We start from the raw sequence: 56,389 nt of genomic DNA, 5'->3' as shown, positions 1-56,389 counted from the left end.
GTGACGTGATCGGCGAGCTGCTGCGGGACACACTCGCGGTGGCCACCGGCGTGGGCCCCCGACCGCTGGTCGGTGGACGGCTACCCCGGCCCGTCATCGAGATCATCGAGCGGGACGACGGGTTGATCAACGGCGCGCCGGCCGCGCACTACCTGGACGGGCCGGCGGACTGGCAGCCGTACGACCACCGGGCCGTGGACCTGGTCCGGGGCGAGACGCTGGACATCGGCACCGGCGCCGGCCGGATCGCGCTGCTGCTCCAGGAGCGCGACGTACCGGTCACCGGGCTGGACACCTCGGCGGGGGCGTTGGCGGTGAGTCGGCGTCGTGGCGTCCGGCGGCTGGTGCACGGCACGGTGGACACCCACGTCGCCGACGGCCAGCGATACGACACATTCCTGCTGCTCGGCAACAATCTCGGGCTGTTCGAAGGAGCGGAGCGGGCCCCCGGGTTCCTGGCCGCGCTCGCCGCCCTGGCCCGGCCGGGGGCGCAGATCATCGCGCACGGCACCGACCCGTACGGCACCCGCGACCCGGTGCACACCGGCTATCACGAGCGCAATCGCGCCCGGGGTCGGCTTGGCGGCCAGCTTCGGCTCCGGCTGCGCTACCGGGAGTTGGGCACCGACTGGTTCGACTATCTGGTCTGCTCGGCGGACGAGTTCGCCGCGCTCGTGCACGGCAGCGGCTGGCGACTGACCGACGTGGACGATCGGGACGCCCCCTACTACCTGGCAACCCTGCGCCTCGCCGCCTGAGCGCCCCGCTGAGGCCTCCGGAGGGCCCCCTGCGATCCGGGGGCCCACCGGACAAGCTCAGACCTGGACGGTCGGGGGCAGCGGCTCGGGCGGCAGGCCCCCGTCGCCGTCGACCACCTCGTCCGGTTGGCCGTCCTCGTCGAGGTCGACCATGGTGATGTCCACCTTGCCGTCACCGTCGGTGTCGAACTGGAACAGATCGGCCTTGCCGTCGCCGTCGGTGTCCACCACCCAGACGTCGGTCTTGCCGTCGTTGTTGGTGTCGGCGCGCAGCAGGTCGACCCGCTCGTCGCCCCGGGTCTCAACGATCTCCCCGTCGGTGCTGCCCGGGTCGGTGACGCTCTCCGGTGCCTGGCTCATGTCGATGCGGTCCTTCCCTCGGTTGACGGCCCGTCTGTACCCGATCTCGCGCTCCCCCACGCATCGGTGGGACAGCCGTGCTGCATAGGGTCGCACCATGAGCGAGCGGAGCGGGCTGAGCAACCGGGCCGGCGTGGCGGCGACCCCGCGCGCCACCGGGCGGGACAGGGAGGCGTGATGAGCGATCGTTTCGTGGTCGTCGGGGCCGGCACGATGGGGCTCGGCATCGCGTACGTGGCGGCCGGGGCCGGGCACGACGTCGAGTTGGTCGAGGTGGACCCGGCCCGGGGCGCGACCGCGCTGAACCGGCTCGCCGAGTTGTGGGAACGGGCGGTGCAGCGCGGAAAGCTGTCCGCCGACGAGGCCGCCGCGAACCGGGAGCGGGTGACGCTGCGACCGACCCTCGCCGAGGTCGCCCCCGCCCCGGCGGTGATCGTCGAGGCGGTGCCGGAGCGGCTCGACCTGAAACGGGCGGTGCTGCGCGACGCCGTCGCGTTGAGCCCGGCGCTTCTGGGCAGCAACACCTCGAGCATCGCCATCGGCGAGCTGGCCGCCGGTCTGGACCGGCCCGAGCACTTCCTCGGCCTGCACTTCTTCAACCCGGTCTGGGCGATGGCGCTGCTGGAGATCGTGGTGGGCCCGGCGACCGCCGAGGAGACCACCGCCGCGGCCGTCGCGCTCGCCGGCCGGCTCGGCAAGGACCCCGTCGTGGTACGCGACCTGCCCGGCTTCGCCACCTCCCGGCTCGGGGTCGCCCTCGGTCTGGAGGCGATCCGGATGGTCGCCGACGAGGTGGCCAGCCCAGCCGACATCGACAAGGCGATGGTGCTGGGCTACCGGCATCCGATCGGGCCGCTGGAGTTGACCGACCTGGTGGGTCTGGACGTGCGGCTGGACATCGCCCGCACCCTCCAGGCCGCGTACGGGGACCGCTACGCGCCACCACCGCTGCTGGTGGAGATGGTGGCCGCCGGGCGGCTGGGCAAGAAGGCCGGGCACGGCTTCTACCGGTGGGACGGCGGCGCGAAGCAGTGAGTGGACTGCGGATCGAGGAACTTCCGGACCGGCTGGTGGTCACCCTGGACCGGCCGGAGAAGCGCAACGCCATCGACGCCGATCTCATCGCCGAGCTGCACCAGGTCTGCGCCGAACTGGAGGCGCGCCCCCGGCTGCTGCTGCTCACCGGTGGCGCGGCCGGCATCTTCGCCGGCGGTGCCGACATCGGTCAGCTCCGTGAGCGAGGCCGAACGGACGCCCTGGCCGCGATCAACTCGGCCGCCTTCGCCCGGATCCGGGCACTGCCGATGCCGAGCGTGGCGGCCGTGGACGGCCCGGCGCTGGGCGGCGGCGCGGAACTGGCGTACGCCTGCGATCTGCGGGTGTGCACGGCGCGGGCGGTCTTCGGCCAGCCGGAGGTGCGGTTGGGCATTCTGGCCGGTGCTGGCGCGACCCACCGGCTGCCCGCCCTGATCGGCGAGGCCCGGGCCAAGGAGTTGCTCTTCACCGGCCGGCGGGTGGACGCGGCGGAGGCACTGCGGATCGGCCTCGTGAACCGGGTCGTGGACGAACCGGGTGCGTTGCTGGCGGTGGCGCACGGGCTGCTCGACGAGATGGCTCAGGGCTCGCCTCTGGCACTGCGGCTGACCAAGCTGGCGGTGGACGCGCCAGCCGCCGCGCACCCGCAGCTCGACCTGGTCAGCCAGGCGGTGCTCTTCGAGGACGAGGAGAAGCACCGTCGGATGACCGAGTTCCTGGAGCGTCGGCGCCCCCGCTGACCCTCGACAAAGGAAACGGCCGCACCGGCGGGTTGCCGGTGCGGCCGTCGTGGCTGGCGGTCGATGCTCAGTGCTGGATCTGCACCCCGTTGTCGGCCAACGCCCGGATCACCTCTGCGGACTCACCGAAGCCGATGATCAGTACGGCGTCCGCACCGAACTGCTTGATGTCCTTGGCGCCGCTGGCGAAATCCACCGGAGGAGCCTTGGCGTCGGCCGGCGGCTCGTAGGTGAGCAGCTTGATCCGGTCGGTGGCGATGCCGGTCTTCTCCAACTCCTCGCGGACGGTGGCCTGGAGGCCCTCGCCGTACGAGTCCTTGCGGGCCACGATGGCGATCTTCTGCGAGCCGTCGCGGAGTATCACGTCGGCCAGTGCCCGGCCCTGCAGGCTGTCCGGCGGGGCGGTCCGGAAGTAGAGGCCCTTGTCCTCCACCGCGGTCAGGCTGCTGTCGGTGTTCGACGGCGAGAAGAGGATCCGGCCAGCCTGCACCACGTCGGGCAGCACCTCACGGGAGATGCCCGAGGCGCCGGCGCCGATGATCACGCTGGCCCCGTCCGCCACCTGCTTGGCCACGGTCGCCTTGGCCACCGCGAGGCTGGTGCCGTCGTCGCCGTCCTTCCAGACCACCGGGTGGCCCAGCGCGCCGCCAGCGGCGTTGATCTCCTTGATCGCCAGCGCGGCGCCAGCGGCCATCGGCGGGTACGCGATCGCCAGGTCACCGGTCTTCGGCAGCAGGCCACCGATGATCAGCGGATCCTGGCCGGCGTTGTCACCTGCGGGCTGCTTCTTCGGCTTCGGCGGCGTCTTCGTGCTCGCCGCCGACTCGCTGCCCGCCCCGACGAACTCGGTCTTGCCGTCGTTGATCGTCTGGCCGTCGAAGTTCAGAGTCGCGTAGCTCGCTGTGGCGGGCTCGCCCTCGTCGGTGAATCCCGCTCGGGTCAGCGACACGCTGCGGTACTCGATGTCCTGCCCGTTGCGGGCGAGCGCCAGGCAGGTGGCCGGGTCTTCGCAGCGCTGGCCGTTGTTGGTCACGCCGACGATCTGCTTGGCGATGGCCGCCGGATCGTTGCTCCCCGCCAGCTGGGAGGCGAGCGCCGTGATCACTACCGCGTCGTACGTCTCGGCGGAGTAGAGGTAGTCCGTCAGTGCCGGGTTGACGGACCGTAGGCGGCTCTTGAAAGCGTCCGGCAGTGGGGTGAGGGGCGTGGTGCCCTTCATTCCGTCAACCAGGCCGGCACGTTCTTTCAACTCCGCGGGGTAGGAGTTGAGCATGTTGCCGTCCGTGCCGTAGAGGCGTACCTGTTGGGCACTGCCCTCCTCGGCCTTGTCATCCCCACAGGCACTGGTGGCGAGCAGGATCGTCGCGCAAGCGGCCAGTGAGGCCACCCGCGAGCGGCGTGATACGAGCATGGTCGTCCTTCCTCCGGCGAAGGTCCGCTGCGCACATTAGCGTGCCCGGGCCGACGGCGGGACCGTGGAGGTGGCGAAATGCGCAGGTCGCTCGCCTTGTATACGGAGAGTGACGATTGGCAGGGGCCTTGACCACCGGTCCTACTGTGCGCTGGGTGACGGATCTACCACAGCAGACGTTCGACGACGCGACCGCCGTGCTCCGCTCGGCGCTGGCCGGGGATGGTGACGCGGTGGTGGGGGCGTTCGACGCGGTCGTCGACCGGGCCGGCCTGAGCGGCGCGTACGGGGTCGCCTGGTGCCTGGCCGCGACGATGGTCGGTGACGCGCCGTCGGACAGCGGATGCGCGCTGGACTTCCCGGGGATCGACCAGGCCGACTACGACACCCGCTGGGTGGCCCGCTTCGTCAGTGCGTACGCCAACCGGGACGTACCGACGGGGGAGGCGCTGTTCGGCGCGGCGGCGGCCGACGGTCAGCTCCCCGACTGCCTGCTCACCCTCGCCGGCTCGACGATCGCCACGCTGCGCAGCCGGGCCGGCTGACGGTTCCGTGCGGGCGCGGCGCCCTCGGGGCCGGACGCCGCGCCCGTGCGGGACTGGTCAGAAGGCGTGGTACGCGATCAGCGGCTCGTACTCGTACCGCAGGTTCTCGAAGCGGACCCGGAAGTTGACGCCGTCGCGGACGTTGGTCGCCACCACGATCCAGCCCGAATTTGCCGGCAGGTAGGTCCAGTAGTTACAGGCGCCGGTCCGGTCGACGAAGATCACACACGCGTCGGTGCCGTACGCGCTGGCGTTGCGCACGTTGATGTCGCCGCAGCGGCTCGTGGTGCGGTAGGTGCCGGCCTGGCCGCCGTAGCCGCCGGTCTGGAAGTACGACCGGACCGCCCCGCCGTAGCAGGTGGCGAGTGGGGCGAAGAGGTTGCCCTCGGAAGCGGTCGAGGTGGCCGGAGCGGCCTGCGCGGGGGTGCCGGTGACGAGCAGTGCGGTGGCCGTGGCGACGGCGGCGAGCAGGCGTGCGGTCGGGGATGACATGCGTGCCTCCGGAGACAGTCAACTGACCGTCCGTGCTGGACGGGGGAGTCAATCGTGACGATGATACGGATCGATCAATGGCGGCGCGGTCCCGCTGATGTCCGACCGATGTGATAGCTCTGGTGGCATGTCCGAGGCCATGCTCAGCAAGGTGCGCAAGCTGCTGGCTCAGGCCGAGGACCCGGCCTGTACGCCCGCCGAGTCAGCCGCGTTCACCGCCAAGGCGACCGAGTTGATCGCTCGGTACGGCGTGGACCGGGCCCTGCTCGCCGCCCGGGACCCCGCCACCGACCCGGTCGGCGACCGGGTGCTGGACATCGTCGCCCCGTACGCCCGGGACAAGGTGGGCCTGCTCGCCGCCGTTGCCGACCCGTTGCGCTGCCGCTGCGTCCGCCGCCAGCAGGGCAGCGGCTTCGCCCTGCACCTGTTCGGCTTCGCCAGTGACCTGGAACGGGTCGACCTGCTCTTCACCTCGTTATTGGTGCAGGCGGCGCACGGCCTGGCCGGCACGGTGGTGCCGGTCGGCGAGCATCCGGCCGCCTTCCGCCGGTCCTGGCTCGCCGGCTTCGCCGAGGTGATCGGTGGCCGGCTCTGGGCTGCCGAGACGGCGGCGGCCAGCGGGTCGGGCGAGCCGTCGATGGCCCTGGTGCTGGCGGACCGCTCGGACCGGGTGCAGCGGCGGCTCGCCGAGGAGTACCCCCGGCTTCGGACCGCGCCGCGGCGACGGCTGGCCGGCACCGGCTTCGGTTCCGGGGCGGAGGCCGGGCAGCGTGCGGATCTGGGTGGCCGGGACATCGCCAGCGGATCGGGCGGGGGACGGCGACTCGGCCGCTGAGCTCGCCGGTCAGGCGGACGTGGTGGGGTGGCGCCGAAGGACCGTGGCGACGTAGCGGGTGAGCAGTTCGTGCCAGCCAGCGGTGAGCGCCTTGCGGTAGCCCTCGGCGGCCTCGCCGTGCCGATCGAAATGCCGGTGTGCCAGCTCGACCCGGGTCCGCTCGGGCCCGTCGGGAAGGAACAGCACCTCGACCTCACTGGCACGGGCCGGGTCCGGCACCGGCACCCGGTCCGGGCCGAGCTGCCAGGCGAAGACCAGCCGCCGCGGCGGATCCCAGGTGAGGACCCGACCCCAGTCGGCGCGGAAGCCGTACGGGCCGATCTCGTAGAGCATGCCGCCGGCCCGGGGCTCCATGCCCAGGTCGGCGAGGGCCTCCGGGCCGGACCACGTGTACTCCGTCACCCACCAGTCGGCCAGCTCGTCAGTGAAGACCGCGAATGCGTGCTCGGCCGTGCCCGGGACGAAGAGGCTGCACCGGAGGGAGAACCGGTCGGTGTCCTGCCGGATGTCGGCCGGATCGACCATCCCCTGTCCCATAGGCCCGGACCATACCGGCGAATGCCCGACTGCGCAGCTTTGTGCGGTGCCCGTTTCCAGACAGTGGGTTGCCGAGTGATCACGGACGGGATGCTCCGCGCGGTGCCGCCGGCGACGGGGTAAGCAGCGCGTGATCGACTCGGTATCGGTGATATAGGGGCATCCGGATGTCCGGGACACCGCAATATCAGGAACGGAGTGGATCATGCCGTGCCGCGTCGGACTGTGCACACCAAAGCAGAACGCCGACCTGCGTTTCCGCTGGTCGGCGCTCCTGTAGCCCGGCGAAAGGCTATGTGGCCAGGGGCGGGGTCGAACCGCCGACCTTCCGATTTTCAGTCGGACGCTCGTACCAACTGAGCTACCTGGCCGTACCGCTCGGCTCATGCTACCCGCCAACCGGATGACCCGCTGGCAGCGTCACACGCTCCGATACGCAGAACGCCGCGCGAGGCGCGGCGTCAGCGCTGCGGTCCTGACGGGACTTGAACCCGCGACCTCCGCCTTGACAGGGCGGCGAGCACTCCAACTGCTCCACAGGACCTAGCTTGTGTTGCTCCGGCTTGCGCCGGTCGTGCCCCCAACGGGATTCGAACCCGTGCTACCGCCTTGAAAGGGCGGCGTCCTGGGCCGCTAGACGATGAGGGCGGCCCCGCCATCATTGCACATTCGCAACTTCAAGCGGACTTGCTCCCATCCGGCCCCGCCGGAGGCTTGGAAAGCATACGTGATGCCTGGTCGGTCGACAAAATCGGTATCGCCAGGACCTCGGATGGGCGCATAAGAGCAGGTCAGAGCCGGTTCAGGTGAGTCGAGCGATGCCGAAGCGGCGCTTCAGGTCGGCGATCACGTGGGGGCAGGCGGCGAGCGTCGCGGCCCGATTCCCGCCGCCGTCGTGCATCAGCACGATGGCTCCGGGGCGGGCGGCGGAGTGGATCCGCTTGGCGATCGTGGCCGCGGTCGGCTTGTCCCAGTCCTGTGGGTCGACACTCCAGTGCAGGGGGCGCATGCCCAGGTCCTTGGCCACGGCCAGCACCTCGGCCGTCCACCGACCGCCCGGCTGGCGGTAGAAGGGCACCGGAGCGCCCGGGACGGCGGCCTGGATGGCCTTGTTGGTCCGCAACAGGTCTGCCCGCATATCGGCAGCCGGCCGTCGGGCCAGATCGAGGTCGTGCCGCCAACTGTGGTTACAGAGCTGGTGTCCCTCGCGGACGATCCGCCGGACCAGATCCGGGTGACGCTGCGCCTCACGGCCAACCAGGCAGAAGGTGGCCGTCACGTGGGCGGCCCGGAGCTGGTCGAGCACCTTGGGCGTCCAGGTCGGGTTGGGGCCGTCGTCGAATGTCAGCGCCACCGGGCGTACGCCGGCGGCCCGTCGCAGGCCGGCCGGGAGATTGGCCGGCAGCGGCCGCAGTGGCGGTTTCGGCGGTTTGGCGCGGGTGGGAGTTGGTGACGGGGTGGGGCTCGGCGGGGTGGGTGGCACGGTCGACTCGACCGGCTGCGGTGCGGCGGCGGGTGTGACGTTGTCGTCCGACTGGGCGCAGCCGGACAACAGCAGCGCCACGGCGAGGACGGTCGCCAGAACGGCGCGGGCTTGCATGGTGCTCACTCCCGGGGGTCGGGGTAGGCGTACGCCCCGACGCTAGTGGACGCGGCCGGAGTCCGACAGGCCGGTCAGTCCCCCCGCGACTGATCCAGCGAGTCGCGGACCGCGACCGCGAGCGCGACCGCCTCGGCCAGGTCGACCGGCCGCACCACCCCGGCGGGCAGCGTGTCGGCCTGCCAGCCGGGGCCGGCGGCGAGCACCAGCAGCGGGCGGCGGGGCACGGTGAGCAGCGCGCCGAGCTGAGCCGGGTCGGCGGTGGCCCGGGTGTGTGACCAGAGCACCACGGCCGCCGGCCCGGTCCGGGTGACCGCCTCGATGAGGGCCGGCACCGGCACCCGGGCGCCGAGCATCCGGTAACCGACCCCGACCTCGGCGAGCGCGGCGGCCAACGCCTCGAGCGGGAGACTGTGCTGCTCCTCGTCCGCGCAGGAGAGCAGGATCCGAGCCGGTCCGGTCGTCGCGGCGGCCCGGCTGGTCGCCGCGAACGTCTCCGACACGCAGCGGGAGAGCAGGTGCTCCACCTCGATCAGGCCGGCGGTGGCGGCGTGCCGTTCGCCGATGCCGACGAGCACCGGCCGGAGCAGACCCTCCCAGGTGGCGATCACTCCGCTGACGGCCAGGGTGTGCGCGATCGTCTCGTTGATCGCCTCCGCGTCGAGCCGCATGGCGGCGCGGGCCAGTCCGCGGGCGGCCGGGCCGGCGCGACCCACCGGGATGGTTCCGCCGCCGTCCCGACCGGGCGGGCGGGTGCGGCTACGGGTCACGCTGTCGACCGGCACGGGATCCGGCGCCTGGCGAGCCCAGCGGGCAGCGTCGGCGGGGCTCACCCCGTCGGCGGTGAGCCGTCGCATGATCTCCAGGCGGGCCATGTCGGCCGGCGTGTACCGGCGGTGGTGACCCGGGACGTGCTCGCTGGGCCCGAGCCCGTAGCGCTGGTGCCAGGTGCGCAGCGTGGTGACCGCGACCCCCAGCCGGCGCGCGACGGCGCCCGCGCTCAGCGCCTCATCGGCCACCCGGCCGCTCCGCCGCGTCAGCCGCCGACGATGCGGAGGGAGTCTCGACCGGGCCGGGTGCGCCGGGCGTCGGCCCCGAGGGACGGAGCAGCCGGTTCACCACACCGCCCAGCCAGGGTGCGTACGACCGGGGGTCCCGGTCGAGGTCCGTCTCGAGCGCGAAGGGATCGGCCCAGCGCAGCTCGGCCACCTCCGTCGGGTCGGGCAGCAGCGGGGCGCCGGGGAGGAAGTCGCCGCGCAGCACGTGGTCGTACTCGAATTCGACCCGCCCGGTGGCCGGGTCCTCGGCGTAGTAGACGTAGACGCCGAGCTCGGTCAGCTCGACCGGGCCGGCGCCCAACTCCTCGTGGAGTCGCCGGTTGGCCGCCTCGGCGAGCGATTCACCCGGCTGGGGGTGGCCGCAGCAGGAGTTGGCCCAACGCAGCGGGAAACGGGTCTTGACCGCGGCCCTCCGTTGGAGGAGCACCTGGCCGTCCGGGTCCACGAGCAGCACCGAGAACGCCCGGTGCAGTTGCCCGGGCGGCTGGTGCGCGGTGGCGACGGTGGTCGCACCGTGCGCCTGGCCAGCGTCGTCGACCAATTCGACGAGGTGGTCCTCGCGGCTGCTCATCGACCCTCCCCGGTGATTCGGCCGGCTGCCAGCTTGCCGGAGATGAGCACCATCGGTACGCCGACCCCGGGCTGGGTGCCAGAGCCGACGAAGACGACGTTCGACAGGTCACGGTGCAGGTTCGACGGGCGGAACGGGCCGGTCTGAAAGAGGCTGTGCGCGGCGGCGAACGGAGTGCCGGCGGCCATCCCCTGCTCGGCCCAGTCGGCGGGAGTGATGGCCTCCAGCACCTCGACCCCGGCGCCGAAGCCGACGTAACCGCGCTCCTCCAGGGTGCCGATCAGCTGGTCGCTGTAGTGCCGGGTCAGGTCGCCGCGCCACTCGAACGGGGCGCGGTCGAGGTTGGGCACCGGTGCGAGCACGTAGTAGCTGTGCCGGCCCGGTGGGGCCACCGACGGGTCGGTGCGGCTCGGGTTGGTGACCAGCAGTGACGGGTCGGTCATCAGCTCACCCCGGCGGATGACCTCATCGAAGGTGCCCTTCCACGCGCGTCCGAAGTGGATGTTGTGGTGGGCGATCTTCGCATAACCCTGCCGCGAGCCGATGTGCAGGACGACGCAGGACGGTGAGTAGGTGAGCCGCCGCTGGCGGGCCGGCGGGAGCAGGTCCCGGTAGGCGACCGGCAGGTCGGGGTTGAGCACGACCACGTCGGCTGGGACCAGGTCGCCGTCGGCGGTGCGTACGCCGGTGGCCCGCCCGTTCGCCGTCTCCACCCGGGCCACCGTGGTGTCGTACCGGATCTGCACGCCGTGCTTCTCGGCGGCGCCGGCCATCGCCCGGGAGACCGCGTGGATGCCGCCGCGCGGGAAGTAGACGCCGGCCACCGAGTCGAGGTACGCGATGACGGCGTAGATGGCCAGGGCGTCGTGCGGGGCGAGCCCGGCGTACATCGCCTGGAAGGAGAAGATCCGCTGGGTGCGTGGATCCCGGAAGAACTGGTTGATCTTCGTTTGGAGGCGGCGGAAGGCTCCGCCGGCGAGCAGCTTGAGCAGATTGCCGGTGAGCAGGTCGGTCGGCGCGTCCAGGTTGCGCTCGATGAAGTCGGCCCGCTCCAGCCGCCACAGCTCCCGTGCGTAGTCGACGAAGCGCAGGTAGCCGTCGGCTTCGCGGGGCCCGCAGACCCGGGAGATCTCAGCCGCCATCCGGGTGGTGTCGGTGAGCACGTCGAGGGTCGAGCCGTCCGGGTAGTACGCCCGGTAGGCCGGGTCGAGGGGGGTCAGATCGAGCCAGTCGCGCAACTCCTCGCCGACCGCCCCGAGCGCCTCGGCGATCAGCTCGGGCATGGTGAGCACGGTCGGCCCGGTGTCGAACTCGTAGCCGTCCACGGCGAGCCGACCGGCCCGCCCTCCGGGCACCGGCTCGCGCTCCAGCACGGTCACCTGCCGACCGCTGCCGGCCAGGTGCAGCGCGCAGGCGAGCCCACCCAGCCCGGCCCCGACGACCACCACCCGGTCCGTACGTCCCGTCACCGTCCGCACGTGACCACCTCCTTGAGAAAGTCGCTCATCAGGCTCGCCGGTTGGTGGCGGTGGTCGCCAGCCCGGTCAGCGCGGTCCGCGCGGCCCAGTCCACGGGGGCGGTGTCGAGCGCGGCCAGCGCGTCGCTGACCCGTTCGGCGATCATCCGCTCCACCCGGGCCGCCGCACCGGTGTCGGCAACCAGCTCGGCGAGCCGGTCGACCTTCCGGTCGCCGGTGCTCGCGGCGGCCCGCTCCAGCGCCTTGAGCTGTGCCGGTGTGGCCAGTTGCCGGGCCAACATGAGCAGGGTGGTCGGCTTGCCGGTGCGCAGGTCGTCGCCGGCCGGCTTGCCGGTGGAGGCCGGGTCTCCGTAGGCGCCCAGCAGGTCGTCACGGAGCTGGAACGCCTCGCCGACGGCCAGGCCGTAGCGGTGGTACGCGCCGACCAGCGGGGCGTCGGTGGGCACCCCGGCCAGGCAGGCGCCGAAGAGCAGCGGATGCTGGACGGTGTAGCTCGCCGTCTTGTAGCGGGCCACCCGTAGCGCCCGGTCGAGCGACCAGTTGGCGGCGTCGTGCTCGCCGAGCACATCGAGGAACTGCCCGGCGACCGTCTCGACCCGCATCTGGTCGTAGCAGCGGCGGACCTCGAACAGTCGGGCCGGTGGCACGCTGGCGTGCGCCAGGAGGCGGTCGGCCCAGACCAGGCAGAGGTCGCCGACGAGCACCGCGACCGCCTCTCCGAACCGGCCCGGATCGCCCCGGCGACCGGCCGCGACGTGCTGCGCGGCGAGCGCCACGTGCGCGGTGGGTCGGCCACGGCGGGTGGCCGAGGCGTCCATCACGTCGTCGTGCACGAGCGCGAAGGTGTGCAGCAGCTCGAGGGCGGCCAGCGCGGGCAGCACGGGTGGCAGTGGCTCGGTGTCGCCGACCGCTCCACGCCAGCCCCAGTAGGCGAAAGTGGGCCGGACCCGCTTGCCGCCGGCCAGGACGGCCTCCCGCGCGGCGACCGCGAAGTCGCCCATCGCCACGTCGATCTCGCTGAGCGCGTCGACCTCGGCGGTGAGGAAGGTGATCAGGGTGTCGTCCACGGCTGTGACCAGGTCAGCGGTGGACGCGGCCAGGACGGCGTGGACCGAGCCGACTCCGTCGTTCGGCGGAGTCGGCGCCACGCGGAGTGCGTTACCCGCAACTGCGTCGTTGGCCATGTGGCTGAGCGTACCCTAGGGTTACGAGTTGCGTCGATTGGTGCGTCGATAAATGAGGAGGGCCGGTGGAAACTGATCTCACCGCTGCCTATGACCGGTGCCGTGAGCTGCACAAACGTCACGGGCGCACCTACTATCTCGCCACCAGGCTGCTCCCCGCATGGAAACGGCGGCATGTGCACGCCCTCTACGGGTTCACGCGGTACGCCGACGAGATCGTCGACCGCACCGACGACCTGCCACCGCCCGAGCGGGCCGCCCGCCTCGACGACTGGGCACGCCAGTTCATGGCCGGCCTGCACGGTGCGTCGGTCGACGACCCGTTGCTGCCGGCCGTGCTGCACACCATCGCCATCTTCGATCTCGACCGCGACGACTTTGCGTCGTTTCTGAAGAGCATGGCGATGGACCTGACCGTCACCGCGTACCCCACCTACGACCACCTGCTCGACTACATGGAGGGGTCGGCCGCGGTCATCGGCACCATGATGCTGCCGATCCTGGGCAGCTCCGACCCGGCAGCGGCCCGGGAGCCGGCCCGGCAACTCGGCTTCGCCTTCCAGCTCACCAACTTCATCCGGGACGTCGCCGAGGACCTCGACCGGGGTCGCACCTACCTGCCGGACGAGGACCTGGCGAAGTTCGGCGTCACCCGCGACGAACTGCTCCAGGCCGCCGCCCGGGGGCGGGGCACGCCCCGGATCCGCGAGCTGATCGAGTACGAGGTCACCCGGGCCCAGGCGCACTACGCCGCCGCCGCGCCCGGCATCACCCTGCTCGCGCCAGCCTCGCAGGCCTGTATGCGCACCGCGTACGCGCTCTACGGCGGCATCCTCGACGAGGTGGCCGCGCAGGACTACGACGTCTTCGCCCGGCGGGCCCTGGTGCCGCAGCGGCGCCGGATGGCGGTGGCGGCCCGCGCCCTGCTCACCTCGACCGGTACGCCGGTCACCATCCCGGGACCGACGATCCACCCGGCGGGCCGGTGACCACGGGCACCGCGATCGTGCTCTTCACCCGCGACCTGCGGGTGCACGACCATCCGGCGCTGGCCACCACCTGCGCGGCGTTCGACCGGGTGGTGCCGCTGTACGTGCTCGACCCGGAGCTGGCCGGGCTGTCGGCCAACCGCACCCGGTTCCTGCACCAGGCCCTGGCCGAGCTGCGCGTCGAGCTGCGCGACCGCGGCGGCGACCTCGTGGTGCGGCGCGGCGACCCGGTGGCCGAGACGATCCGGCTGGCCGGCCAGGTGGGCGCGACCGCCGTCGCGCTCTCCGCCGACGTCAGCCGGTACGCCCGTCGCCGGGAGCGGCGGCTCCGTGCCGAGTGCGAGCAGCATCGGCTGCACCTGCGGCTCTTTCCGGGGCTGACCGTGGTGGAACCGGGCGCGCTACGGCCGGGCGGCGGCGGCGACCACTACCGGGTGTTCAGCCCGTACCACCGGGCCTGGACGGGCTCCCGTTGGCGCGAGGAGCTGGCGGCGCCCCGCCAAATCGTGCTGCCCGACGGGGTGGACCTGGGCCGGCTCCCGGCGCCACCGGCCGGAGAGTCGCCGGACGCGGCGCTCGGCGGCGAGCGGGTGGCCCGTCAACGGCTCACCGACTGGCTGCCCGACCTGGACCGGTACGACGACCAGCACGACGACATGGCCGGCGACGACACCTCCCGGCTCAGCCCGTACCTGCGCTTCGGTTGCGTGTCGCCGCTGACGGTGGCCAACCGGGCGGGCGACCGGTCCGGACCGTTCGTCCGGCAGATCTGCTGGCGGGACTTCTACTACCAGGTCACCGCCGCCTTTCCGGAGATCTCGAGCAGGGCCTACCGGACGGGCGTCACCGAGCAGTGGCGCTACGACGACGACGCGCTGACGGCCTGGGCCGAGGGGCGGACCGGCATGCCGATCGTGGACGCCGGGATGCGGCAGATGCGAGCGCAGGGGTGGCAGCACAACCGAGCCCGGCTGATCACCGCCGGTTTCCTGACCAAGCACCTTGGGCAGGACTGGCGGGGTGGGGTGGGGGTCTTCTTTCGCTGGCTGCTGGACGGGGACGTGGCGAACAACTCCGGCAACTGGCAGTGGGTCGCCGGCACCGGCAACGACACCAAGCCGTACCGGGGTTTCAATCCGGTCCGGCAAGCCGAACGGTACGACCCGGACGGCGACTACGTGCGCCGCTGGGTGCCGGAGCTGGCCGCGGTGTCGGGCAAGGCGATCCACCAGCCGTGGCGGCTGCCCGACCAGCTTCGTCGCACCCTCGACTACCCACCCCCGCTCACCGTGCCCGGCACCGACCCGGTCTGGCTGCGGTGACTCCGGTGGCGTCAGAGCACCGAGTGCAACGCCTCGACCAGCTCGTCCACCCGGTCATGCTCGGCCAGGTGCGCGGTCGCGTACGCGAAGGTGTAGCCGCGCTCCGGGTCGGCCCACGCGCTGCTGCCGCCCAGGCCGCCCATGCCCCAGCTGCCGTCCGGCTCCCACTGCATGCCCAGCGTCCAGTGGGTCTGGCGGTCGAGCACCAGATCCGGCCCGTCGTACTGGACCCGGGTCGCCTCGGCCACCAGCTCGGCGCTGAACAGCCGCACGCCGTCCAGGACGCCACCGGCCAGCAGGCCGGCGTAGAGCCGGGCCAGCCCGGAGGCGGTGGCGTGCAGGTTGACCGCCGGCATCTCGGCGCCTCGCCAGAGCGGGCTGTTCAGCACGGCCAGGTCCTGCCCGCCGGCCGGGTTGCCCATCGCCCGGGCCCGCAGTGAGCCTGGCTCGCCGAGTGCCCGGACGGGCCATTCCGGGTCGCCGTAACGCAGGTCGGCGCAGCGCCGCTGGTCGGCCTCGGCCAGCCCGAAGCCGAGGTCGAGCCGCCACCGACCGGCGATCTCCTCGGCCAGGAACCGGCCCACCGACCGCCCGTCCACCCGCCGGACCACCTCGCCCACCAGGTGTCCGTACGTCCAGGCGTGCTCCCCGGCGACCGAGCCGGGCGTCCACTCCGGGTCGGCGGCGGCCAGGTCGCCGACGAGCAACGCCCAGTCGGCGATCGCGGTGGCCGGCCGGGGAATCGGGAAGGCCGGCAGCCCGGCGGTGTGCGCCAGCACCTGACGAACGGTGGCCGGTGTACGGAGTTCGGGCCAGTACCGGGAGACCTGCGCGTCGAGGTCGACCAGCCCCCGGTCGACCAGCACCAGCAGGCAGAGCGCGGCCACCGGCTTGCCGACCGAGTAGACGTTGACCAGCGTGTCCGGCCGCCACGGGTCGCCGTCCGGTGTGCCGGTCCCGGTGCTCGTGCGGGAGCCGGCGACCAGGTCGAGCACCGGTAGGCCGTCGTACCAGACGGAGAGGCTGGCAGCGGTCTCGCGGCCGGCGGCGAACAGGTCGTGGAAGCAGTCCCGGACCGGGGTGAGGCGTGCGTGCATGCGGTCACCGTAAGCTGCCCGGCCCGGTGAGCGTGCCGGCATTTTGCGGACCCCGGTGGCTGGTGGGTGGTCGCCGGGGGATGCTGTCCAGGTGGCGAAGCCGGAGCTGGTGGATGTGGTCGTGGTCGGGCTTGGGGTCGGCGGCGAGGAGGTGGCCGAGCGACTCGCCGACGCCGGCCTGAGCGTCGTCGGCGTCGAACGGGACCTGGTCGGCGGGGAGTGCCCGTACTGGGGCTGCATCCCGAGCAAGATGATGATCAGGGCAGCCAACGCGCTCGCCGAGGCCCGCCGGGTCGACGGGCTGGCCGGAACGGCGCAGGTCCAGCCGGACTGGGCGCCGGTGGCGAAGCGGATCCGCGAGGAGGCCACCGACACCTGGGACGACACGGTCGCGGCGGACCGGTTCACCGGCAAGGGCGGCCGGCTCGTCCGGGGCAGCGCCCGGCTCGACGGGCCGGGCCGGGTCCGGGTCGGCGACCAGGTGTTCCAGGCCCGGCACGGGATCGTGCTGGGCACCGGCACCCGGCCGTCGGTGCCGCCGATCGACGGGCTGGCCGACACCCCGTACTGGACGAACCACCAGGCCATCGAGGTCGAGCAGCTGCCGGCGTCGCTGCTGGTGCTCGGCGGTGGCGCGATCGGGCTGGAGCTGGCCCAGGTCTTCGCCCGGTTCGGTGTCCGGGTCACCGTGGTGGAGGCGCTCGATCGGGTGCTTGCGGTCGAGGAGCCGGAGGCGTCCGAGGTGGCCGAGTCGGCGCTGCGCGCCGATGGCGTGGAGATCCACAGCGGCGTACGAGCCGAGCGGGTCGAGCACGACGGGCAGCGCTTCACCCTGCGCGGGGCCGGCGGGGCGGAGTTCACCGCCGACCAGCTGCTGGTGGTGACCGGGCGGCGCGCCCACCTGGAAGAGCTGGGGTTGGACACGATCGGCGTCGACGGCACCCAGCGTTACCTGCCGGTCGACGACCGCCTGCGGGTCGCCGACGGCATCTGGGCGGTTGGTGACGTGACCGGCGAGGGCGCCTTCACGCACATCGCCATGTACCAGGCGGCCATCGTGATCGCCGATGTGCTGGCCATGACCCGGCAGATGAACGCCGGCCCGGACGCCAGCGGCACGGCCAGCGTGGTGGGCGGCGCGATCGGCGCGGCCAGCTCGCTCGGGGCCAGCGGGTCCAGTGGCTCGGCCGGAACGGTCCCCCGCGCCGACTACCGCGCGCTGCCCCGGGTGACGTTCACCGACCCCGAAGTCGGCGCGGTCGGGTTGACCGAGCGGCAGGCCCGCGAGCGCGGCATCAACGCGCAGGTCGGTTTCACCAAGCTGGGCAGCTCGACCCGGGGCTGGATCCACCGGGTCGGCGACGAGGGGTTCATCAAGCTGATCGCGGACGCCGACCAGGGCGTGCTGATCGGTGCGACCTCGGTCGGGCCGGCGGGTGGCGAGGTGCTCTCCGCGCTGGTGGTGGCGGTGCACGCGGCGGTGCCGCTGAGCCAGCTCCGACACATGATCTACGCGTACCCGACCTTCCACCGAGCCATCGAGGACGCGCTACGCAACCTGTCCTGAAGCGGGTCAGCGGCGCCGGTGATCGTCCCGGTTTCGGTGATGTCGCGGTGTCCGGCCGTCGGGATGGCCCGACATCGGCGATGTCGAGTGGATCACGCCCGGTGCGACCCGTTAGACGCCGCCGCTCTGCAATTCTGCGGCAGCCCGCTGCTCATTTCTTGCACTCTGGTGACGTACGATTGCGGTCGTGACGAAGCGGTTGACCGAAGTTGCCAAGAAGGCGGGCGTCAGCGAGGCCACCGTCAGCCGAGTGCTCAACGGGCGGGACGGGGTCTCCGAGGCGACCCGGACGGCCGTGCTGACCGCGCTGGACGTGCTCGGCTACGAACGGCCGACCAAGCTGCGTGGCGAGCGTGCCCGGCTGGTCGGGCTGGTGCTGCCCGAGCTGCAGAATCCGATCTTCCCGGCGCTCGCCGAGGTGGTCACCGGCTCTCTCGCCCAACGGGGCTACACGCCGGCGCTCTGCGCCCGCACCATCGGTGGCGTCTCCGAGATGGACTACGTCGAGATGCTCCTCGACCACCAGGTCTCCGGGGTGATCTTCGCCGGGGGTTCGTACGCGCTCGCCGACGCGCGGCACGACCATTACCGCCGGCTGACCGACCGGGGCCTGCCGGTGGTACTGGTCAACGCGGGTGTCGACGAGCTGGGCTTCCCCCGGGTCTCCACCGATGACGCGGTGGCGGTCGAGCAGGCGTACGGGCACCTGCGCTCGCTCGGGCACGACCGGATCGGCATGGTGCTCGGCCCGGAGGGCCACGTGCCGTCCCGGCGCAAGTTGGACGCGATGATCCAGGCTGCGGGCTGGTCCGACGACACGGAGTTCGTCGAGCGTTCCAGCTTCTCCATGGAGGGCGCGCGGGTCGCGGCGACCAAGCTGGTCGAGCGGGGCGTGACGGGCATCATCTGTGCCAGTGACGTGCTGGCCCTGGGCACGATCCGGGCCGCCCGGCGGCTGGGTAGAGCGGTGCCGACCGACGTGTCGGTGGTGGGCTTCGACGACTCCGCCTTCATGACCTGCACCGACCCGCCGTTGACGACGGTGCGGCAGCCGATCGAGACGATGGGGCAGGCCGCGGTGGACCTGCTGGTCACCCAGATCGAGGGGGCCGGTGTGCTGCACGACGAGCTGCTGTTCGAACCCGAGTTGGTGGTCCGCGGCTCGACCGCCCCCGCCCCCGGCCGTTGATCCGTAGGCCGAGAGGCCGTTGACCCGTAGGCCGAGAGGCCGTTGACCCGTAGGCCGAGAGGCCGCTGACCCGTCGGCCCGAAGGGCCGCTGACCGACGCTCTGGCCGTCGACCGCTGATCGCGGTCGGCGGCCTTTTCGTTGTCGTCGGTGCGGTCGGAAAGCCTCGCCGTGAATCGTGACGTCGACGCTGGTTCCGAATAGGACTAAAACCCTACATCTCGGGCCGGTTTCAAGATCCTGTCATCATCTGTCGTTAGAAAGTCGTGTCCTTTCAAGACAGGATCGATACCTTGCCGAAATGAGTCGGCGTCGTTACAGTGACTCCACTCACACCTGGCTCCGGCGCAGCTACAGGGCGTCAGGTCGCATCACCGCAGATCACTGAAGGTCATTGGAGACACCCGTTCCCGAAGGGATGGACAGATGTCCGTACCGCAATACCGAAAGGCTGCGGCGATCGCGCTCGTGGCCGGCCTGGGGTTCAGCCTCACGGCATGCTCCACGAAGAGTGACGACAAGGACACCACCGCCGGCGGGAAGGTCACCATCACGGTCGACTGCCAGCCGGTCGGGGCCCAGAAAGAGCTGTTGAAGAACTGGAACGACGACGTCGCGGAGTTCCAGAAGCAGAACCCCGACATCATCATCAAGAGCGTCAGCGTCGGGGAGCAGTGCAACAACCCGCCGGACTTCACCGCCCGCCTTGCCGGCGGCACCGTGACGGACGTGTTCTACGGGTACATGACCGATCTCCAGCAGGTGCTCGACTCCGGTCAGGCGAAGGACATCACCGAGCTCGTCAACAAGGACACCATCCCGTCCTGGGACAGCGTCGACCCGGCGCTCAAGGAGGTCTTCAGCGACGGCGGCAAGCTCTACGCCGTCCCGGTGAAGAACTACTCGATGGGCCTGGTCTACAACAAGGTCCTGTTCCAGCAGGCCGGGCTCGACGTGAACAACCCGCCCAAGACGTGGGGCGAGGTCCGGGCCGCCGCCAAGAAGATCTCCGCTCTCGGCAACGGCATCGCCGGCTACTCGGAGTACAGCGCCGGCAACACCGGCGGCTGGCACTTCACCTCGCTGCTCTACTCGCAGGGCGGCCAGGTGCTGTCCGCGGACGGCAAGAAGGCCGACTTCAACAACGCCCAGGGCAAGCAGGTCCTGCAGAACCTCAAGGACATGCGGTACGGCGACAACAGCATGGGCTCCCGCCAGCTGCTGCAGTGGGGTGACCTGCTGACCAACGCCGGCGCTGGCAAGGTCGGCATGTTCATCGGCGCGCCGGACGCCACCCAGGCGATCGTCAGCCAGTTCCAGGGCAAGTTCCAGGACTGGGCGATGGCTCCGCTGCCCGGCCAGGACGGCGCGGCCAAGGGGACCCTCGGTGGTGGCGAGGGTTACTTCTTCAAGAAGGACCTGACCCCCGAGCAGGTCAAGGCCGGTCTGAAGTGGATCGCGTACCAGAAGCTCACGCCGGGCAAGGGCCAGTTCGACTACGCCCGGGCCAAGCCGCAGAACTACCCGGTGGGCCTGCCTCAGCCGCTGCTCTTCGCCAACGGCAGCGCCGTGCAGAAGCAGGAGCTCGAGCTGCGTAAGGCGAATGCGAACGTCGACACCGCGAACTTCGCGCTCTTCGAGGCCACCCCGGTCACGATCAAGGGTGAGCCCCGTAACGCGCAGGCGATCTACGCGGTGCTCGATGCGGCGATGTCCGGGGTGCTGACGAACCCGAACGCGAACATCGACGCGCTGCTCAAGACGGCTGAGGAAAAGGTCAACCAACTCCTGGCCGCCGAGAGCTGATCCGGTGCGGTGGGGGCCGGAACGCCGATCCGGCCCCCACCCATCCGCTCCGCACCGTCCGGTCACTGAATTCACGCAGGAGTTGCCTTGGCGATCACCACCGTCCCGGGTGCCACCAGGAAGCCGGGACGCCCCGCACCGTCGTACGCGGGGCCGCAGCGTACGAGTTTCGGTCGCAAGTTACGGGACAACCTCACGGGGCACGCGTTCCTGATCGGGGCGGTGCTGTGCTTCGGGGTCTTCTCCTGGTACCCGATGATCCGCGGCGTCGTGATGAGCTTCCAGCGCACCCGTCGTGGCGTCACGACCTGGGTCGGCTGGGACAACTACGAGCGCATCATCGCTGACCCCAGTTTCTGGACGGCCTGGAAGAACACGTTCTACTTCACGCTTCTCGCGCTCGTGCTCGGCTACGCGGTGCCGTTCTTCGTGGCGATCCTGCTCAACGAGTTCCGCCACGCCAAGGGTTACCTGCGGATGCTGGTCTACCTGCCGGTGATGCTGCCGCCAGCCTCGGCGCTCTTCCTCTTCAAGTTCTACGCCTACGACCCCAGCGAGGCCGGGCTCTTCAACGCGATCCTCAAGGCACTGCACCTGCCGACGTCGCAGTGGATGCAGTCTCCCGGGATGACGATGCCGGCCATGGTGCTCGCGTCGACCTGGATGAACATGGGTGGCGCGGTGCTGATCTACCTGGCATCGCTGCAGAACATCCCCGGCGAGCTCTACGAGGCGGCCGAGCTCGACGGCGCCGGCATCTGGCGGCGGATCGTCCACGTGACCATCCCGCAGACCCGGCTGATCCTCGCGCTCCTGGCGATGCTGCAGATCGTCGCCACGATGCAGTTCTTCATCGAGCCACTGATCCTGGCCAACGGCGCGGGTGCGGAGGATTCCGCGACCTCGGTGGCGTACCTCATCTACCAGCACGGGTTCTTCCAGAACGACCTCAACGGCGCCGCCGCGCTCGGCGTGCTCATGCTCGTGGTGCTGGCCGGCTTCTCCGCCGTCTACGTGCGGCTGAGCTCGAAACAGGACTAGGACGAGGCAACCCATGGCACAGGATTCCGGGACCCGGACCCTCATCTCCCACGCCCAGCTCACCCGGGGGCGCGGCAGGGTCATCTACTGGACGTTGCTCACCGTCGTCGTCCTGGGCTTCACGCTCGTCTTCCTCGGCCCGCTCTACTGGATGGTCACCGGCGCGCTCAAATCCGGCCAGGAGATCGCGCAGACGCCGCCGTCGCTGTTTCCGAAGGACCCTCAGGCGCAGAACTACGTCGATGCGTGGAACAACCTGGAGCTGGCGAAGCTGCTCTTCAACACGTTCTACTACGCCATCGGCGCGGTGCTGTTCCAACTCGTCTTCGACACCGCGGCGGCGTACTCCCTGTCCAAGCTCCGACCGATGTTCGGCAACGTGATCCTCGGCCTGATGCTGGCCACGCTGATGATCCCGGCGATGGTCCTCATCGTCCCGCAGTACGTGACCGTGATCGACCTGCCGATCGTGCACATCAATCTGCTCGACTCGCCGTTCGCCATCTGGCTGCCGCTGGTCGCGAACGCCTTCAACATCTTCCTGTTGAAGCGGTTCTTCGACTCGATTCCCGAAGAGTTGATGGCTGCGGCGTTGATGGACGGGGCGACACCGCTGCGCACGCTGTGGTCGATCATCCTGCCGATCTCGCGCCCCATCCTCGGCGTGGTCTCGATCCTCGCCGTGACGGCGGTCTGGAAGGACTTCCTCTGGCCGAAGCTGGTCATGCCGTCACCCGAGACCAGAACGGTCAGCGTCGGGATCTACGCCTTCTCGGGCGGTACGCCGATGAACGTGGTGATCGCCGCCTCGGTCATCGCCGCGATACCCACCGTCATCATCTTCCTGATCTTCCAGCGGAACATCATGTCCGGTCTGACCACAGGCAGCATCAAGGGATAACCACCCCGCGTAACCTCCGGCGGCGAACAACGACCGTTCGCCCGACACACATTCAGGCCCGGCGGACACGCCGACGTACTGACGCAGAAAGCAGGTGCTCGTGTCCACAGCAGACAGCAGTCCGTGGTGGCGTGGGGCGGTGATCTACCAGGTGTATCCGCGTAGCTTCGCCGACGGCAACGGCGACGGCATCGGCGACATCGCCGGTATCCGGTCTCGGCTGAACCACCTGTCCGCGCTTGGTATCGACGCGATCTGGTTCAGTCCCTGGTACCCGTCGCCGATGGCCGATGCCGGCTACGACGTGTCCGACTACCGCGACATCGACCCGGTCTTCGGCACCCTGCCCGAGGTGGAGGCGCTGATCGAGGAGGCACACGCGCTCGGCATCCGGACCATCGTCGACGTCGTGCCCAACCACTGCTCCGACGCGCACCCGTGGTTCCAGGCCGCGCTCGCCGGCGGCCCCGGCGCGCCCGAGCGGGACCTGTTCTGGTTCCGCCCCGGCCGGGGCCCGAACGGTGACCAGCGGCCCACCGAGTGGATCGGGGAGTTCGGTGGCGAGACCTGGACCCGGACCACCAACCCGGACGGCACCCCCGGTGACTGGTACCTGCACCTGTTCGCCCCCGAGCAGCCGGACTTCAACTGGGAGCACCCGCGCGTCCGGGCGGAATTCGAGGACATCCTGCGGTTCTGGTTCGACCGGGGCGTGGACGGCATCCGCATCGACTCGGCCGGGCTGCTGGTCAAGGACGGGACGCTCCCCGAGACGCTCCCGGACCAGCCGCACCCGTTCCACGACCTCGACGGGGTGCACGACATCTACCGCGCCTGGCGGCGGGTCGCCGACGAGTACCCCGGCGACCGCGCGCTGATCGGCGAGGTGTGGATGCCGGACCGGCAGCGGTTCGCCAACTACCTGCGCCCGGATGAGCTGCACGCGGCGTTCAACTTCGACTTCCTCGGCTGCGCCTGGGACGCGTCGAAGTTGCGCGAGAGCATCGACGGCACGCTCAGCGCGCACGCCCCGGTCGGTGCCCCGGCCACCTGGGTGCTCTCCAACCACGACGTCACCCGGCACGTCACCCGCTACGGACGCGCCGACACCACGTTCAGCTTCGCCGCCAAGCGCGAGGGGACCCCCACCGACCTGGAGCTGGGCACCCGCCGGGCCCGGGCCGCCGCGCTGCTGTCGCTGTCGCTGCCCGGCGCCACCTACGTCTACCAGGGCGAGGAGCTGGGCCTCTGGGAGGTCGAGGACATCCCGTACGCGCTTCGTCAGGACCCGATGTGGGAGCGCTCCGGCCGCATCGACCCCGGTCGGGACGGTTGCCGGGTGCCGCTGCCGTGGAGCGGTGACGAGCCACCGTTCGGGTTCAGCCCCGACGGGGCCCAGGCGCCCTGGCTGCCGCAGCCGGCGGACTGGAAGGACCGGACGGCGCGGGCGCAGGACGGCGACGCGACCTCGATGCTGGAGCTGTACCGGTCGGCGATCGCGATCCGACGGGCCACCCGGGTGCTCGGCGACGGCGAGCTGACCTGGCTGCCCGCGCCGGCCGGGGTGCTCGCCTTCAGCCGCGGCGAGGGCTTCCACTGCCTGGTCAACCTCTCCGAGTCGGCGGTGCCGTTGCCGACCGACGGGGAGTTGCTGCTGGCCAGCGGGCCGCTCGACGACGACCAGCTGCCGTCCGACACCGCCGTCTGGTTGCGTACCCCGCAGCCAGCCTGACCACCGTGGTGCCGGCGGCCCCGTCCCGCCGCCGGCACCGCGCCACCGAACCGGATCCCCACGGGGGTCGCTGAGGAAAGGAGGCACGAGGAGAACACTGCACCGCCGTACGGACACGGGGGACCTGGCCTGCCTGACGAAAGGGAGAGCGCAGCTCATGGCCAACCACACCACCGGCACCCCGCACCACCTTCGACACCCGGCCCGGGTAGGGCTGGCCGCCATCGCTGCCACTCTGCTCGCCGCGACCTCGGTGACCGTTCTCGCGGTCACCGGCACCGCGACCCCGGCCTCGGCGGCCGGCCTGTCCCCCTTCGACATCACCGGCCGGGGCGCCACCGTGCCGTTCCTCGAGCAGGAGGCGGAGAAGGCCGCCCACAACGGCACGAAGATCGGCCCGGACCGGCGCTACGGCACGCTGCCCTCGGAGGCGTCCGGCCGGGAGGCGATCACCCTCGACTCCGTCGGTGAGTACGTCGAGTTCACCCTCACCGCCCCGGCCAACGCGGTCACCTTCCGGTACAGCCTGCCGGACAGCGCGGCCGGCACCGGGCGCGACGCCACCATCGACCTGCGGGCCAACGGCAGCCTGCTGAAGTCGGTGCCGGTGACGTCGAGGTACGGCTGGTACTACGGCGGTTACCCGTTCAACAACAACCCGGGCGACACCAACCCGCACCACTTCTACGACGAGACCAGGGCGCTGTTCGGCAGCACCTACCCGGCCGGCGCGAAGATCCGGCTCCAGGTCGCCTCGACCGCCCAGTCGCCCACCTTCACCATCGACCTGGCCGACTTCGAGCTGGTCAGCGGGCCGATCGCCAAGCCGTCCGGCGTCCTCGACGTGGTGACCGACTTCGGTGCCGACCCGTCCGGCGGCTCGGACTCGACCGCGAAGTTCCAGGCCGCGGTCGACGCCGGAAAGGCCCAGGGCAAGGCGGTCTGGATCCCGACCGGCACCTTCACCCTCTGGGACCACGTGGTGGTCGACGGCGTGACGCTGCGCGGCGCCGGCCCGTGGTATTCGGTGCTCGGCGGTCGGCACCCCACGGACCGCAAGCGGGCGGCCGGCGTCTACGGCAAGTACGTGCCCGGCGGCGGCTACACCGGGGAGGTCCGGTCGCACGAGGCCAACGGGCCGAGCCGCAACGTCACGCTGCGGGACTTCGCCATCATCGGCGACATCCGGGAGCGGATGGACGACGACCAGGTCAACGCGCTCGGTGGGGCGATGACCAACTCCGTGGTGGACAACCTCTGGTTGGAGAACACCAAGGTCGGGGCCTGGATGGATGGCCCGATGGACAACTTCACGATCCGCAACAGCCGGATCCTGGACCAGACTGCGGACGGGGTGAACTTCCACACCGGCGTCACCAACTCGACGGTGACCAACACGTTCCTGCGCAACACCGGCGACGACGCGTTGGCCATGTGGGCGCAGAACGTGCCGAACGTCAACAACTCGTTCACGCACAACACCATCGGCGTGACCCTGCTGGCCAATCACCTGGTCAGCTACGGCGGTCGGGATATCAAGATCACCGACAACGTGACGGCCGACTCGCTGAGCAACGGCGGCGGCATCCACGTCGCCAACCGTTACCCCGGTGTGCAGGGCGACACCGCCGTCCGGGGCACCTGGACGGTCGCCCGCAACACGCTGATCCGCAACGGCAACTCGGACTACAACTGGAACTTCGGCGTCGGGGCGATCTGGTTCTCCGCGCTCAACGAGTCGTTCCAGCAGGCCACGATCAACATCACTGACACCGACATCCTGGACAGCTCGTACGCGGCGCTGCACTGGATCGAGGGCCAGACCAGCGGAATCAACCTGAACAACGTCCGCATCGACGGTGCGGGCACGTACGCGCTCCAGGTGCAGGCGCCCAGCCAGGTGTCGTTCACCAACGTGCGGGCCACCAACATCGCGCAGAGCAACCCGATGCACAACTGCGTGGGCGGTGGCTTCCAGATCACCCAGGGCGCCGGCAACTCGGGCTGGTACACCCCGACCCCGTACTGCGGCCCGTGGCCGGATCCGCAGTGGGGCGGCGGCCCCAGCTCGCCGCCGCCGACCACCCCGCCGCCGACCACGCCCCCACCGACCACGCCGCCGCCCACCGGCGGAAACCTGGCGTTGAACCGGCCGGCGACGGCGACCAGCACCAACCAGAGCTACACGGCGACGAACGTGGTGGACGGCAACGCCTCCAGCTACTGGGAGAGCGCCAACAACGCGTTCCCGCAGTCGGTGACGGTCGATCTGGGCGCCGCACGGTCGGTGAACCGGGTGGTGCTCAAGCTGCCCGCCGGTTGGGAGAGTCGCACCGAGACCCTCTCGGTGCTCGGCTCCACCGACGGTTCGTCGTACTCGACCCTGGCGGCGTCCGCCGGCCGGGTCTTCGACCCCGGCGCGGGCAACACCGTGTCGATCTCCCTGCCCGCCGGTGACCGCCGCTTCGTCCGGGTCACCGTCACCGGCAACACCGGCTGGCCGGCGGCCCAGCTCTCCGAGGTCGAGGTGTACGGCGACACGTCCACCACGCCACCGCCGACGACGCCACCGCCGACCACCCCACCCCCGACCACGCCGCCGCCCACCGGCAACCTGGCGGCCGGGCGGCCGGTCACCGAGACCAGCCACTCCGACGTGTACGGCGCGTCGAACGTCGTGGACGGCAACGCCAACACCTACTGGGAGAGCGCCAACAACGCGTTCCCGCAGTCGGTGACGGTCGACCTGGGCACCAGCCGTTCGGTGTCCCGGGTCGTGCTGAAGCTGCCACCGGCCTCGGCCTGGCAGACCCGTACCCAGACGCTCTCCGTGCTCGGCTCCACCAACGGCTCGTCCTTCGCCACCGTGAAGTCGTCCGCGGGCTACACCTTCAATCCGGCCAGCGGCAACACGGTCACCGTGACCTTCACGGCGACCAGCCAGCGGTACCTACGGCTGCCCTCCACCGGGAACAGGGGCTGGCCGGCGGGCCAGCTCAGCGAGTTCGAGGTCTACACCAGCTAGGCCAATGGCCCCCGCCCGCCCCGGGCGGGGGCTCCCGGCCTGGGCGGACCGGCGCAGCGCAGCTCCGGTCCCGCCCGGTCCCGTCCCCCCACCGCACCGTCCCCCACCTGTCGCGGCACGACGGGCGTTCCCCTGCACCCGCTGCCGTGCACCCGCACACCCCACCCCCGAAAGAGGTGTACCGGAACCATGTCCAGACTCGGCACCACCCGAGGTACCCCGCCAACCGGCAGGTCCCGTCCCGTACCCCGTACCGCCCGGCGGCTGATCGCCGGCGTGCTCGCCGGGCTGCTCGTCGCCTCCGTCCCGGCCGTGACCCCCGCATCCGCCGCACCGTTGGCAAATCCGGCCCCGGCCCCGGCCGGGTCCGCCCGCGCGGCTCTGCTCGCCGGGCTCTCCGCCACCATGAGCGCCAGCAGCTACAACCAGAACTACGTGGCGAGCAACGCCAACGACGGCAACGCGAGCAGCTACTGGGAGAGCGCCAACAACGCGTTCCCGCAGTGGATCCAGGCTGACCTCGGTGCCACGGTCAGCGTGGACCGGGTGGTGCTCAAGCTGCCACCCGCGGCGGACTGGCAGACCCGCACCCAGACGCTCTCGATCCTCGGCTCGACCAACGGCTCGTCGTTCAGCACCCTGAAGGCGTCCGCCGGCTACACCTTCAACCCGAGCAGCGGCAACACCGTGACCGTCACCTTCACGGCAGCCAGCACCCGCTACGTGCGGGTGCAGGTCACCGGCAACACCGGCTGGCCGGCCGCCCAGTTCTCCGAGGTCGAGGTCTACGGCGCCACCGGCAGCCCCGACACCCAGGCCCCCAGCGTTCCGGGCAACCTGGCGTACACCCAGCCCGGCAGCGGGCAGATCCGGCTCACCTGGTCGGCGTCCTCGGACAACGTCGGGGTGACCGGGTACGACGTCTACGCCAACGGCGGGCTGCGCGGCAGCGTCAGCGGGTCGACGCTGACGTACACCGACAGCCAGCCGGACACCGCGACGGTCTCGTACTACGTGCGGGCCAAGGACGCGGCCGGCAACCAGTCGGCGAACAGCAACACCGTGACCCGGACCGGCACCGGCAACCCGCCCACCGGCACCAACCTGGCGATCGGCAAGCCGATCACCGCCTCCGGCTTCGTGCACACGTTCGTGGCGACCAACGCCAACGACAACAACGTGGCCACCTACTGGGAGGGCAACGGCAACCCGAGCACGCTGACCGTGCAGCTCGGCGCCAACGCCAGCCTCAGCCAGATCGTGCTGAAGCTGAACCCGGACTCGGCCTGGGGTACGCGTACCCAGAACATCACCGTGCAGGGCCGGGACCAGGGCTCCTCGACCTTCAACACGCTGGTCGGCGCGGCGAATTACACCTTCAACCCGGCCAGCGGCAACACGGTGACCATTCCGGTCTCCGGCGCGGTGGCCGACGTACGGCTCTCGATCGCCTCGAACACCGGCGCCCCGGCCGGCCAGGTGGCCGAGTTCCAGGTCTTCGGCACCCCCGCGCCGAACCCGGACCTGACCATCACCGGGATGTCGTTCAGCCCGTCGGCACCGGTGGAGACGAGCACCATCACGCTCTCGGCCACCGTGCGTAACGCCGGGTCGGCGGCTTCCGGCGCGACCAACGTGAACTTCTACCTGGGCTCCACCCGGGTGGGCACCGCGTCGGTCGGCGGCCTGGCGGCCGGTGCCTCGACCACGGTCACCGCCAGCATCGGCACCCGCGACGCGGGCAGCTACCCGCTCAGCGCGAAGGTCGACGAGTCGAACACCGTCGTCGAGCAGGACGACACCAACAACAGCTACAGCAACCCGAGCCCGCTCGTGGTCAGCCCGGTCGCCACCTCCGACCTGGTCGCCTCGGCGGTCGACTGGTCGCCGGGCAACCCGACGGCCGGCAGCACGGTCACCTTCTCGGTGTCGATCCGCAACGCCGGCAGCGTGGCCTCCGCGTCCGGCGCACACGGCATCACGCTCACCGTGCTCAACGAGGCCGGCTCCGTGGTCCGTACCCTGACCGGCTCGTACAACGGTGTGATCAACGCCGGGGCCACCGTGGGCCCGATCAACCTGGGCACCTGGACCGCCGCGAACGGCAAGTACACCGTCCGGGTGGTGCTCGCGGCCGACGGCAACGAGCTGCCGGTCAAGCAGACCAACAACACCAGCGAGCGTCCGCTCTTCGTGGGGCGCGGCGCCAACCTCGGCTACGACATGTACGAGGCCGAGGACGGCACCATCGGTGGCGGCGCCGGGCAGGTCGGGCCGAACCGGGAGATCGGTAACCTCGGCGGTGAGGCGTCCGGACGTCGGGCGGTGACCCTGAACAGCACCGGCGCGTACGTCCAGTGGACCACCAGGGCGGCGACCAACACCCTGGTCACCCGCTTCTCCATCCCGGACTCGGCCGGTGGCGGTGGCATCGACTCGACGTTGAACATCTACGTCAACGGTGCCCTGCACAAGCCGATCAACCTGACCTCCAAGCACATCTGGCTCTATGGCGCGGAGGCCAGCCCGAGTGACTCGCCGAGTGCAGGGCCGCCGCGGCACCTGTACGACGAGGCCAACGTGATGTTGAACTCGACCATCCCGGCCGGGAGCACGATCCGGCTGCAGAAGGACCCGGCCAACACCACCACGTACGCGATCGACTTCATCAACCTGGAGCTGGTCGCGCCTCGGGCCAACCCGGACCCGACCCGCTACCGCGTGCCGACCGGTTTCAGCCACCAGGACGTGCAGAACGCCCTGGACGCGGTCCGGATGGACACCACCGGCACGCTGACCGGTGTCTACCTGCCGGCCGGCACGTACGAGACGTCGCAGAAGTTCCAGATCTACGGCAAGGCGATCTCGGTGGTCGGCGCGGGCATCTGGTACACCCGTTTCCAGACGCCGACGGGCCAGTCGAACACCGACGCCGGTTTCGGGGTGCAGTCCTCGGCCAGCGGGTCATCCTTCTCGCACCTGGCCTTCTTCGGCAACTACACCAACCGCATCGACGGGCCGGGCAAGGTCTGGGGTGAGCTGAAGGACGTCGACAACATGACGTTGGACAGCGTCTGGGTCGAGCACACCGTCTGCGCGTACTGGGGGGTGAGCGTCAGCGGGCTGACCATCCGCAACAGCCGCTTCCGCAACACCTTCGCCGACGGCGTGAACATGACCAACGGCAGCACCAACAACCTGGTCACCAACACCGAGGGGCGGTCGAACGGCGATGACGCGTTCGCCCTCTTCTCGGCGACCGACCAAGGCGGCGCGACCGCCAACAACGGCAACGTGTTCGAGAACCTCTCGGCCACGCTGACCTGGCGGGCAGCCGGGCTGGCGGTCTACGGCGGCTACAACAACATCTTCCGCAACCTGTACATCGCGGACATGCTGACGTACTCCGGCATCACCATCAGCTCGCTGGACTTCGGCTACCCGTTCATCGGGTTCGGCTCCAGCCCGCCGACCCAGTTCCAGAACATCTCGCTGATCAGAGCCGGCGGGCACTTCTGGGGATCGCAGACGTTCCCCGCGATCTGGGTCTTCTCCGCATCGAAGGAGTTCCGCGGCATCCGGGTGTCCGACGTGGACATCGTCGATCCGACGTACTCGGGAATCATGTTCCAGACCAAGTACAACGGTTCGCAGCCGGAGAACCCGATCACCGACACCGTCTTCACCAACATCTCGATCAGCGGTGCCCGCAAGAGCGGTGACGCGTTCGACGCGAAGTCGGGCTTCGCGGTGTGGGCCAACGAGATGCCGGAACCCGGTCAGGGCCCGGCGGTCGGCTCGGTCACCTTCAACAACCTGCGGTTGACCAACAACGCGGTGGACATCCGCAACACCACGTCAACCTTCACCATCACCCGCAACTGAGCTAGCCAGCACCGGATGCCGCCGGGAGGTCCACCCCTCCCGGCGGCATTGTGCCGTGCCGGCCCTCGCCGGCGGCGAACCGCGCCGCACCGGCCGCCGCGTCGGTGGCCAGCGAGTTCATCCCGTACGCCAGCTCGGTCGCCAGCGCCTCCGGCTCTGGCTGGCCGGCACCGGCCAGCACCGCCGCCCGGTCGTTGCGCAGGCAGGTCTGCGGGTGCCGGGCGATCTCCGCCGCCAGTTCCTCGGCCGCGATCCGCGCCTGGCCGGGCGCCACCAACCGATTGACCAACCCCATGGTGTACGCCTCCTCGGCGGGCACCGGCCGGCCGGTGAGGATCAGGTCAAGTGCCCGGCTCTCACCGATCAGCCGCGGCAGCCGGACCGTGCCGCCGTCGATCAGCGGCACTCCCCATCGGCGGCAGAACACCCCGAGCGTCGCGTCGGACTCGGCAACCCGTAGGTCGCACCAGAGCGCCAGCTCCAGCCCGCCGGCCACCGCGTACCCGGAGATCGCCGCGATCACCGGTTTGCGCAGTGCCATCCGGGTCGGACCCATCGGGCCGTCCCCCTCGGGCTCGACCCGGTTGCCGCTCGGCGTGCCGATCGCCTTCAGGTCGGCGCCGGCGCAGAACGTGCCGCCGGCCCCCCAGAGGACGGCCACCGCCGCGGCTGGGTCAGCGTCGAAGGCGCGGAACGCGTCGGCCAACGCTCGCGCGGTGGGACCGTCAACCGCGTTCCGAGCCGCCGGCCGGTCCAGCACCACCGTCGTCACCGGCCCGGCGCGCTCCACTCGTACCCCCATCGATCCAGCATGCCCGGCGCGGACCCGCCACACACCCACCGGACGGGGGAGCGCGGCGGCCGGTTCCGGCGCTAGCATTGCCGACGGCATGATCATGGGCGTCGATCCGGAAGCCCGACGGCCGGCCTCGCGTCCATGCCCACCACGCCGGGTCGGGCCGAGCGCAGCGGGAGCCTGCCATGGACCTTTTCGACGCCATTCATCGCCGCCGCGACGTGCGGGCCCAGTTCACCGGCGCGCCAGTGCCGGAGGACGCCCTGCACCGGATCCTCAGCGCGGCGCACGCCGCGCCCAGCGTCGGCTACTCGCAGCCCTGGGATTTCATCCTCGTCCGCGACCCGGACGTGCGGCGACGTTTCCACGAGCACGTCCGCACCGAGCGGGACGCCTTCGCCGCCACGCTGGACGGCGAGGCCGCGCTTCGGTTCGCCCGCATCAAGATCGACGGCGTGCTGGAGTCGACCCTGTCGATCGTGGTCACCTACGACCCGGCCCGCGGTGGTCCCGCCGTGCTGGGTCGGCACGCCATCGCGGACACCGGGCTCTACTCGGTCTGCCTGGCCATCCAGAACCTCTGGCTGGCGGCCACCGCCGAGGGCCTCGGCGTGGGGTGGGTCTCCTTCTACCGGGAGCCGTGGTTGGCCGACCTGCTGGCCGTTCCCGACGGCATCCGCCCGGTCGCCTGGCTCTGCCTCGGCCCGGTCACCCACCTGGAAACCGTCCCCGACCTGGCCCGGCACGGCTGGCGCCAACAGCGCCCGATCGTCGAGGCCGTGCACCACGATCGCTGGGGGGCGACCGACGCCTGAAACGCCCCGCCATCACGTACCGCTGCGAATTCGTCACCCGAGACCGGTTTGCGACCACGTACGACGGGAAGTCGGTCCTCGTGCGAGCACTGTTGACGAGAGTTGAGCAGGCATCCGAGCTGGACCGGACGGGCGACCGGTTGCAGCGGGTCGTCCTCGGCACGCTGCGTCCGCGACGACTGCGGGACCTGCTGCACGGGGTGACACTGGGGCATCCGCTGCATCCGTCGATGGTGCAGGTGCCGGTGGGCGCCTGGATCAGCGCCGCGGTGCTGGACCTGATGCCCGGGCAGCGCAGGCCCGCCACCGTGCTGGTCGGCCTGGGCACCGTCAGCGCGATTCCGGCGGCGGTCGCCGGCCTGAACGACTGGGCCGCCCTCTCCCGGGAACAGCGCCGGGTCGGCCTGGTGCACGCCGCCACGAACACCGTGGGCGTGGTGATCTACGCCGGCTCGCTGGCGGCGCGGCTCTACGGCCGGCACGGCATCGGTCGCGCCCTCGGCATGCTCGGGCTGTCGACCGTGAGCCTGGGGGCGTACGTCGGGGGGCACCTGGCGTACAAGCAGGGTGCGCAGGTCAACCAGAGCGTCCCCGAGCTGAACCGGATCAGCGAGGGCTGGCACTCGCTCGCCGAGATGGACTCGTTGCCGCAACGCACGCTGGTCACCCGCGAGGTGGACGACGTTTCGGTGATCCTCTACCGGCACGGTGACGAGGTCACCGTCATGCTGGAACGTTGCCCGCACCAGGGTGGCCCGCTCGGTGAGGGGGAGGTGCAGGAGATGGACGGCCACGCCTGCGTCGTGTGCCCGTGGCACGGCAGCGCGTTCCGGCTCAACGGCGGCGAGGTCATGCAGGGGCCGTCCGGCAACGACCAGCAGATCCTGCCCACCCGGATCCAGGACGGCGTGTTGCAGACCCGCCTGCCCTGATCACCGCGCGAGACGCCCGGAGCGCTCACTAGCCGTGCGCCACCGATCGCGCGGGCTGCCCGGGGCAGGACCTCGCCCCCCCCCGCGTCGATCTAGGGCATATCGTCGTGGCCGGAGATCAACTCACAGTGATATGCCCTAGATCGACGCGCGGGGGCGGCCGCGATGCGACTGGTCAGGTGCGCCGGTGCCGGCCGGTCGCTGGTCCGTCCGGTCCGGAGTCCAGTCCGGAGTCCAGTCCGGGCCCCCCGGCCATCAGGCCACCAGACGGGTCATCGCCACTGCGACCCTCGCGGTCGGCCCAACCCGCACCACCGGCCCACGCCTCGTCGCCACCCCACCCCTGGGCGCCAGCGGGTGTCGACCGGCCGTCGGCCGGGGCCCAGCCACCACCTGTGGGGGCCGAGGCGCCATTCGCCGGTGCCGACCCACTAGCGGCAGGCGCCCACCCGCTGCTCGCAGGTGCCGACCCGGTGCGAGAGAAGGCCCACCCTCCGTCGGCCGGCAGCGTGCCACCGCTCTGCGGTGCCATGGCCCCGGCGGCGGATTCCGCTCGGCCGTGGGCCCACGCGGCGCCGCTACCCGCCGCGCTGCCGTTGGTCCGAGCCGCGCCGCCGGCCGCGCCGCCGCTGGTCCGGCCCGTGTCGCCCTTGGTCCGGCCCGCGCGGCCGCCGGTCCGCGACGTGCTACCGCTGGTCTGGCCCGTGCTGCCGCCGCCGGTCCGGCTTCCGCCGCCCCAGGGAGTGCGTTTGGACCCGGCCAACCGGGGAGTCGCGCCAGCGGTGGCCGGGCGGCGGCGCAGGCCCAGTACCGCCCCGATCTGGGCACCGACGATGCTCGCCACGGCCAGCACGGCGGAGACCGCCAAGGGTCGGTTCACCTTGTCGGTGGCACCGGCCCGGGCCGCGCCGACGGTCATGGCGGGCGGCTGACCCGCCGACTCCGTACCGCTGGGTGGTGCGGGGTTGACCTGTTCCGGCGCGGTCCGCTCGGGGGCCGGCTTGGGCGCGGTCGGCCGCGGCGCGGCGGGCCGGTCGACCAGCCGACCAGTGGCGTGCGTCCGGCGGCCCTGGTCGGTTGCTTCCGTGGGTAGCCGGAGCAGTTGGCCGGGGCGGATCCGATCCGGGTCATCCAGGCGGTTCAGCTCGGCGAGCTGCCGGTAGTCGCCGAACTCGTCCAGGTAACGCTCGGCCACCTCGCCGAGGTAGTCGCCCTTCGCCACCCGGTACACCGGCGCGGCCTTGTCACTTCCGTTCGGCCCCGGGGGCGCGACCAACCCGAGCGGCCCGGCCCCGGCGAGCGGCGCCGCCCTCTCCGGCGTCGCACCCGCCCGAGCCGGCGCGGCCAGGTCCGGCACCCCGACACCGGCGGTGGCTGCGGTCGAAACGCGCGGCGCGGCGACCCCGGGGATCGCGCCCAGCGCCGACCGGTCCGGCGACGGCCCGGCCAGGGTTGCGGCGGCCGGCGCGCCCGAGTAGGCGTACGCCGGGCCGGCGGCGATCGCCGCGGCGCTGGCGGCGGCCGGGCTGGCGGCGAGGATCAGCGCGACCGAACCGACCAGCGCGGCGGCGGCCTTCTGTTGACGACTCATCCCGGGCAGCCTGGGCGCCGGTCGACGCAGGCTCTGCGCTCCCAGCTCGACCAGGACGGAGAAGGCGAACGTGGCCCAGCCGAACCAGCCGGCCAACGCCAGCGCACGCAGGAAGAGTTGGCCGTCGTCGCGGCTGGTCAGGGCGGTGCCCACCTCGGTGATAGTGGGCAGGTGATCGGGGAGGGGGTTGCCGGCGAAGGCGAGCAGTGCCACCGGCGCGCCGACCAGCAGTGCGCAGAGCACGACCAGCGCGCCGAAGCCGGTGAGGATCCGTCCGGTCCGCCGTACGACGGAACCACCCGATACGGGCATGGCTGCCTTCCTTCCTACGGTGTTGCGGTGATGGCGCGTGCGGTCGCCTCGCCGGTGACGGTGACCGTTTCGGGGAAGCCGAGCAGCCCGAGCGCCGATCGGCGGTAGGTGATCGTGACGCGTACCCGGACGTGGGTCTCTCCGGCGATCCGCGGGAAGCTGACGGTGTGGCTGGTGGTGCCGGCGGCGGCCAGGTATCTGGCCACCGCGACGCGGGCCTGCGGCTGGTTGATGCGCTTCGGTCCGCCCTCGATCGCGGTGGCCCGGTCGATGGCCTGGCCACCGGCCCGGGCCGCCTCGGCGGCCAGGTTGTCGGCGCGATGCAGGGTGCGCAGCTGCCCGGTGCCGTCGAAGGTGATGCCCACGATGGCCAGTACGCCGATCATCGCCACCGCGAGGAAGATGCTGACCCGGCCGTCGTCGCTCATGAGGGCGCGTCGCCGCGTCGGGACGGTGGTGGTCATCGCCGGCTCCGGTAGCGGTCCAGTGGCGACGTGAAGCTCGCCTCGACCAGGTTGTCGGTCGGCATTCCGGGCACCGCGGCGAGCCGTACGTCCCCGAAGGACACCCGACAGGCGACCTTCACGGTCACCGTCGCGTCCTGCCCGACGGGGCTACGGAAGGCGGCGTTGAAGCTGGAGGGCTTACCGGCCACCGAGCCGCTGAACGTCAGTGTCGGAGCGTTCGTGCAGTTCAGACCCCGCCAGTTCAACTGCCGGCGGGCCGCGTCCCGGGCCTCGGCTCGGGCCGTCGACGCGTCCCGCGAGATCGACGCGGCGCGGGCGGCGTCGTGTGCGGCGGCGTCGATCGCCTCCGCGGCCACCGCGCTACGCCCGGCCACGCCGGCCAGCACCATCAGCGCGATGAACGCGGGCGCGAGCACCGCCACCTCGATGGAGACCGAGCCTCGCTCGGCGGTACGGCGACTCACGGCGCGGTCACCCTCTCCACCGTGCCGTGCGCGGTCTGCCGCACTGCGAAGGTCACCCCGGGCACCACCGACAGGGACCGACCCTGCACCGTGCAGGTCACCTCGACCGCAGTGGTCACGCAGGTCGGCCTGGTCGTGTCCCAGCCCACCAGCCAGTCGCCGGTGTTTCCCAGGAACCGGAGCGCGTTGGCCACCCCGGCGCCGTCCCGAGCCTGGTAGAGCCGTTGGGCGTCGACTCCGCTCTGGGCAGCGGTCAACGCGGTCGAGCGGGCCAGGAACACGGCGGCGACCTGGAGCGAGGCGAAGAGCAACACCAGGATCAGCGGCATCATCACGGCCAGTTCCACCGGGTTGGCACCCCGCTCCCGGTCCCCGGCCGCGAGGTGGCGCCGGGCGGCGGTGACCGCCCGGCGCCACTTCGGGGAGGCTGCTCCGCGCACGTGGGCTACCTCGGGTTCGTGTTGTTCGGGATGGCGTCCATCCAGTTGTTGGCCTTGGCGAGCGCCGTGGCGGTGACGGCGGCGGCCACGAAGACCAGGCCAAAGATGATCACCGCGGTCGGTACCGGGCTGTCGCCGCGCTCGCCGTCGCGGCGCAACTCGGCCAGACGCGTCGACACCATGACGTGCAGGTAGCTGACGATGGACATCGCGTACTCCTTCTCGGTTCGGATCAGATGCGGGTGATGAAGGGATAGATGACAAAGCCGAGCAGCACGAAGACGAGCAGCGCGGCCGGGATGTCGAGCTTGCTGGTCACCGCCTCGGCCCGGGCGAGGTTGTCGGTGCGGATCTGGTCCCGCAGCGAGTCGGCCCGGCTGCGCAGGGTCTCGTGCACCTGTGCCCCCTCGCTGCCGGAGGAGCGCATGATCGCGCCGACATCGCCCAGCTCCGGGATGCCGATCTTGTCGGCCAGGTCGCGCAGTTCGTCCCAGGGCGCGTGCATCTGCATCTGGGCGATCTTCAGCGACTCCTGGATGCGGTCGAAGACCCAGCCGTCGCAGACCGCCGCAGCCCGCTCGAGCGACTGCACCGGCCCGTGCGCGGCGGAGAGCTGCAACGCCACCAGGTCCAGGTAGGTGCAGACGGCCTGGCGGAACTCGTCGCGGGCGGCGTCGGCCTTGGCCAGCACCGTGCGGTGCGCGAGCAGCCCGGCCATGAACGCCAGGCCGAGGCTGACCAGCACCGGTACGACCAGGGGGAACGAGATGCCGAGCACGAGGAGCATGACCGCGAGCAGGGCCGGGGTGGCCAGCCCGATCAGCGCGGAGAGCAGCACCGACAACGCGTACTGCTCAGGGGTCTGGTTGATCAGGGCGAGTTGCCGGTGCGGCGGCCGTAGCCAGCGGGACAGCCCGGTCAGCGAGTCCAGCCGCCGGGACGCGGGCGCGGCGACGCGGCCGGTCTCCGCCGGCTGGTGCAGCCGGCGTAGCGCGGGCCCCAGCGCCGGGGTCGCCGGTGCCAACTCGCGGACCACCAGGAAGATCCCCAGCCCGACGCCGGCCCCGCCACAGACCGCGAGGGTCAACTGCCAGTTCAGAAGCAGGTTCACGCGATCACCGCCTCCTGAGGATCCGGTGCGGGTAGGAACCGGGCCGGCCGCTGCGGCTGGCTCATCGACCGCACCCAGGCCAGCAGACCGATGAAGGTGGCACCGAGCGTGGCCATCACCAGCTGCCCGAACGGCGTGTCGTACGGCTTGATGTACTCGGTGTTGATGAGCCCGTACGCCAGGGTGGCCAGGGTCATCCCGGTGAGGAAGCGGACCGCGAACCGGGGCTGGGTCCGCTTGGCCTCGATCTCCCGACGGGTAGCGACTTCCGCCGCTGCCGCGCCGGCGATCGAACCGAGCACGTCACCCAGCCGCTCGCCCCGATCGGTGAGGTGCAGGATCAGCGCGGCCACCACCTGGTCACCGACCGGGTCGCCGATCTCGTCGGCGAACGCCAGCAGCGCGGATCGTGCCAGCCAGCCGGCCTGCAACCGGGCCGCGAGCAGCCGGACCTCGTCCTCGATCCCGGGCGGGACACTGCCGATCGTGCCGATGATCGACTGCTGGAGCCCCTGCCCGGTGGCGGAGACATCCTTGAGTCGACGCGTCCACTCGCCGACGGCTTCGATCCGGGCGATCGCCCGCTGCTCCGCCTTGCCCACCGCGAACAGCCACGGGGTTCCGGGCACCGCCACCGCCACCAGCAGGCCCACCACCGGCAGCCCGGTCAGCAGGAAGGCCAGCGCACCGGCGACCAGCGCGGCGAGCAGCAGCGCCTGGTAGGCCCGCTGCTCGCCGGGGGTGGCACCGGAGCCTCGCCAGAGTCGGCTCAGGCCCGGCCCCGACCCGGGGCCGGGGCGCGGCGGCTGGCGGGTGCCCACCAGTGCGACCACGGCCAGCAGCAGCCCAGCGACGCAGGCGGCCCCGGAGACCACCGCGATCAGTTCCAGGTTGTCGGGCATCGGATCACCGCCGGGCCAGTCGGGTCTGCCGGGGGCGGCGCCACGCGCCGGTGCCGGCCTCGATCCACCGGGTCAGCAGCCGGACGTCGTAACCCACCCGCAGCAACTGGTCGCGAACGCGTTCCGGCAGGTGCCGGGGGACCGCGCGGCCGTCCGGGCCTGGCCCGAAGACGGTGGTGGTGGTGATCCGACCGGCTTCGCCGGCCCCGATGACCTCCTCCACGTGCGAGACGAACCGGTGCTTGCGCCCGCCGATCGCGGTCTCGTCCTCGACGGTGACGTAGACGATCAGGTCGAGGGCGTTGCCGGCCATCCGGCGGGCCTGGTCGACGGTCATCTCCCGGCCGTGCGCCAGAGCCAGCTCCACGATCCGTTCACCCACCCCTGCCGCGTTACGGGCGTGGATGGTGCACATCGAGCCCCGGCTGGTGGTCATCGCCTGGAGCATCGGCACGATCTCCCGGGAACGGACCTCACCCACGATGATCCGCAGCACGCCCATCCGCAGGGAGAGCGGAATGAGGTCGGCGATGGTCACCTCGCCAGCCGGCCGGCCGTCGAAGCCGCGCTCACCGTGCCCCTCTCGGGCCTCGAAGCTCATCACCGCCCGGTGCCGCTCCCGCCGGCGCGCCGGCAGCAACTCCCGGCTCTCCTCCAGCAGCACGTACGGCTCGTCGGGCGGGATCTCGTTCATAAGCGCGCGGATGATCGTGGTCTTCCCGGCACCGGCCAGCCCGGCGACCATGATGTTCAGGCCGGCGCGCATCGCGGCGCGGAGGAAGTCGCGCAGCAGCGGGTCGATCATCTCGTCCAGGTCGCCCCGGGCGCCGGCCACGTCGTCCAGGCTCACGTCGAGGGTGTTGTGCTTGCGGATCACCGCGTACGGGCGGTGGCTGACCAGGAACACCGCGGCCAGTCGGCTGCCGTCGGGCAGTTGCAGGTCGAGGGTGGGCTTCACGGTGGACAGGGACCGCTCGGTGGCACCGGCCCGTCGGGCCGCCGCCTGGAGGATCTCCACCAACTCGGCGTCACTGTCGGCGATCGGCTCGGCCCAGTCCACTCCACCGCCGTGCCGGGTGATGCGCACCTGGTCGCAGCCGAGGATGTGCACCTCCTCGATGGTGTCGTCGACCAGCAGGGTCTGTAGCCGGCCGAGCCCGACCAACTCGGCGGTCACCTGGTCGAGCAGCAGCCGTTCCTCGCCGGCCGCCATCGGGGTGCCGGCCCGGCGGACGGCGTCCGCGTACTCGGCGACCACCGTGACGGCCAGCCGGGCCCGCTCGGTGTCCTCCTCGTCGACGGTGAACTCGCGGCCGCGTTGCCACAGGGTGAGCCGTTCGGTCAGCTCTCGGCGCAGCTCCCGGACGACCTGGAAGTCCATGCGCGGGCGGGGCGGCGGCTCCGGTTGCGGGCTGGCGGCCGCTTGCGGTGGCATCGCCATCGGCTGGTGGTGTCGGCCGTTCGCCGGGGGCAGCGGCGGCGCGGTCGAGGTGACGCCCGGCGGCAGTTGGCGCGGGTCGGCGGAGACCGGTTCAAACCGCATCCGGCACCCCCTGCTGCACCGGCCAGGCCAGCCGGGCCCGTCGCCGCTCCAGCAACGCGCCGACCGGCACCTCCAGCGCGGCCGCCGCACGCATCAGCGGCCGTCCGGCCCGCACCGTCCCACCGAGGCCGAGCACCCCGGCGGTACGCGGGTCGTGCGGCAGCCGCGCGATCACCGGCAGCCGAAGCGCGCGGCTGATCTCAGCCTGGCCGTGCCCGTCACCGACCAGCAGCAGCCGCAGGGTGCCCGGCGGCACCCGGTGCTCGGCGAAGTCCCGTTCGATCGTGGTGACCACCGCCCGGGTGCCGGAGAGGTCCGGCAGGTGGGCCCGGCTCACCAGCAGCACCACCGAGGCGGCCCGCAGCACCGGCCACGGTGGACCGGTCACGTGCAGTCGGCCGCAGTCGACCAGCACGTCGTAGCCGGGGGTGCCGTGGTCCAGGGCGTTGAAGTAGTCGGCGAAGCGCTGCCAGAGCGGGGTGACGCTGCCGGCCTGCGTGGGGTCGACCAGCCCGGGCAGCAGCAGCCGTTCCCGACGGGGCGCGTCCAGGTCGACCAGTTGGGACCAGAAGTTGCTCTCCAGGTTGCCGTCGCGCAGCTCTCCGACGGCGAGCTCGCCGAGGCCGCGCGGCCCGTCCAGCTGACCACCGAGGTAGCCGGCGAGGATCGAACCGCCGGCCGGGTCACACTCGGCGAGCACCAGCCGCCGGTGCCAGGCCAGCGCGCAGGCCAGCGCCGACGTGGTGACGCCGGGCGAACCCTTCGCGGACACCAGCGCGATGATCGCCATACTCAGGCCGCCTCGGTCAGCACGACAGCGATCCGCTCCTGTGCGGCCAGCGCCACCACCGCGGGCACGTCCCGGACGGTGAGCGCCAGGTACAGCACCTTCTCGTCGTCCGCCGGGCTCACGGTGTCGATCACAGTGGCGGTGAACCGGGTGCCCGCCGAGGCAGGCGACGCGTCGGCGTTGTCGTCCGGGGTGCTGACCAGCAGGACCTTGTCCCCGGGATGCAGGTCACGTGCCGGCACCTGCGCGGTCTTCAGGCCGAGTGCGATCTGCTGCTGGCCCGGGCCGAGCAGCGGGTCGTCGGTGACCTGCCCCAGCGTGAGCAGGGTGCCCGGGACCAGCGCCACGGCGGCCCGCTTACCGATCACCTCGTCCATCCGGTTGGCGGGCACCGGGCGCAGACCCTGACCGCCGGCGACCTGCACGGTGAGCAGGTCGGATGCGCTGATCTCCCGACCCACCTCGACCGGCCGGGCCACCGCGAGGTAGCTGCCGGTGGCCCGGACGGAGGTGACCGCGAACGCCGCGCCCAACCCGCCCAGGGCGATCAGGAGGACGGCAAGGCCGAGCAGCCCCGGGCGGACCCGCCGCTGCCGGACCACCTTGGGCGGGCTGACCGGCGCGTCCACCGGGGTTCCATTGCGTGTCGCGATACTCACCGGGTGACCACCTGGAGTTCGTTGATCTGGATCTGGACCGTGCCGGTGGACCGGGTCACCGGAATCACGCCGCTCTCGCCACCGCCGTGCCAGGTCACCGTCCAGTAGGTGGTGGCGCTGACCCCGTAGGTGTCGGCCTTCGGGTAGCCGTCGTAACCGCAGTCGGGTGACGTACGTCCGGCGCGGGGACCGGTCGACTTGTACTCGGTGCCCGCGCCCTTACAGGTGACCTTCTCGCCGTTGTCCATGTCCCAGACGATCCGGTCGAACCTGGCCTCGATCCTGACGGTGAGGCCGCGTTCGGTCTCCGACTCCTGGATCGCCGGGCCGAAGAACTGCCGTCCTTTGCTGGCCCACATCCAGACCGGCAACCCGACCAGGCCGGCCCCGGTGCTCCGGCGGGGGGCGACGGCGATCCGGGGCGGCGAGATGGTGATCCGGGCCAGTGCCCGACGGGCCAGCTCCTCCGGGTCCGGGGGTGCGCCGTAGCCGGGTGGCGGCCCGTCCCGCAGTTCCTCGCGCTGGTTGCCGAGCTCACCGCCGTTGCAGGTCAGCAGGTACCACTGCTTGCCCTCGGGGGTGTTGGCCGGTTGCGGCTCCTCCAGCTTGTAGTAGCAGCCGTCGCCGTTGTTGAAGTAGCCGAGCACGTCGTCGTAGCAGGGGAGTGTGCGCCCGTTCCACTGGCAGCGAGCGGTGCCACCCCCGCCGCCGGAGTCTCCGCCACCGTTGTCCCCGCCACCGCCGGGGCCGCCGGGCGTGCCGGGCTCGTCGTCCCAGACGCTGCAGTCGTGCTGGCCGGGTGGGCACTCCCCACCGGGGTCGGCGCGGCGGGCGGCGGCGGCCGGCAGGGTGCCGCCGGCCACCAGCAGCAGCGCGAGGCCGATGCCGACGAGCGCCCGGCGAGGCGTCCCGGCCCGGGCGGTACGGGCCGGGACACCCCTGTCTGCCCAGGTCAGCATGGCTGGTCCTGGTGAGCTGCGCCGGAGTTGATCAGCCAGCGACCGTCGGGATACCGGGTGGCGGTGGCGGTGGCCAAATGCCGACCGCCGCCGCTGCCCGGGACCACCCGCTGGTCCTTGGCGTAGACCAGCCGGTAGCCGGTCGCGTCCAGGCAGTCCTGGATCTCCACCGTGGCCGGGTTCGAGTCCAGGCTCACGTCGATCACGGTCGGGTCGGACTTCAGCGTCCCGGTACGCATTGCGCCGTGCTCCTTCGCCTCGCGAATGGACAAACGAACCCGGGTCAGAAGTGGATCAGCGAGGAATCGGGACAGTTCCGGCGCTCGCGGATCACTGCGTCGACTCGCCGTACGCGAGGCCGCGAGATAACCGGAGTACGCGTCGAGCGCCGCCTTTTCGGCGGCTTGTCGTTCCGGACCCTGATCCGCCTGCTGGTCGTCGCCCCGGACCGGAGCCGGCCGTTCGACGGCCTCCCGTCCACTGTCGCAGGCGGTGACCGTCACCATCGCCACAACCGCTAGCAGGCAGATTGCCGCTCGTCTGAGCTGGCGTCCGCGCACCGTCGAGCCTCCTCCTGGTCGCCCGCTGCGGCGACGGATCACCGCCGCAGGGCATGCGGAAGCGCGCCCGGATGCGCGCATCCGGAACCGTTCATTTCGCTTCTGCATTCACCGTTACGGATCTTCTACGAATTCAAGGTCCCGTGTCTTTGGTTGTTGCGGTGAGGCTTGCGTCTCACCCAAGGGGCGAGCATAGGCTGACGCTCGCCGATGCAACAGGGGCAATTAACGTGAACACTCTCTGTGATGACAGGTGGTGGTGGCGGGTGTCAGTGCTGCGCTCCCGGCGAATGCCGAACGAGGGGCTGCGGATGATCGAGCGTCGCCGGGAAGGTGAGGTTCGCCCCGGCCTCTTCGCCGGTCCCGAGGGTGGGACAACGTGGCGTCATCCCGGCATTCGACCCGAGGTGCGGGCCGCCCGGCCGCCATCGTCGATCGGCGTCGGCACCGCCCCTGGCCTGCCCGAGGTGCCCCTCGAGTGGCCGGCCGTGCACGTCGCTTTCCGCGCCATGCGCTACACCAAAGCGATCGTTCAGTCACGATCCGTGTTCACTGCCAGGGGTGCTGCCCGCTACGAGGTGGGGTCGACATGCCGCTGACCGGTCCTCCGGCGGCCGTCCCGGGTCAGGAAACCCCGCCCGAAAGGCGCCCCCCACCCCCGCCGACCGGTGGTACGCGGGAGCACACCGGCCAGGTCGTGCCCCCGGACCCGCTGGCCGATGCGGTGCCGGAGGGCGCCGAGCCACCGGACGCCCCCCGCCGTGAGCGGCGGGCTGGGCTCTCGCTGGCGGTCCGCCGCCGCGCTCGGCTCTCGGTAGTACCGGCGATCCTGGCGGTGAGCCCGCTGCTGCGGCTGGCGGCCCTACGGCACTCCGTACCGTCGGGCACCGCGAGCCGGACCGGCTGCGCTGCCTGCGGCGCGCCGATCAGCCTGACCCGGCCCTGGCCCGCGCTGGGCCCGGCGGCCCGATGCGCTGGCTGCCGGGCTCGGGTCGGCCCGCCGCCGGGGACGATCGAGCTGGCCACGCTCGCCGCGGCGGTGTTGTTGGTGCTGGTCGGCTCGCCGGTCGGGGTGCTGGCGGCGCTGGCGTGGTGGCTCGGCTGGACGGTCCCGGCGGTCTTCGTCGACCTGGCCGTGCACCGGTTGCCGGACCGGTTCACCCTGCCGGCGGCGGCCGGGACCTGGCTGCTGCTCGGCGTGGCCGTGCTCGGCGAGGCCGAGTTGGGGACCTGGCTGCGGGCGGTCATCGCCGGCGCCGGGCTGGCGTTGTTCTTCGCCGTCAGCACGCTGCTGCTCGGTCGCCGTGGCTTCGGGTTGGGGGACGCCAAGCTGGCGCTGAGCGTGGGCGCGCTGCTCGGCTGGTACGGCTGGCCGGTCCTGGTGCTCGGGCTGCTGCTGAGTTCCGGGCTGTCCGCGCTGGTCAGTGTGGGGATGTTGGTCACCCGACGAGCAAGCTGGTCCACTCACCTGCCGTTCGGGCCGTTCCTGCTGCTCGGCACCGTCGGCGCGCTTCTGTTGGTCACCCTCTAGGCGTCAGCGGGAGCATCGATCCGTCACCAGCCGAAAAAACCCGGCGATCCAAGCAACCGATCCCGTGCGACCGGTGCACCTACCGGTGAAGGGAGTCGGATGCGAAGCGACGAGGACGAGGATCGGCGTCGGTTCAGCGAGTATTTCGCTGCTCGACGCGGTGCGGTGCGGCATGCCGCCTACCTGATGTGCGGTGACTGGCATTGGGCGGATGACCTGACGCAGGCAGCGTTCATCCGGGTCGCATCGGCCTGGCACCGGATCCGCGATCCGCAGGCGCTTGATGCATTCGTGCGGACCTGCCTGGTCCGGACGTACCTGTCCGAGACCCGGCGGGCGTGGCGGCGTCGCGAGCGCGTGGTGGCGGAGACGCCGGACATCGCCGGCGGTCATGACGAGGCCGAGTCGGTGACCCGGCGGGTGCTCTTCGCCCAGGCGTTGCACCAGGTGCCGCCGCGCCAGCGGGTGACCCTGGTCTGCCGGTTCTATCAGGGGCTTGACGTGGCCGAGACGGCCGCCGCATTGGGCTGCTCGGAGGGCACGGTCAAGAGTCAGACCGCCCGGGGTCTCGCGACGCTGCGTCAGGTCCTGGGGGGCACGCTCCCCGTTCCCGCACTGGCCCGCGCTACGGAGGGGAAGGCATGACGGAACTGCGTGAGCTCTTCGAGGAGGCGGTGAACTCGGCACCACCGAGCCGGCTGCTCGCCGACGAGGTGTACGCGGCCGGCCGCCGGCACCGGCGTCGGCGCCGTTGGGCCATCGCCAACGGCGCGGCCGCCGTGGTCATCGCCGTCGCCGCCGGTACGGGCATTGCCGCGTCGGTGGCCGAGGGGCCGACCGTCACCGGCGAGACGGGCAGCAACCAGCAGCAGCCGTCACCCGGCGTCCTGCCGCACAGCGGGGAGCAGGTCCAGTCGGTCAGGGCGGCCGACGCGCGACACCTCTACCTGACGATGTCGACGAGACTGAACTGCTCCAAGGAGCGGTGCGCCAAGTCCGTCCTGCAACTGGTCGGCTCCGACGACGGCGGACGCACCTGGACCGACCGGGGCGGACCGATCAACACCGCTGGCGTGGAGGTCCTCGGACCTGACCGGTTGCTGGCCATCATTGTGTCCGATACGACCGATGCGGGGGCGCGGACCCTGCAGACCAGCACGGACGGCGGAAGGTCGTGGCGTCCGCTGGATCGGGCTCCTGCCGTCGCGGCGGTGGCGACCGGAAGCAGGGCCGTGTGCTGGCGGGATTCGGGCCAGGTGACATCACCGTGCACGGTGTACGCAATCGACCCGGTGTCACACCGGATCGCGCCGCTGGTCACGCAACCCCCGCTGCGCCTGGAAGATGACCTTCTGCTCGGGGAGTCATCCGGCCGACTGTGGGCCTCGGGTGTGGACCCGGCCGGGCGCCCGGCGGCCGCGGTGAGCCACGACGCTGGGCGTACCTGGTCCACCACCGTGTTCGCGGACCCGCCGGCCTGCTCCCCCGAGGGCTGCGTGGCGCAGGACCTGGCCGTCGGTGACGGGCCGACCGGCTACGCCGTCATCGTCGGCACCCAAAGCCGTGCCGTCTACCGCTATGTGGAGAACAACGGTCAGGACGGTGGTGACTGGCAGCGGGTTCCCGGTGCGGACAGCGTGCCGGCCGACCGCCTGACCAGCGGCAGGCAGTCCTTCGTCACCTCCGACGGGGCGCACGTGCTGCTTCAGGTCGTCGCCATGCCTGGCCAGGACCTTGACGGTTACCGCTACTGGGCGGCTCGCCCGGGTGGCGCGTACCAGCCGGCCGAGCTGGATGGCCTGCCGGCCACCAGCTACCCGGTGCGCCGTACGCAGGACGGCTGGTTCTACGCCCACGACTACACCGATGGGGCTCTGTACGGGTCGACCGATGGCCGGCACTGGTCGTCGGTGGCCCGCAGCTCGTAGACCACCGCCTGCCCTTCGCGCAATTCAGGTCGCTTGGTGCCCTGCGGCTCCAACGCGCGCTCAGCCCGACCAAAAGATCAGGAGAAGTCATGATTCGTCGCGGGATTCTGCGTCGCCATCGATGCCACATCTTCAGTGCGGGAGCGGCTGCCGTGGTGGTGTTCGCGCTCAGCGCCTGTGGTGGCGGAGCTGCCGACACGCCATCGGTGGCCACGGCCGCCAGTGCCAGCGCCCAGCCGACCGGGTCGGCTGGCGCTGGCAGCAGTGGAGTGGTCGCCCAGTACATCGACGGACGGCGTCAATGGGTCACATGCCTGCGTGCCGAGGGCTTCGACCTGCCGGACCCGGACGCCAAGGGGCACGTCGACCTGAGCGGACCCGGCACCCCGAAGAAGACCGATCCGAAGTGGATGGCGGCCCAGATGAAATGCAAGGACTTCAACCTGCCCGTCCCCGAGGAGTTGGAGGACAAGGGCCCACCGCTGACCGAGGAGCAGATCACCCACCGGCGCGACTACGCGAAGTGCATGCGTACCAACGGGATGCCGGACTGGCCCGATCCGGGTGCCGATGGCGAGTGGCCTGAGGACGGGACCCTGACCAGGGAACTCAACCCGCAGGAGCAGGCGGCCAACCTGCGCGCGTTGCAGATCTGCGATCCGGTGCTGGACGGGCGTGCGCCGACCACGCCGAACCCCAATGCGACCTACCAGGGATGAGTGCGGCCGAGTCGATCCCCACCTCGACGAACTGGCGGAGGCGACGGCGGGTGCGGGCCACGTTGGGCGGCGTTGCCGCACTGATCACCCTCGTGGCGGCCGGCGCGGCCACCCTCGGCCTCGGTGGGCGCGGCGGGGACGAACCGCAATCGACGCGCACCGGGCCCGCCGCCGCCGCTCCGGTCAGCCGGCAGACCCTGGTCAAGACCGTGACGGTCGCCGGTGAACTCGGGTACGGCCCGGCCGTGCCGCTCGCCTCGACCGCCACGGGCACGGTGACCTGGCTACCCCAGGTCGGGGCCGAGGTGCGGCGCGGCGGGGCGCTGCTGCGCGCCGACGAGAAGCCGATCGTGCTGCTCTACGGCCTCCTGCCGATGTACCGGCCGTTGACCGAGGGCACCACGGGCTCGGACGTGCGGCAGTTCGAGCGCAATCTCACCGCCCTCGGCTACCGCGGGATCACCGTGGACGAGAAGTTCTCGGCAGCCACCACCCTCGCGGTCAAGCGCTGGCAGAAGGACCTGGCGCTGCCGGTGACCGGCGTGGTCGAGCGGGAGCGGGTGATCTACGCGCCAAAGGCCGTACGCATCGCGCGGCAACTGGTCCGCCTCGGCGCGAGTGCCGCCGGCGACCTGCTGACCTACACCGGCAGCACCCGGATGGTGCTGGTGTCCGCAGGAGCGGGTGAGGTCGGGTGGGCGGTGAAGGGCACCAAGGTCACCGTGGCCTTGCCGACCGGCGGTTCGGTGGCGGGCACGGTCAGCGTGGTGGGTGCCCCAGCGGCCGGCGGGTCGGTCGGCGACGGGCAGCAGCCCGCCGACCCGGAACGGCCCGGCACCGGTTCCGCCACGGTCGAGGTCACCATCGCCATCGCCGACCAGAAGGCGCTGGGTGCGCTCGGTGCCACGCCGGTCGACGTGCGGTACGTCGCGAAGGAGCGCCGGGCCGTGCTGACCGTGCCGGTGGACGCGTTACTGGCGCTCGCCGAGGGCGGGTACGGCGTCGAGGTGACCGGGCCGGCCGGCGCCCGCATCGTGGCGGTGCAGGCCGGCATGTTCGCCGACGGGCGGGTCGAGGTCAGCGGCGAGGGCCTGGCCGAGGGCATGACGGTGGGAGTGCCGCAATGACCGACCTGATCGAGCTTGTCGGAGTGTCCCGGGGCTATCTCGGCGGGGTGATGGCTCTGCGCGAGGTCGACCTGACGATCGGGTACGGAGAGCTCGCCGGGATCGTCGGCCCGTCCGGCTCCGGCAAGTCCACCCTGCTGAATCTGATCGGCACCCTCGACCGCCCGTCGTCCGGAACGGTACGCATCGACGGTCACGACGTGTCCACCCTCTCCGACCGGGAGGTGTCCGCGCTACGCGGTCGCCGGCTCGGTTTCGTGTTCCAGCAGTTCCACCTGGCCGCTGGCGTGCCCGTGCTGGACAACGTGGCCGATGGGCTGCTCTACGCCGGCGTGGCCCGGCGGGAACGACGGCGACGGGCGGCGGACGCGCTGGCCCGGGTCGGCCTCGACCACCGGCTCGACCACCGGCCGCATGAGCTGTCCGGCGGCGAGCGACAGCGTGTGGCGTTCGCGCGAGCCGTCATCGGCGAGCCGGCGCTGCTGCTCGCGGACGAGCCGACCGGCAACCTCGACTCGGCCGCCGGCGCGACCGTGCTGGCGCTGCTTCACGAGCTGCACAGCCACGGCACCACGGTCCTGGTGATCACCCATGATCAGGACATCGCGGCCGGTCTGCCCCGGCAGATCATGTTGCGGGACGGCCGGGTCACCCACGATTCGGGTACGCCACTGGCGGTGCGCCCATGACCCGGAGACCCGGCACCACGAAGCCGCGACCGATCCGGCTCAGCCCGGCCGACGTGGCCCGACTGGGCGCGGCAGGGTTACTGGCCCGACCACTGCGGGTCTTCCTCTCCGCCCTGGGTATCGCCATCGGTATCGGGGCGATGCTGGCCGTGGTCGGCATCTCCAACTCGAGCCGCGCCGAGTTGGACCGGACCCTCGACCGGCTCGGCACCAACCTGCTGACCGCGGCCCCGGGCAAGACACAGGCGGGCGAGGAGGCGGCCCTGCCCGAGCGGTCGACGGCGTTGGCCGGTCGGATCGGGCCGGTCGAATCGGTCAGTGCAACCGGTGCCGTCGACAGATCCGTCTACCGGAACGACAGGATTCCCGCAGGTCAGACGGGCAGCATCGCGGTGCTCGCCACCCAGCCCGATTTGTTGACCGTCGTCGACGCCACGATGCGGGCCGGTTCCTGGTTCACACCCGCCACCGCGTCCTATCCGACGGTCGTGCTGGGCGCCACCGCCGCTCGCCGCCTGGACGTACCCGGCGTCGGGGTGCGGGTGTGGCTGGGCGGTGAATGGTTCGCGGTGATCGGCATCCTGGCGCCGGTACCTCTGGTCGAGGAGTTGGATTCGGCCGCACTGGTGGGATGGGATGCGGCACGCACCTACCTGGGATTCGACGGCCACCCCAGCCGGCTGTACGTCCGTGCCGCGCCACCACAGGTCGCGGCGGTGCGAGCGGTGCTCGGGCGCACCGTCAACCCGGAGGCGCCGAACGAGGTGGCGGTGTCCCGACCCTCCGACGCGTTGGCGGCCCAGCAGGCCACCGACAGCGCGCTGAACGGGCTGCTGCTCGGGCTGGGCGGGGTGGCACTCGTCGTGGGCGGCGTCGGCATCGCCAACACCATGGTGATCTCGGTGTTGGAGCGACGCGCCGAGGTGGGACTACGCCGAGCGCTCGGCGCCACCCGGGGGCAGATCCGTGGCCAGTTCCTCGCCGAGTCCCTGCTCCTCTCCGCGCTCGGCTGCGCGGGCGGCACCCTGCTCGGCGTCGTCGTCACAAGCCTCTACGCGGCCAGTCAGGGCTGGCCTGTCGTGGTGCCACCCTGGGCGATGGCCGGCGCCCTGGCGGCGACCCTCCTGATCGGCGCCGTCGCCGGCCTCTACCCCGCCGTACGGGCCAGCCGGCTGGCACCAACCGAAGCCCTCGCCGGCACGTGAAGCACGTGGAGGCGGTCAGGAGCGCGGGCGGCCAGCCACCTCGGGGACCGGGTGGGAGGTGCGGCCGGCCCGGCGGCGCAGCACCTCGGTGGCCGGGCGGGCCAGCAGCGGAGTGGCCAGTGCGGCGACCAGGGCGCCGAGCAGCACACCCGCGACCACGTCGTGCGGGTAGTGGACACCCACGAAGACCCGGGAGAAGGCGGCCAGCGCGGCCAGCGGCAGCGCGAGCAACCCGAGCCGGCGGGAGAGCAGCAGCGTGGTGACCGCCAGCGCACCGGCCAGAGTCGCGTGGTTGCTGGGGAACGACCAGTCGCCCGGCGGTGGGCAACTGCCCGCGATGATCGCCCGGCCCACCGTCCGACACGGGCGATCCTCGTCCACCACGGTCTTGAGCCATTCGCTGCCCGCGTACGCCAGAAGAGTCGGCAGCGGCGCGACCAGGGCGAGCGCCCGGTCGTGCGGGTCGCCGGCCAGGCGGCTCAGCGCGGCCACCAGCAGCAGCACGCCGAGCACCACGAGCACGCCCTCGGTGGCGTGCCCGACGAACCACTGCACCGGGGTAGGGCTGCCGGCGGCCAGGTCGACGACCTCGCGGTACCACTCGACGCTGATCTGCGGCACGTCCATGCTGTCGGTGTCGATGATGAATCACCCCCCACACGTTCATACCGTGTTCATCTAGAGAAACGGTAGGAACGCGGCAAAGGGCGATCAGGTCGGCTCGGGTATGCCGGCCAGCCGCTCGCGGACGGCCTCCAACTCCTCGAAGGCGTACGCCCAGTTGTGGCACTTGAAGCTGCGCAGCCCCTCGATGGCGGTGTGGCAGTCGGCGCAGCGCACCCCGGCTATGGCGGCCGGCACCTCCGTGTTGACGTACTTGCGCTCGCCGAGGATCACCGTGGCGATCATGGCTTTGTCGTGCAGGCCGGAGAGCGCCGACGAGACGATGTCGTACCAGGTGACCCGCCGGTTGCACTTCGGGCAGTCCGGCTCGTCGCCGCTGACCCAGAGCGGGGCGCCGATGCTGCGCGGAGGCATGCCGAGCAGCTTCTCCAATCGCCGGACGTCCGATTCCGGGGTGGTCCACCGGTGACGGCCGGGCAGCGACGCGGGTGAGTCGTACACGGCGCGGAACAGGTCGTGATCGACCTCCACGGTCTCTCGCTGACTGGTCATCGGCGTCGCTCCTCGATGAGTCGGTGCCCCCACCGTCGTCGGCGGTGACCAGGGGCGCAGCCGGATCAACGACAGGAGGGGTCGGCGCGACGTCGTCCCGGGTGCTAGACATCGAGATCCGACTCGCCGTCGAAGGGACCCCACGTGACCGACCAGCCGGCGCCCACCGGGACCGACGTCACCGCCCAACCCAACGTCGCCCGCATGTACGACTACTTCCTGGGCGGTAATCACAACTTCGCCGCTGATCGGGCCGCCGCCCAACGGGTGCTCGAGATCTTTCCGGAGACCGGGGTCGCCGCACAGACCAACCGACACTTCCTGCGCCGGGCCGTCCGGTACGCAGCCGAGCAGGGCGTACGTCAGTTCCTCGACATCGGCGCCGGGCTGCCCACCCAGGGCACCGTGCACGAGGTGGTGCGGGCGGTGGCACCCGACGCGCGGGTGGTCTACGCCGACTACGACGAGGTGGCCGTGGCGTACGCCCAGCGGCTGCTGACCGACACGCCCGGGACCGCGGTCGTCCAGGGCGACCTGCGGCAGCCGGAGGACCTGCTCGCCCACCCGGACGTACGCGGCCTGCTCGACCTGGACCGCCCGGTGGCGGTGCTGCTGCTCGCGGTGCTGCACTTCGTGCCGGACGAGGACGACCCGTCGGCGGCCATCGCCCGGCTGCGCGACGCCACCGTGCCCGGCAGTTACCTGGTGCTGTCCCACCTGACGCTGGACGGCATCCCACCGGAGTTGGCCGAACGCGGGCAGGCCGTCTACCGCAACAGCAGCGCCCCGCTGGTGCCCCGGACGCACGCCGAGACGTCGCGCTTCTTTAACGGGTACGACCTGGTGGAACCCGGCCTGGTGGAGACCACCCAGTGGCGGCCGGACGCCGAGTCGGCAGTCGCGCAGTCGCACGGCTACGCCGGGGTCGGCATCCGCCGCTGATCTGCTTTTGCCCCCAGCGGCACATCTCGGGTGGTACGACGGACGCAGGGCGTGCCACCCGGGAGGAGCGCCGATGGTGAGCAGGCCCGATCGGGTGCTGCGCGACAAGGACGTGCCGCTCAGCGCCTCGTTCCTGGAACTCTTCTTCGACCTGGCGTTCGTCCTGGCCCTCAGCCAACTGGCCCAGCACCTGCTCGCCGACCTCACCGTGGTCGGCGCGTTGCGTACCGCGCTGCTGCTCACCGGGGTCTGGTGGATCTGGGTGACCACCACCTGGTTGACCGACTGGTACGACCCGGAGAGCCCGGCGATCCGAGTGCTGCTGGTCGGCGCCACGCTGGGCAGCCTGCTGGCCGGGGTGGCGATCCCGCAGGCGTTGGACGGGCGGGGCCTGCTCTTCGCCGCCGCGTACGTCGCGGTCCACATCGCCCGGGGCGCGATCACGGGCCTCACGCTGCGCGGTCACCCGCTGCAGAGCCGGGCGCTGCGAATCCTCTGCTGGTACGGCGTCTCCGCCGTACCGTGGCTGGCCGGCGCGCTCCTGCCGGGCTGGCGGGTGCCGCTCTGGCTGCTCGGCCTCGCCATCGACCTCGCCGGCCCCCGATTCGGCTGGCCCACGCCGCGGCTGGGTCGGGCGCCGCAGAAGCAGATGCGCCTCGCCGGCGAGCACTTCGCCGAGCGGTACCAACAGATCATGATCATCACGCTCGGTGAACTGGTCCTGGTCGCCGGCCTCACCTACTCCGACACCCGCCTCGACCTACCGGAGACCGCCGCCTTCCTGCTGGTCTTCATCACCGCCGTGCTGATTGGTCTGCTCTACGTGACGCCCGCCGGCGCGCACCTGGGCCAGGCCATCGAGCACGCCGAACCATCCCGGCTCGGCGTCATCACCGGCTACCTGCACCTGGTGATGATCGCCGGGATCGTGCTCACCGCCGTCGGGGCCGAGCTGAGCATCGCCCACCCCACCGCGACCGGTGACACGACCGCTGTCCTGATCATCCTGGGTGGGCCGACCCTCTTCCTCGTCGGGCGGATCCTGTTCTCCCTGGCGATCCACCGACGACTCTCCTGGCCACGGGTGGTCGGCTTGTTGGCCCTGGCCATCGCAGCGACCATCCTGCGAATTCCGCTGCTGGCAGTCACCGTCGTCGCCACCGCGGTGCTGTTCGCGGTGGCCGCCGCCGACCGCGCCGCCATCCTCGCCCCCCGCCGTCGGGTCAGCCCCTGACTCAGCGCTTCTCAGGTCAGGGCCACCGCGGAGCCGCAGGCTGGGCAGAACGCACGTTTGCCGTTCGACGTCACCTCGATGTCGCATGTCGAGCAGTGGCCGTTCTCCCACAGGCCCTGATCGATCCCGAGGCTGCCGTCGTAGTGATCGCGATCGACCCAGGCGACCAGTTCGAGGATGGTTTCCGGGTCCTGGTCACACCGGGTCACACTGGCAAGGACCACGTTCGTCCGCATCCCGTAACGGTCCTCGGTGTAGGTCGGCAGGACACGCCGCATCACGTCGACGAGTTCGTGGACCGGCAGCGCCGCCAGTTGCTCGGCGAGCCGATCGCGTTCTTCATCGGTGCTCACGCGCCGGACGCTACGCGAGCCCTTACCGCCTTCGCAGCCGAGAATTGGCGCGCGCGGGGCGAGGACGGCGCCGGATCAAGGCATTTCGGCGGCGCCGCGTTCTGGGAGCATGGTGCGATGGATCTCGATCGACAGACGGTGAGTTCCGGCTCACCACTCGAACCTCGCATCGGGTTCTCCAGGGCAGTCCGCAAAGGGCCGTACGTCGCGGTCGCCGGCACAGCTCCGATCGGCGACGACGGGACGACCGTGGGGCAGGGCGACGTCTACGCCCAGACCGTGCGGTGCCTGGATATTGCGGAGGCAGCGCTGACGGCCGCGGGGGCCGCGCTGGCGGATGTCGTACGGACCCGCGTCATGCTCACGGACGCGAGTCGGTGGGAGGAGGCCGCGCGGGCACACGGAGAGCGGTTCGCGGCGATCAGGCCGGCCTGCACCTTCGTCGAGGTGGCGGGCTTCGTCGACCGCGACTGGCTGGTCGAAGTCGAACTCGACGCGATAGTCGAGTGCTCCTGAACGGCGATCCCGGGCGAGGTCATCCCGTTGCTGCTCAGTGTCACGGCGTTCCGCCACCGTCGCTTCCCGATGCGGCATCGTGCGAGAGCCCGGGGTCGCCCCCGCCGCCCTTGCCTCGCAGCGAGCCCCGTCGGGTCCGACGGGTCTGGCGGGTGATCTTCTGGGTAGCTCGTCGCGCCAATCTGAGTTGCTCCGCTCGATCAACAACCCTCGACGCACGCACTCGTCGCAGCCACACCACGCCAGTGCCGACCGCCAGCACCAGAATGGCCACGATCGTCCCCACGGCAACGCCCATCATGTCGACAGGGTCCACCACCGTGTCCACCAGGATTCCTCGTGCGGAGCGGGTACGCCTCGTCCGTGATCGACACGGTGTCGCTGATGTCGCGGCATCCCGCCGTCGCTGATACCCGATGGCGGTGATCACCCCGCCTCGCGGGGGCGCGGCTGGGAGAACCTCGTGGGAGACTCCCGCCGTGTCGAACGAGCCCGACGACGAGGATGCCGTGAAGGTCCGGGAGCTTCGCCCGGTCGAAGGAGGAACGTGGGGCGGGCTGCTGTTCGACAACCCGAGCATCGGGCTGGAGCCGGCCCTGACCTGGAGCTTCCGCTTTCCATTCGACGAGGTGACCCGGGACTACGGGAGCAGTCGGATCTTCCTGGATATCGAGTGGCTACCCATCCCCGTTCCCAGTTGGCGCAGCATGGCAGGCCAAGTGTTGCGGAACGTCGGCGAACCAGCTGAATCCAGCGTCTACTTCTTCCAGCATCACCAGTACGACCTGATCGACCTGGAGATCGTCGACCAGCAGGATCTGCGGGTTCATGCCCGCGCCGCACTGGCGGGCGACGTCGACGGCCTCGGTATAGACCCGGTCTCCGCCGACGCCTGGCTGCGCTTCACCGGCATCAGGGTGCACCTGGAGGGCGTGACCTCGGCTGACTCAGCCCGTGGCCGGCTTCAGGGCTTCACCGACACCGGCGGCTTGTCCTACTCGCCGAGCCCCAACAGGCCTTCCTTCAAATTCTTCCCTGCGGATCTCTGAAACCTTGACGCCAGCGCCTGCGCGCGATGGCCATCCGGGGTCCTGACTGCCGGTTCGCGAGCTTTGAGCCTCGGAGCTCGTCCGAGGCTGGGCGTGATCTCCTGTCGTCTCATAACGGTGGGCAATTCGCGTAAGCCTTTTTGTGCCGCTGTATGCCCGATGATCTCGCGCGAGTTGATCGCTGTCGACCATGAACAGGGAATAACGATCATGAATGCCGGAACGCCCTGAGTGATCGACAGGGTTAAGATCCCGAGCGACTGATGGACGCCTCCGGCGCGTCTCCGGCCGTTGTCCCATCCCGACCAGACGGGGAACTCATGGTCAACCAAAATCTGCGTACCAAAGCCCTTCGCATGCTGCAGGCGGGGTCCCTCGCGACCGCTGTCGTCGCGTCACTGCTCGCAGTACTTCCCTCCGCGG

Annotated in this window: 54 protein-coding genes, 3 tRNA genes and 1 pseudogene (1 of these 58 running past the window's edge); 28 read left to right on the top strand and 30 right to left on the bottom strand. The window is 71.3% G+C overall.

The features are described from left to right. Positions 1–758, top strand: the 3' portion of a protein-coding gene (locus V6V47_RS04835; protein WP_334626740.1) for a class I SAM-dependent methyltransferase. The gene continues 22 nt to the left of window position 1, outside the view; only the last 758 of its 780 coding nucleotides appear in the window; the start codon falls outside the window, past its left edge; its stop codon occupies positions 756–758. Positions 759–815: 57 nt separating this feature from the next. Here the strand turns inward: V6V47_RS04835 and V6V47_RS04830 are convergent, their stop codons facing one another. Next, positions 816–1,118 (bottom strand): hypothetical protein, encoded by a 303-nt coding sequence (locus V6V47_RS04830; protein ID WP_334626739.1) that lies wholly within the window; start codon positions 1,116–1,118, stop codon positions 816–818. Positions 1,119–1,295: 177 nt separating this feature from the next. Here V6V47_RS04830 and V6V47_RS04825 point away from each other — a divergent pair, with 177 nt between their 5' ends. Both V6V47_RS04825 and V6V47_RS04820 read left to right on the top strand, forming a co-directional pair. Beyond that, positions 1,296–2,153 carry a 3-hydroxyacyl-CoA dehydrogenase family protein gene (locus V6V47_RS04825; protein ID WP_334626738.1) on the top strand — a complete coding sequence of 286 codons (858 nt, stop codon included), beginning with the start codon at positions 1,296–1,298 and terminating at the stop codon, positions 2,151–2,153. After that, positions 2,150–2,893 carry an enoyl-CoA hydratase/isomerase family protein gene (locus tag V6V47_RS04820; protein WP_334626736.1) on the top strand — a complete coding sequence of 248 codons (744 nt, stop codon included), beginning with the start codon at positions 2,150–2,152 and terminating at the stop codon, positions 2,891–2,893. Before V6V47_RS04825 ends, V6V47_RS04820 begins: the two co-directional genes overlap by 4 nt. Before the next feature lie 67 nt (positions 2,894–2,960). On the opposite strand, the gene V6V47_RS04815 is transcribed toward V6V47_RS04820, so the two are convergent. Further along, positions 2,961–4,304, bottom strand: a complete 1,344-nt coding sequence (locus V6V47_RS04815; protein WP_334626735.1) for an ABC transporter substrate-binding protein — start codon at positions 4,302–4,304, stop codon at positions 2,961–2,963. Between the two features lie 155 nt (positions 4,305–4,459). On the opposite strand from V6V47_RS04815, the gene V6V47_RS04810 reads away from it, so the two are divergent. Then, positions 4,460–4,849, top strand: coding sequence for a hypothetical protein (locus tag V6V47_RS04810; protein WP_334626734.1), 390 nt, complete (start codon positions 4,460–4,462; stop codon positions 4,847–4,849). A gap of 57 nt (positions 4,850–4,906) precedes the next feature. Here V6V47_RS04810 and V6V47_RS04805 read toward each other — a convergent pair whose 3' ends face one another. Next, positions 4,907–5,341, bottom strand: a complete 435-nt coding sequence (locus tag V6V47_RS04805) for a hypothetical protein (protein ID WP_334626733.1) — start codon at positions 5,339–5,341, stop codon at positions 4,907–4,909. Positions 5,342–5,468: 127 nt separating this feature from the next. On the opposite strand from V6V47_RS04805, the gene V6V47_RS04800 reads away from it, so the two are divergent. Further along, positions 5,469–6,176, top strand: coding sequence for a DUF2786 domain-containing protein (locus tag V6V47_RS04800; protein WP_334626732.1), 708 nt, complete (start codon positions 5,469–5,471; stop codon positions 6,174–6,176). Between the two features lie 9 nt (positions 6,177–6,185). Here the strand turns inward: V6V47_RS04800 and V6V47_RS04795 are convergent, their stop codons facing one another. From V6V47_RS04795 to V6V47_RS04755, 9 genes are all read right to left on the bottom strand, one after another. After that, positions 6,186–6,713, bottom strand: coding sequence for an SRPBCC family protein (locus tag V6V47_RS04795; RefSeq protein ID WP_334626731.1), 528 nt, complete (start codon positions 6,711–6,713; stop codon positions 6,186–6,188). A 297-nt stretch (positions 6,714–7,010) separates the two neighbouring features. Next, positions 7,011–7,084, bottom strand: a tRNA-Phe gene (locus tag V6V47_RS04790). A 99-nt stretch (positions 7,085–7,183) separates the two neighbouring features. Beyond that, positions 7,184–7,257, bottom strand: a tRNA-Asp gene (locus tag V6V47_RS04785). A 31-nt stretch (positions 7,258–7,288) separates the two neighbouring features. Next, positions 7,289–7,361 (bottom strand) — tRNA-Glu (locus V6V47_RS04780). Positions 7,362–7,515: 154 nt separating this feature from the next. Further along, positions 7,516–8,313, bottom strand: coding sequence for a polysaccharide deacetylase family protein (locus tag V6V47_RS04775; protein WP_334626730.1), 798 nt, complete (start codon positions 8,311–8,313; stop codon positions 7,516–7,518). Positions 8,314–8,387: 74 nt separating this feature from the next. Continuing rightward, positions 8,388–9,332, bottom strand: a complete 945-nt coding sequence (locus V6V47_RS04770; protein ID WP_334626729.1) for a MerR family transcriptional regulator — start codon at positions 9,330–9,332, stop codon at positions 8,388–8,390. Then, positions 9,322–9,942, bottom strand: coding sequence for an isopentenyl-diphosphate Delta-isomerase (gene idi / locus V6V47_RS04765; protein WP_334626728.1), 621 nt, complete (start codon positions 9,940–9,942; stop codon positions 9,322–9,324). The genes V6V47_RS04770 and idi overlap by 11 nt, the downstream gene beginning before the upstream one ends. Continuing rightward, positions 9,939–11,420 (bottom strand): phytoene desaturase family protein, encoded by a 1,482-nt coding sequence (gene crtI, locus V6V47_RS04760; protein WP_334626727.1) that lies wholly within the window; start codon positions 11,418–11,420, stop codon positions 9,939–9,941. The genes idi and crtI overlap by 4 nt, the downstream gene beginning before the upstream one ends. A 28-nt stretch (positions 11,421–11,448) precedes the next feature. Next, positions 11,449–12,603: a polyprenyl synthetase family protein gene (locus V6V47_RS04755; RefSeq protein ID WP_334626726.1), complete on the bottom strand. Its 1,155-nt coding sequence runs from the start codon at positions 12,601–12,603 to the stop codon at positions 11,449–11,451. A 65-nt stretch (positions 12,604–12,668) separates the two neighbouring features. On the opposite strand from V6V47_RS04755, the gene V6V47_RS04750 reads away from it, so the two are divergent. Beyond that, complete coding sequence (locus V6V47_RS04750) at positions 12,669–13,592, top strand: phytoene/squalene synthase family protein (protein WP_334626725.1); 924 nt, start codon at positions 12,669–12,671, stop codon at positions 13,590–13,592. Beyond that, positions 13,589–14,914 (top strand): cryptochrome/photolyase family protein, encoded by a 1,326-nt coding sequence (locus tag V6V47_RS04745; protein ID WP_334626724.1) that lies wholly within the window; start codon positions 13,589–13,591, stop codon positions 14,912–14,914. The genes V6V47_RS04750 and V6V47_RS04745 overlap by 4 nt, the downstream gene beginning before the upstream one ends. 11 nt (positions 14,915–14,925) lie before the next feature. On the opposite strand, the gene V6V47_RS04740 is transcribed toward V6V47_RS04745, so the two are convergent. Then, the gene (locus tag V6V47_RS04740; protein ID WP_334626723.1) at positions 14,926–16,011 is read right to left on the bottom strand and encodes a serine hydrolase domain-containing protein; all 1,086 of its coding nucleotides are present in this window, start codon (positions 16,009–16,011) and stop codon (positions 14,926–14,928) included. A 91-nt stretch (positions 16,012–16,102) separates the two neighbouring features. On the opposite strand from V6V47_RS04740, the gene V6V47_RS04735 reads away from it, so the two are divergent. From V6V47_RS04735 to V6V47_RS04700, 8 genes are all read left to right on the top strand, one after another. After that, entirely contained in the window at positions 16,103–17,578 is a 1,476-nt protein-coding gene (locus tag V6V47_RS04735) for a dihydrolipoyl dehydrogenase family protein (protein WP_334626722.1), read from the top strand. A 187-nt stretch (positions 17,579–17,765) separates the two neighbouring features. After that, on the top strand, positions 17,766–18,767 hold the full coding sequence (locus V6V47_RS04730) for a LacI family DNA-binding transcriptional regulator (RefSeq protein WP_334626721.1): 1,002 nt from the start codon (positions 17,766–17,768) through the stop codon (positions 18,765–18,767). Between the two features lie 425 nt (positions 18,768–19,192). After that, the gene (locus V6V47_RS04725; RefSeq protein ID WP_334626720.1) at positions 19,193–20,572 is read left to right on the top strand and encodes an ABC transporter substrate-binding protein; all 1,380 of its coding nucleotides are present in this window, start codon (positions 19,193–19,195) and stop codon (positions 20,570–20,572) included. An 87-nt stretch (positions 20,573–20,659) separates the two neighbouring features. After that, on the top strand, positions 20,660–21,613 hold the full coding sequence (locus V6V47_RS04720) for a carbohydrate ABC transporter permease (protein ID WP_334626719.1): 954 nt from the start codon (positions 20,660–20,662) through the stop codon (positions 21,611–21,613). A gap of 13 nt (positions 21,614–21,626) precedes the next feature. Next, on the top strand, positions 21,627–22,514 hold the full coding sequence (locus V6V47_RS04715) for a carbohydrate ABC transporter permease (RefSeq protein ID WP_334626718.1): 888 nt from the start codon (positions 21,627–21,629) through the stop codon (positions 22,512–22,514). Positions 22,515–22,614: 100 nt separating this feature from the next. Beyond that, positions 22,615–24,246, top strand: a complete 1,632-nt coding sequence (locus V6V47_RS04710) for a glycoside hydrolase family 13 protein (protein WP_334626717.1) — start codon at positions 22,615–22,617, stop codon at positions 24,244–24,246. Between the two features lie 157 nt (positions 24,247–24,403). Beyond that, positions 24,404–27,271 (top strand): galactose-binding domain-containing protein, encoded by a 2,868-nt coding sequence (locus V6V47_RS04705; protein WP_334626716.1) that lies wholly within the window; start codon positions 24,404–24,406, stop codon positions 27,269–27,271. Between the two features lie 189 nt (positions 27,272–27,460). Next, a complete protein-coding gene (locus V6V47_RS04700; protein WP_334626715.1) occupies positions 27,461–31,156 on the top strand; it encodes a discoidin domain-containing protein in 3,696 nt (1,231 codons plus the stop codon). Between the two features lies 1 nt (position 31,157). Here the strand turns inward: V6V47_RS04700 and V6V47_RS04695 are convergent, their stop codons facing one another. Beyond that, a complete protein-coding gene (locus tag V6V47_RS04695; RefSeq protein WP_334626714.1) occupies positions 31,158–31,958 on the bottom strand; it encodes a crotonase/enoyl-CoA hydratase family protein in 801 nt (266 codons plus the stop codon). Between the two features lie 179 nt (positions 31,959–32,137). Between V6V47_RS04695 and bluB the strand changes: the two genes are divergently transcribed. Together bluB and V6V47_RS04685 are read left to right on the top strand one after the other, a co-directional pair. After that, complete coding sequence (gene bluB, locus V6V47_RS04690) at positions 32,138–32,767, top strand: 5,6-dimethylbenzimidazole synthase (protein ID WP_334626713.1); 630 nt, start codon at positions 32,138–32,140, stop codon at positions 32,765–32,767. An 80-nt stretch (positions 32,768–32,847) separates the two neighbouring features. Beyond that, positions 32,848–33,699, top strand: coding sequence for a Rieske 2Fe-2S domain-containing protein (locus tag V6V47_RS04685; RefSeq protein WP_334626712.1), 852 nt, complete (start codon positions 32,848–32,850; stop codon positions 33,697–33,699). Between the two features lie 757 nt (positions 33,700–34,456). On the opposite strand, the pseudogene V6V47_RS04680 reads toward V6V47_RS04685, so the two are convergent. The 12 genes and pseudogenes from V6V47_RS04680 to V6V47_RS04625 form a co-directional block, all read right to left on the bottom strand. Then, a pseudogene (locus tag V6V47_RS04680) lies at positions 34,457–35,602 on the bottom strand (LysM peptidoglycan-binding domain-containing protein); the annotation flags it as partial. A gap of 14 nt (positions 35,603–35,616) precedes the next feature. Further along, positions 35,617–36,066, bottom strand: coding sequence for a pilus assembly protein TadG-related protein (locus V6V47_RS04675; RefSeq protein WP_334626711.1), 450 nt, complete (start codon positions 36,064–36,066; stop codon positions 35,617–35,619). Next, positions 36,063–36,533: a TadE/TadG family type IV pilus assembly protein gene (locus V6V47_RS04670; protein ID WP_334626710.1), complete on the bottom strand. Its 471-nt coding sequence runs from the start codon at positions 36,531–36,533 to the stop codon at positions 36,063–36,065. Before V6V47_RS04670 ends, V6V47_RS04675 begins: the two co-directional genes overlap by 4 nt. Continuing rightward, positions 36,530–36,973 carry a TadE/TadG family type IV pilus assembly protein gene (locus V6V47_RS04665; RefSeq protein ID WP_334626709.1) on the bottom strand — a complete coding sequence of 148 codons (444 nt, stop codon included), beginning with the start codon at positions 36,971–36,973 and terminating at the stop codon, positions 36,530–36,532. The genes V6V47_RS04670 and V6V47_RS04665 overlap by 4 nt, the downstream gene beginning before the upstream one ends. 5 nt (positions 36,974–36,978) lie before the next feature. Then, a complete protein-coding gene (locus tag V6V47_RS04660; protein ID WP_334626708.1) occupies positions 36,979–37,182 on the bottom strand; it encodes a hypothetical protein in 204 nt (67 codons plus the stop codon). A gap of 23 nt (positions 37,183–37,205) precedes the next feature. Beyond that, positions 37,206–38,078: a type II secretion system F family protein gene (locus tag V6V47_RS04655; protein WP_334627066.1), complete on the bottom strand. Its 873-nt coding sequence runs from the start codon at positions 38,076–38,078 to the stop codon at positions 37,206–37,208. Positions 38,079–38,080: 2 nt separating this feature from the next. After that, complete coding sequence (locus tag V6V47_RS04650; RefSeq protein WP_334626707.1) at positions 38,081–38,986, bottom strand: type II secretion system F family protein; 906 nt, start codon at positions 38,984–38,986, stop codon at positions 38,081–38,083. A gap of 4 nt (positions 38,987–38,990) precedes the next feature. Beyond that, a complete protein-coding gene (locus V6V47_RS04645; RefSeq protein WP_334626706.1) occupies positions 38,991–40,529 on the bottom strand; it encodes a CpaF family protein in 1,539 nt (512 codons plus the stop codon). Then, the gene (locus tag V6V47_RS04640) at positions 40,519–41,319 is read right to left on the bottom strand and encodes a ParA family protein (protein ID WP_334626705.1); all 801 of its coding nucleotides are present in this window, start codon (positions 41,317–41,319) and stop codon (positions 40,519–40,521) included. The genes V6V47_RS04645 and V6V47_RS04640 overlap by 11 nt, the downstream gene beginning before the upstream one ends. A 2-nt stretch (positions 41,320–41,321) precedes the next feature. Then, positions 41,322–41,978: an SAF domain-containing protein gene (locus V6V47_RS04635; RefSeq protein WP_334626704.1), complete on the bottom strand. Its 657-nt coding sequence runs from the start codon at positions 41,976–41,978 to the stop codon at positions 41,322–41,324. Further along, positions 41,975–42,937: a hypothetical protein gene (locus V6V47_RS04630; RefSeq protein ID WP_334626703.1), complete on the bottom strand. Its 963-nt coding sequence runs from the start codon at positions 42,935–42,937 to the stop codon at positions 41,975–41,977. Before V6V47_RS04630 ends, V6V47_RS04635 begins: the two co-directional genes overlap by 4 nt. Beyond that, complete coding sequence (locus tag V6V47_RS04625) at positions 42,931–43,443, bottom strand: hypothetical protein (RefSeq protein WP_442934184.1); 513 nt, start codon at positions 43,441–43,443, stop codon at positions 42,931–42,933. Before V6V47_RS04625 ends, V6V47_RS04630 begins: the two co-directional genes overlap by 7 nt. An 838-nt stretch (positions 43,444–44,281) precedes the next feature. Here V6V47_RS04625 and V6V47_RS04620 point away from each other — a divergent pair. From V6V47_RS04620 to V6V47_RS04590, 7 genes are all read left to right on the top strand, one after another. Further along, a complete protein-coding gene (locus V6V47_RS04620) occupies positions 44,282–45,028 on the top strand; it encodes an A24 family peptidase (RefSeq protein ID WP_334627065.1) in 747 nt (248 codons plus the stop codon). A 99-nt stretch (positions 45,029–45,127) separates the two neighbouring features. Continuing rightward, a complete protein-coding gene (locus tag V6V47_RS04615; protein ID WP_334626701.1) occupies positions 45,128–45,673 on the top strand; it encodes a SigE family RNA polymerase sigma factor in 546 nt (181 codons plus the stop codon). Beyond that, a complete protein-coding gene (locus tag V6V47_RS04610) occupies positions 45,670–46,956 on the top strand; it encodes a sialidase family protein (RefSeq protein ID WP_334626700.1) in 1,287 nt (428 codons plus the stop codon). Before V6V47_RS04615 ends, V6V47_RS04610 begins: the two co-directional genes overlap by 4 nt. Before the next feature lie 152 nt (positions 46,957–47,108). After that, positions 47,109–47,675 (top strand): hypothetical protein, encoded by a 567-nt coding sequence (locus tag V6V47_RS04605; RefSeq protein WP_334626699.1) that lies wholly within the window; start codon positions 47,109–47,111, stop codon positions 47,673–47,675. Next, positions 47,672–48,802, top strand: a complete 1,131-nt coding sequence (locus tag V6V47_RS04600; protein ID WP_334626698.1) for a peptidoglycan-binding protein — start codon at positions 47,672–47,674, stop codon at positions 48,800–48,802. Before V6V47_RS04605 ends, V6V47_RS04600 begins: the two co-directional genes overlap by 4 nt. 5 nt (positions 48,803–48,807) lie before the next feature. Beyond that, a complete protein-coding gene (locus V6V47_RS04595) occupies positions 48,808–49,491 on the top strand; it encodes an ABC transporter ATP-binding protein (RefSeq protein WP_442934190.1) in 684 nt (227 codons plus the stop codon). Further along, positions 49,488–50,696: an ABC transporter permease gene (locus V6V47_RS04590; RefSeq protein WP_334626696.1), complete on the top strand. Its 1,209-nt coding sequence runs from the start codon at positions 49,488–49,490 to the stop codon at positions 50,694–50,696. Before V6V47_RS04595 ends, V6V47_RS04590 begins: the two co-directional genes overlap by 4 nt. Positions 50,697–50,711: 15 nt before the next feature. On the opposite strand, the gene V6V47_RS04585 is transcribed toward V6V47_RS04590, so the two are convergent. Beyond that, complete coding sequence (locus tag V6V47_RS04585) at positions 50,712–51,323, bottom strand: phosphatase PAP2 family protein (RefSeq protein ID WP_334626695.1); 612 nt, start codon at positions 51,321–51,323, stop codon at positions 50,712–50,714. A gap of 84 nt (positions 51,324–51,407) precedes the next feature. Then, positions 51,408–51,872: a hypothetical protein gene (locus V6V47_RS04580; protein WP_334626694.1), complete on the bottom strand. Its 465-nt coding sequence runs from the start codon at positions 51,870–51,872 to the stop codon at positions 51,408–51,410. A 144-nt stretch (positions 51,873–52,016) separates the two neighbouring features. On the opposite strand from V6V47_RS04580, the gene V6V47_RS04575 reads away from it, so the two are divergent. Further along, positions 52,017–52,814, top strand: a complete 798-nt coding sequence (locus V6V47_RS04575; protein ID WP_334626693.1) for an SAM-dependent methyltransferase — start codon at positions 52,017–52,019, stop codon at positions 52,812–52,814. Between the two features lie 73 nt (positions 52,815–52,887). Then, positions 52,888–54,048: a low temperature requirement protein A gene (locus V6V47_RS04570; RefSeq protein ID WP_334626692.1), complete on the top strand. Its 1,161-nt coding sequence runs from the start codon at positions 52,888–52,890 to the stop codon at positions 54,046–54,048. Positions 54,049–54,059: 11 nt separating this feature from the next. Here the strand turns inward: V6V47_RS04570 and V6V47_RS04565 are convergent, their stop codons facing one another. After that, positions 54,060–54,401 (bottom strand): hypothetical protein, encoded by a 342-nt coding sequence (locus tag V6V47_RS04565; RefSeq protein WP_334626691.1) that lies wholly within the window; start codon positions 54,399–54,401, stop codon positions 54,060–54,062. A 117-nt stretch (positions 54,402–54,518) separates the two neighbouring features. On the opposite strand from V6V47_RS04565, the gene V6V47_RS04560 reads away from it, so the two are divergent. Beyond that, positions 54,519–54,917, top strand: a complete 399-nt coding sequence (locus V6V47_RS04560) for a RidA family protein (protein ID WP_334626690.1) — start codon at positions 54,519–54,521, stop codon at positions 54,915–54,917. Between the two features lie 40 nt (positions 54,918–54,957). Here the strand turns inward: V6V47_RS04560 and V6V47_RS04555 are convergent, their stop codons facing one another. Continuing rightward, on the bottom strand, positions 54,958–55,245 hold the full coding sequence (locus V6V47_RS04555; RefSeq protein ID WP_334626689.1) for a hypothetical protein: 288 nt from the start codon (positions 55,243–55,245) through the stop codon (positions 54,958–54,960). Between the two features lie 151 nt (positions 55,246–55,396). Here V6V47_RS04555 and V6V47_RS04550 point away from each other — a divergent pair, with 151 nt between their 5' ends. Further along, complete coding sequence (locus V6V47_RS04550; protein ID WP_334626688.1) at positions 55,397–55,966, top strand: hypothetical protein; 570 nt, start codon at positions 55,397–55,399, stop codon at positions 55,964–55,966. Positions 55,967–56,389 lie beyond the last annotated feature (423 nt).

The organism is Micromonospora sp. CPCC 205539 (assembly GCF_036906815.1).
Taxonomy (GTDB): Bacteria; Actinomycetota; Actinomycetes; order Mycobacteriales; family Micromonosporaceae; genus Micromonospora.
Note: the sequence above shows the minus strand (reverse complement) of the source record. Positions and strands in the feature narration are given on the sequence as shown.

What these genes read in the sequence shown, in the direction of transcription:
- V6V47_RS04830 (WP_334626739.1), bottom strand. Translation starts at nt 1,118, where the DNA reads ATGAGCCAGGCACCGGAGAGCGTCACCGACCCGGGCAGCACCGACGGG.
- V6V47_RS04825 (WP_334626738.1), top strand. Translation starts at nt 1,296, where the DNA reads ATGAGCGATCGTTTCGTGGTCGTCGGGGCCGGCACGATGGGGCTCGGC.
- V6V47_RS04815 (WP_334626735.1), bottom strand. Translation starts at nt 4,304, where the DNA reads ATGCTCGTATCACGCCGCTCGCGGGTGGCCTCACTGGCCGCTTGCGCG.
- V6V47_RS04805 (WP_334626733.1), bottom strand. Translation starts at nt 5,341, where the DNA reads ATGTCATCCCCGACCGCACGCCTGCTCGCCGCCGTCGCCACGGCCACC.
- V6V47_RS04800 (WP_334626732.1), top strand. Translation starts at nt 5,469, where the DNA reads ATGTCCGAGGCCATGCTCAGCAAGGTGCGCAAGCTGCTGGCTCAGGCC.
- V6V47_RS04795 (WP_334626731.1), bottom strand. Translation starts at nt 6,713, where the DNA reads ATGGGACAGGGGATGGTCGATCCGGCCGACATCCGGCAGGACACCGAC.
- V6V47_RS04775 (WP_334626730.1), bottom strand. Translation starts at nt 8,313, where the DNA reads ATGCAAGCCCGCGCCGTTCTGGCGACCGTCCTCGCCGTGGCGCTGCTG.
- idi (WP_334626728.1), bottom strand. Translation starts at nt 9,942, where the DNA reads ATGAGCAGCCGCGAGGACCACCTCGTCGAATTGGTCGACGACGCTGGC.
- V6V47_RS04755 (WP_334626726.1), bottom strand. Translation starts at nt 12,603, where the DNA reads ATGGCCAACGACGCAGTTGCGGGTAACGCACTCCGCGTGGCGCCGACT.
- V6V47_RS04740 (WP_334626723.1), bottom strand. Translation starts at nt 16,011, where the DNA reads ATGCACGCACGCCTCACCCCGGTCCGGGACTGCTTCCACGACCTGTTC.
- V6V47_RS04725 (WP_334626720.1), top strand. Translation starts at nt 19,193, where the DNA reads ATGTCCGTACCGCAATACCGAAAGGCTGCGGCGATCGCGCTCGTGGCC.
- V6V47_RS04715 (WP_334626718.1), top strand. Translation starts at nt 21,627, where the DNA reads ATGGCACAGGATTCCGGGACCCGGACCCTCATCTCCCACGCCCAGCTC.
- V6V47_RS04705 (WP_334626716.1), top strand. Translation starts at nt 24,404, where the DNA reads ATGGCCAACCACACCACCGGCACCCCGCACCACCTTCGACACCCGGCC.
- V6V47_RS04700 (WP_334626715.1), top strand. Translation starts at nt 27,461, where the DNA reads ATGTCCAGACTCGGCACCACCCGAGGTACCCCGCCAACCGGCAGGTCC.
- V6V47_RS04695 (WP_334626714.1), bottom strand. Translation starts at nt 31,958, where the DNA reads ATGGGGGTACGAGTGGAGCGCGCCGGGCCGGTGACGACGGTGGTGCTG.
- bluB (WP_334626713.1), top strand. Translation starts at nt 32,138, where the DNA reads ATGGACCTTTTCGACGCCATTCATCGCCGCCGCGACGTGCGGGCCCAG.
- V6V47_RS04675 (WP_334626711.1), bottom strand. Translation starts at nt 36,066, where the DNA reads ATGACCACCACCGTCCCGACGCGGCGACGCGCCCTCATGAGCGACGAC.
- V6V47_RS04660 (WP_334626708.1), bottom strand. Translation starts at nt 37,182, where the DNA reads ATGTCCATCGTCAGCTACCTGCACGTCATGGTGTCGACGCGTCTGGCC.
- V6V47_RS04650 (WP_334626707.1), bottom strand. Translation starts at nt 38,986, where the DNA reads ATGCCCGACAACCTGGAACTGATCGCGGTGGTCTCCGGGGCCGCCTGC.
- V6V47_RS04645 (WP_334626706.1), bottom strand. Translation starts at nt 40,529, where the DNA reads ATGCGGTTTGAACCGGTCTCCGCCGACCCGCGCCAACTGCCGCCGGGC.
- V6V47_RS04640 (WP_334626705.1), bottom strand. Translation starts at nt 41,319, where the DNA reads ATGGCGATCATCGCGCTGGTGTCCGCGAAGGGTTCGCCCGGCGTCACC.
- V6V47_RS04630 (WP_334626703.1), bottom strand. Translation starts at nt 42,937, where the DNA reads ATGCTGACCTGGGCAGACAGGGGTGTCCCGGCCCGTACCGCCCGGGCC.
- V6V47_RS04625 (WP_442934184.1), bottom strand. Translation starts at nt 43,443, where the DNA reads ATGGTGACGGTCACCGCCTGCGACAGTGGACGGGAGGCCGTCGAACGG.
- V6V47_RS04615 (WP_334626701.1), top strand. Translation starts at nt 45,128, where the DNA reads ATGCGAAGCGACGAGGACGAGGATCGGCGTCGGTTCAGCGAGTATTTC.
- V6V47_RS04610 (WP_334626700.1), top strand. Translation starts at nt 45,670, where the DNA reads ATGACGGAACTGCGTGAGCTCTTCGAGGAGGCGGTGAACTCGGCACCA.
- V6V47_RS04600 (WP_334626698.1), top strand. Translation starts at nt 47,672, where the DNA reads ATGAGTGCGGCCGAGTCGATCCCCACCTCGACGAACTGGCGGAGGCGA.
- V6V47_RS04590 (WP_334626696.1), top strand. Translation starts at nt 49,488, where the DNA reads ATGACCCGGAGACCCGGCACCACGAAGCCGCGACCGATCCGGCTCAGC.
- V6V47_RS04585 (WP_334626695.1), bottom strand. Translation starts at nt 51,323, where the DNA reads ATGGACGTGCCGCAGATCAGCGTCGAGTGGTACCGCGAGGTCGTCGAC.
- V6V47_RS04580 (WP_334626694.1), bottom strand. Translation starts at nt 51,872, where the DNA reads ATGACCAGTCAGCGAGAGACCGTGGAGGTCGATCACGACCTGTTCCGC.
- V6V47_RS04570 (WP_334626692.1), top strand. Translation starts at nt 52,888, where the DNA reads ATGGTGAGCAGGCCCGATCGGGTGCTGCGCGACAAGGACGTGCCGCTC.
- V6V47_RS04560 (WP_334626690.1), top strand. Translation starts at nt 54,519, where the DNA reads ATGGATCTCGATCGACAGACGGTGAGTTCCGGCTCACCACTCGAACCT.